58 protein-coding genes and 1 tRNA gene (1 of these 59 running past the window's edge) are annotated in these 57,671 nt (G+C 33.7%); 27 read left to right on the top strand and 32 right to left on the bottom strand.

Annotated features, from left to right (window positions below; genetic code table 11):
• From CHB80_RS22020 to CHB80_RS21990, 7 genes are all read right to left on the bottom strand, one after another.
• Positions 1-125, bottom strand: partial view of a hypothetical protein gene (locus tag CHB80_RS22020; protein ID WP_089373685.1) — the 5' end (the start) only. Its footprint begins 874 nt before the window's first position; 125 of the gene's 999 nt are visible here — the first part of the coding sequence; it begins with the start codon at positions 123-125; its stop codon lies off the left edge, out of view.
• A gap of 96 nt (positions 126-221) precedes the next feature.
• A complete protein-coding gene (locus tag CHB80_RS22015; RefSeq protein WP_143337218.1) occupies positions 222-1,202 on the bottom strand; it encodes a hypothetical protein in 981 nt (326 codons plus the stop codon).
• A gap of 94 nt (positions 1,203-1,296) precedes the next feature.
• Positions 1,297-2,250 (bottom strand): hypothetical protein, encoded by a 954-nt coding sequence (locus tag CHB80_RS22010; protein ID WP_089373683.1) that lies wholly within the window; start codon positions 2,248-2,250, stop codon positions 1,297-1,299.
• Between the two features lie 104 nt (positions 2,251-2,354).
• Positions 2,355-2,753, bottom strand: coding sequence for an acyl-CoA thioesterase (locus CHB80_RS22005; protein ID WP_089373682.1), 399 nt, complete (start codon positions 2,751-2,753; stop codon positions 2,355-2,357).
• A 192-nt stretch (positions 2,754-2,945) separates the two neighbouring features.
• Positions 2,946-4,313, bottom strand: coding sequence for a GntP family permease (locus tag CHB80_RS22000; protein ID WP_089373681.1), 1,368 nt, complete (start codon positions 4,311-4,313; stop codon positions 2,946-2,948).
• Positions 4,314-4,368: 55 nt separating this feature from the next.
• Positions 4,369-4,857 carry a gluconokinase gene (locus CHB80_RS21995; RefSeq protein ID WP_089373680.1) on the bottom strand — a complete coding sequence of 163 codons (489 nt, stop codon included), beginning with the start codon at positions 4,855-4,857 and terminating at the stop codon, positions 4,369-4,371.
• Positions 4,857-5,759 carry a DUF72 domain-containing protein gene (locus CHB80_RS21990; RefSeq protein ID WP_089373679.1) on the bottom strand — a complete coding sequence of 301 codons (903 nt, stop codon included), beginning with the start codon at positions 5,757-5,759 and terminating at the stop codon, positions 4,857-4,859. Before CHB80_RS21990 ends, CHB80_RS21995 begins: the two co-directional genes overlap by 1 nt.
• Positions 5,760-6,037: 278 nt before the next feature.
• Here CHB80_RS21990 and CHB80_RS21985 point away from each other — a divergent pair, with 278 nt between their 5' ends.
• From CHB80_RS21985 to CHB80_RS21970, 4 genes are all read left to right on the top strand, one after another.
• The gene (locus CHB80_RS21985) at positions 6,038-6,802 is read left to right on the top strand and encodes a LolA family protein (protein WP_089373678.1); all 765 of its coding nucleotides are present in this window, start codon (positions 6,038-6,040) and stop codon (positions 6,800-6,802) included.
• A gap of 96 nt (positions 6,803-6,898) precedes the next feature.
• The gene (locus tag CHB80_RS21980) at positions 6,899-9,970 is read left to right on the top strand and encodes a VPS10 domain-containing protein (RefSeq protein ID WP_089373677.1); all 3,072 of its coding nucleotides are present in this window, start codon (positions 6,899-6,901) and stop codon (positions 9,968-9,970) included.
• Between the two features lie 222 nt (positions 9,971-10,192).
• On the top strand, positions 10,193-11,476 hold the full coding sequence (locus CHB80_RS21975; protein ID WP_089373676.1) for an OmpA family protein: 1,284 nt from the start codon (positions 10,193-10,195) through the stop codon (positions 11,474-11,476).
• 143 nt (positions 11,477-11,619) lie between these two features.
• On the top strand, positions 11,620-12,039 hold the full coding sequence (locus CHB80_RS21970) for a glyoxalase (protein WP_089373675.1): 420 nt from the start codon (positions 11,620-11,622) through the stop codon (positions 12,037-12,039).
• A 134-nt stretch (positions 12,040-12,173) separates the two neighbouring features.
• Here CHB80_RS21970 and CHB80_RS21965 read toward each other — a convergent pair whose 3' ends face one another.
• On the bottom strand, positions 12,174-12,857 hold the full coding sequence (locus CHB80_RS21965; protein ID WP_089373674.1) for a DUF2461 domain-containing protein: 684 nt from the start codon (positions 12,855-12,857) through the stop codon (positions 12,174-12,176).
• 59 nt (positions 12,858-12,916) lie between these two features.
• A complete protein-coding gene (locus CHB80_RS21960) occupies positions 12,917-13,696 on the bottom strand; it encodes a tRNA pseudouridine synthase A (RefSeq protein ID WP_089373673.1) in 780 nt (259 codons plus the stop codon).
• A gap of 93 nt (positions 13,697-13,789) precedes the next feature.
• On the opposite strand from CHB80_RS21960, the gene CHB80_RS21955 reads away from it, so the two are divergent.
• The 3 genes from CHB80_RS21955 to CHB80_RS21945 are packed head-to-tail and all read left to right on the top strand — an operon-like array spanning position 13,790 to position 15,558.
• A complete protein-coding gene (locus tag CHB80_RS21955; RefSeq protein WP_089373672.1) occupies positions 13,790-14,227 on the top strand; it encodes a hypothetical protein in 438 nt (145 codons plus the stop codon).
• 57 nt (positions 14,228-14,284) lie between these two features.
• Positions 14,285-14,728, top strand: a complete 444-nt coding sequence (locus CHB80_RS21950) for a hypothetical protein (protein ID WP_089373671.1) — start codon at positions 14,285-14,287, stop codon at positions 14,726-14,728.
• 29 nt (positions 14,729-14,757) lie between these two features.
• Positions 14,758-15,558 (top strand): DUF1853 family protein, encoded by an 801-nt coding sequence (locus tag CHB80_RS21945; protein WP_179218245.1) that lies wholly within the window; start codon positions 14,758-14,760, stop codon positions 15,556-15,558.
• 32 nt (positions 15,559-15,590) lie between these two features.
• Here CHB80_RS21945 and CHB80_RS21940 read toward each other — a convergent pair whose 3' ends face one another.
• Positions 15,591-15,767 carry an Arc family DNA binding domain-containing protein gene (locus CHB80_RS21940; protein ID WP_089373669.1) on the bottom strand — a complete coding sequence of 59 codons (177 nt, stop codon included), beginning with the start codon at positions 15,765-15,767 and terminating at the stop codon, positions 15,591-15,593.
• A 3-nt stretch (positions 15,768-15,770) separates the two neighbouring features.
• Positions 15,771-16,625 carry an SPFH domain-containing protein gene (locus tag CHB80_RS21935; RefSeq protein ID WP_089373668.1) on the bottom strand — a complete coding sequence of 285 codons (855 nt, stop codon included), beginning with the start codon at positions 16,623-16,625 and terminating at the stop codon, positions 15,771-15,773.
• Between the two features lie 143 nt (positions 16,626-16,768).
• On the opposite strand from CHB80_RS21935, the gene CHB80_RS21930 reads away from it, so the two are divergent.
• From CHB80_RS21930 to CHB80_RS21915, 4 genes are all read left to right on the top strand, one after another.
• Positions 16,769-18,208: a hypothetical protein gene (locus CHB80_RS21930; RefSeq protein WP_089373667.1), complete on the top strand. Its 1,440-nt coding sequence runs from the start codon at positions 16,769-16,771 to the stop codon at positions 18,206-18,208.
• A gap of 45 nt (positions 18,209-18,253) precedes the next feature.
• A complete protein-coding gene (locus CHB80_RS21925) occupies positions 18,254-19,048 on the top strand; it encodes a LytTR family DNA-binding domain-containing protein (RefSeq protein ID WP_089373666.1) in 795 nt (264 codons plus the stop codon).
• A gap of 90 nt (positions 19,049-19,138) precedes the next feature.
• Complete coding sequence (locus CHB80_RS21920; RefSeq protein ID WP_089373665.1) at positions 19,139-20,395, top strand: S41 family peptidase; 1,257 nt, start codon at positions 19,139-19,141, stop codon at positions 20,393-20,395.
• A 162-nt stretch (positions 20,396-20,557) separates the two neighbouring features.
• Positions 20,558-22,069: a sulfatase-like hydrolase/transferase gene (locus CHB80_RS21915; protein WP_089373664.1), complete on the top strand. Its 1,512-nt coding sequence runs from the start codon at positions 20,558-20,560 to the stop codon at positions 22,067-22,069.
• A gap of 47 nt (positions 22,070-22,116) precedes the next feature.
• Here the strand turns inward: CHB80_RS21915 and hisIE are convergent, their stop codons facing one another.
• The 11 genes from hisIE to hisG all read right to left on the bottom strand — a co-directional run bounded on the left by hisIE (position 22,117) and on the right by hisG (position 30,828).
• Positions 22,117-22,719 (bottom strand): bifunctional phosphoribosyl-AMP cyclohydrolase/phosphoribosyl-ATP diphosphatase HisIE, encoded by a 603-nt coding sequence (gene hisIE / locus CHB80_RS21910; protein ID WP_089373663.1) that lies wholly within the window; start codon positions 22,717-22,719, stop codon positions 22,117-22,119.
• A 17-nt stretch (positions 22,720-22,736) separates the two neighbouring features.
• Positions 22,737-23,492 carry an imidazole glycerol phosphate synthase subunit HisF gene (gene hisF / locus CHB80_RS21905; RefSeq protein WP_089373662.1) on the bottom strand — a complete coding sequence of 252 codons (756 nt, stop codon included), beginning with the start codon at positions 23,490-23,492 and terminating at the stop codon, positions 22,737-22,739.
• 49 nt (positions 23,493-23,541) lie between these two features.
• Complete coding sequence (locus tag CHB80_RS21900; RefSeq protein ID WP_089373753.1) at positions 23,542-23,892, bottom strand: four helix bundle protein; 351 nt, start codon at positions 23,890-23,892, stop codon at positions 23,542-23,544.
• A gap of 151 nt (positions 23,893-24,043) precedes the next feature.
• Positions 24,044-24,553: a DinB family protein gene (locus CHB80_RS21895; protein ID WP_089373661.1), complete on the bottom strand. Its 510-nt coding sequence runs from the start codon at positions 24,551-24,553 to the stop codon at positions 24,044-24,046.
• Positions 24,554-24,555: 2 nt separating this feature from the next.
• Positions 24,556-25,299, bottom strand: a complete 744-nt coding sequence (hisA, locus tag CHB80_RS21890; RefSeq protein ID WP_089373660.1) for a 1-(5-phosphoribosyl)-5-[(5-phosphoribosylamino)methylideneamino]imidazole-4-carboxamide isomerase — start codon at positions 25,297-25,299, stop codon at positions 24,556-24,558.
• Between the two features lie 87 nt (positions 25,300-25,386).
• Positions 25,387-25,968 (bottom strand): imidazole glycerol phosphate synthase subunit HisH, encoded by a 582-nt coding sequence (gene hisH / locus CHB80_RS21885; protein ID WP_089373659.1) that lies wholly within the window; start codon positions 25,966-25,968, stop codon positions 25,387-25,389.
• 51 nt (positions 25,969-26,019) lie between these two features.
• Complete coding sequence (locus CHB80_RS21880) at positions 26,020-26,370, bottom strand: four helix bundle protein (RefSeq protein ID WP_179218244.1); 351 nt, start codon at positions 26,368-26,370, stop codon at positions 26,020-26,022.
• A gap of 58 nt (positions 26,371-26,428) precedes the next feature.
• Positions 26,429-27,565, bottom strand: a complete 1,137-nt coding sequence (gene hisB / locus CHB80_RS21875) for a bifunctional histidinol-phosphatase/imidazoleglycerol-phosphate dehydratase HisB (protein WP_089373657.1) — start codon at positions 27,563-27,565, stop codon at positions 26,429-26,431.
• Between the two features lie 49 nt (positions 27,566-27,614).
• Positions 27,615-28,667: a histidinol-phosphate transaminase gene (gene hisC / locus CHB80_RS21870; RefSeq protein ID WP_089373656.1), complete on the bottom strand. Its 1,053-nt coding sequence runs from the start codon at positions 28,665-28,667 to the stop codon at positions 27,615-27,617.
• A gap of 5 nt (positions 28,668-28,672) precedes the next feature.
• Entirely contained in the window at positions 28,673-29,968 is a 1,296-nt protein-coding gene (hisD, locus tag CHB80_RS21865; RefSeq protein WP_089373655.1) for a histidinol dehydrogenase, read from the bottom strand.
• The gene (hisG, locus tag CHB80_RS21860; RefSeq protein WP_089373654.1) at positions 29,968-30,828 is read right to left on the bottom strand and encodes an ATP phosphoribosyltransferase; all 861 of its coding nucleotides are present in this window, start codon (positions 30,826-30,828) and stop codon (positions 29,968-29,970) included. Before hisG ends, hisD begins: the two co-directional genes overlap by 1 nt.
• Positions 30,829-31,112: 284 nt before the next feature.
• On the opposite strand from hisG, the gene CHB80_RS21855 reads away from it, so the two are divergent.
• Both CHB80_RS21855 and CHB80_RS21850 read left to right on the top strand, forming a co-directional pair.
• On the top strand, positions 31,113-31,877 hold the full coding sequence (locus CHB80_RS21855) for an OmpA family protein (RefSeq protein WP_089373653.1): 765 nt from the start codon (positions 31,113-31,115) through the stop codon (positions 31,875-31,877).
• On the top strand, positions 31,858-32,517 hold the full coding sequence (locus tag CHB80_RS21850; RefSeq protein WP_143337216.1) for a hypothetical protein: 660 nt from the start codon (positions 31,858-31,860) through the stop codon (positions 32,515-32,517). Before CHB80_RS21855 ends, CHB80_RS21850 begins: the two co-directional genes overlap by 20 nt.
• Positions 32,518-32,817: 300 nt before the next feature.
• On the opposite strand, the gene rpsA is transcribed toward CHB80_RS21850, so the two are convergent.
• Entirely contained in the window at positions 32,818-34,647 is a 1,830-nt protein-coding gene (gene rpsA / locus CHB80_RS21845; protein ID WP_089373651.1) for a 30S ribosomal protein S1, read from the bottom strand.
• 418 nt (positions 34,648-35,065) lie between these two features.
• Here rpsA and CHB80_RS21840 point away from each other — a divergent pair, with 418 nt between their 5' ends.
• From CHB80_RS21840 to CHB80_RS21815, 5 genes are all read left to right on the top strand, one after another.
• Positions 35,066-36,001, top strand: coding sequence for a T9SS type A sorting domain-containing protein (locus tag CHB80_RS21840; RefSeq protein ID WP_089373650.1), 936 nt, complete (start codon positions 35,066-35,068; stop codon positions 35,999-36,001).
• 118 nt (positions 36,002-36,119) lie between these two features.
• Positions 36,120-36,473, top strand: coding sequence for a DoxX family protein (locus CHB80_RS21835; protein WP_089373649.1), 354 nt, complete (start codon positions 36,120-36,122; stop codon positions 36,471-36,473).
• A gap of 5 nt (positions 36,474-36,478) precedes the next feature.
• The gene (locus CHB80_RS21830; protein WP_143337215.1) at positions 36,479-36,958 is read left to right on the top strand and encodes a hypothetical protein; all 480 of its coding nucleotides are present in this window, start codon (positions 36,479-36,481) and stop codon (positions 36,956-36,958) included.
• Position 36,959: 1 nt separating this feature from the next.
• Positions 36,960-37,562, top strand: coding sequence for an alpha-ketoglutarate-dependent dioxygenase AlkB family protein (locus tag CHB80_RS21825; protein WP_089373647.1), 603 nt, complete (start codon positions 36,960-36,962; stop codon positions 37,560-37,562).
• A 711-nt stretch (positions 37,563-38,273) separates the two neighbouring features.
• Positions 38,274-39,155, top strand: a complete 882-nt coding sequence (locus CHB80_RS21815) for an AraC family transcriptional regulator (protein WP_089373645.1) — start codon at positions 38,274-38,276, stop codon at positions 39,153-39,155.
• 4 nt (positions 39,156-39,159) lie between these two features.
• On the opposite strand, the gene CHB80_RS21810 is transcribed toward CHB80_RS21815, so the two are convergent.
• Positions 39,160-39,936: a S1/P1 nuclease gene (locus CHB80_RS21810; RefSeq protein ID WP_089373644.1), complete on the bottom strand. Its 777-nt coding sequence runs from the start codon at positions 39,934-39,936 to the stop codon at positions 39,160-39,162.
• Positions 39,937-40,065: 129 nt separating this feature from the next.
• On the opposite strand from CHB80_RS21810, the gene CHB80_RS21805 reads away from it, so the two are divergent.
• The 9 genes from CHB80_RS21805 to CHB80_RS21765 all read left to right on the top strand — a co-directional run bounded on the left by CHB80_RS21805 (position 40,066) and on the right by CHB80_RS21765 (position 51,518).
• Positions 40,066-40,998 carry an alpha/beta hydrolase gene (locus tag CHB80_RS21805; RefSeq protein ID WP_089373643.1) on the top strand — a complete coding sequence of 311 codons (933 nt, stop codon included), beginning with the start codon at positions 40,066-40,068 and terminating at the stop codon, positions 40,996-40,998.
• A gap of 72 nt (positions 40,999-41,070) precedes the next feature.
• Positions 41,071-42,966 (top strand): M61 family metallopeptidase, encoded by a 1,896-nt coding sequence (locus tag CHB80_RS21800; protein WP_089373642.1) that lies wholly within the window; start codon positions 41,071-41,073, stop codon positions 42,964-42,966.
• 41 nt (positions 42,967-43,007) lie between these two features.
• On the top strand, positions 43,008-45,200 hold the full coding sequence (locus CHB80_RS21795) for a DUF5916 domain-containing protein (RefSeq protein WP_089373641.1): 2,193 nt from the start codon (positions 43,008-43,010) through the stop codon (positions 45,198-45,200).
• A 77-nt stretch (positions 45,201-45,277) separates the two neighbouring features.
• Positions 45,278-46,528 carry a DUF819 family protein gene (locus CHB80_RS21790; protein ID WP_089373640.1) on the top strand — a complete coding sequence of 417 codons (1,251 nt, stop codon included), beginning with the start codon at positions 45,278-45,280 and terminating at the stop codon, positions 46,526-46,528.
• A gap of 50 nt (positions 46,529-46,578) precedes the next feature.
• Positions 46,579-47,286 (top strand): DUF4369 domain-containing protein, encoded by a 708-nt coding sequence (locus tag CHB80_RS21785; protein WP_089373639.1) that lies wholly within the window; start codon positions 46,579-46,581, stop codon positions 47,284-47,286.
• Between the two features lie 299 nt (positions 47,287-47,585).
• A complete protein-coding gene (locus CHB80_RS21780; protein ID WP_089373638.1) occupies positions 47,586-47,771 on the top strand; it encodes a hypothetical protein in 186 nt (61 codons plus the stop codon).
• 167 nt (positions 47,772-47,938) lie between these two features.
• A complete protein-coding gene (locus tag CHB80_RS21775; protein WP_143337214.1) occupies positions 47,939-49,786 on the top strand; it encodes a tetratricopeptide repeat-containing sensor histidine kinase in 1,848 nt (615 codons plus the stop codon).
• On the top strand, positions 49,779-50,516 hold the full coding sequence (locus CHB80_RS21770) for a LytR/AlgR family response regulator transcription factor (protein WP_089373636.1): 738 nt from the start codon (positions 49,779-49,781) through the stop codon (positions 50,514-50,516). Before CHB80_RS21775 ends, CHB80_RS21770 begins: the two co-directional genes overlap by 8 nt.
• Before the next feature lie 123 nt (positions 50,517-50,639).
• Complete coding sequence (locus tag CHB80_RS21765) at positions 50,640-51,518, top strand: hypothetical protein (protein WP_089373635.1); 879 nt, start codon at positions 50,640-50,642, stop codon at positions 51,516-51,518.
• A gap of 92 nt (positions 51,519-51,610) precedes the next feature.
• Here CHB80_RS21765 and CHB80_RS21760 read toward each other — a convergent pair whose 3' ends face one another.
• From CHB80_RS21760 to CHB80_RS21725, 8 genes are all read right to left on the bottom strand, one after another.
• Positions 51,611-52,237, bottom strand: a complete 627-nt coding sequence (locus CHB80_RS21760) for a hypothetical protein (RefSeq protein ID WP_089373634.1) — start codon at positions 52,235-52,237, stop codon at positions 51,611-51,613.
• Positions 52,238-52,933: 696 nt separating this feature from the next.
• A tRNA-Thr gene (locus CHB80_RS21755) sits at positions 52,934-53,007 on the bottom strand.
• A 59-nt stretch (positions 53,008-53,066) separates the two neighbouring features.
• Positions 53,067-53,333: a hypothetical protein gene (locus CHB80_RS21750; protein WP_089373633.1), complete on the bottom strand. Its 267-nt coding sequence runs from the start codon at positions 53,331-53,333 to the stop codon at positions 53,067-53,069.
• Between the two features lie 41 nt (positions 53,334-53,374).
• Positions 53,375-54,349: a type I phosphomannose isomerase catalytic subunit gene (locus CHB80_RS21745; protein ID WP_089373632.1), complete on the bottom strand. Its 975-nt coding sequence runs from the start codon at positions 54,347-54,349 to the stop codon at positions 53,375-53,377.
• A gap of 164 nt (positions 54,350-54,513) precedes the next feature.
• On the bottom strand, positions 54,514-54,924 hold the full coding sequence (locus CHB80_RS21740; protein ID WP_089373631.1) for a 6-pyruvoyl trahydropterin synthase family protein: 411 nt from the start codon (positions 54,922-54,924) through the stop codon (positions 54,514-54,516).
• Positions 54,921-55,439 (bottom strand): isopentenyl-diphosphate Delta-isomerase, encoded by a 519-nt coding sequence (gene idi / locus CHB80_RS21735; RefSeq protein WP_089373630.1) that lies wholly within the window; start codon positions 55,437-55,439, stop codon positions 54,921-54,923. The genes CHB80_RS21740 and idi overlap by 4 nt, the downstream gene beginning before the upstream one ends.
• A gap of 89 nt (positions 55,440-55,528) precedes the next feature.
• Positions 55,529-57,487, bottom strand: a complete 1,959-nt coding sequence (locus CHB80_RS21730) for an OmpA family protein (RefSeq protein ID WP_089373629.1) — start codon at positions 57,485-57,487, stop codon at positions 55,529-55,531.
• Positions 57,488-57,500: 13 nt separating this feature from the next.
• Positions 57,501-57,671, bottom strand: a 171-nt coding sequence (locus CHB80_RS21725; protein WP_143337213.1) for a type IX secretion system membrane protein PorP/SprF, incomplete at its 5' end; no start/stop codon positions are given.

The following is a 57,671-nucleotide window of genomic DNA, read 5'->3' as shown; positions in this document are numbered from 1 at the left end:
AGATCTAAGGTTCGTACAACGGCACCTCGCTCTACTTCTTCAACAACAAACTCTATTGCTTTGTCGCCATCGGTACATGAAAATAGACTTCCTATCAGGAAGAGTAATACGTATTTATTTTTCATTCGGGTTGGTTATTTACTTAAAAGTATGACTATCTATTATATGAAACGTATATACCGATAATAATTAACTAATAACTTTGATACTATTTTAACACGCTATTGTTTAGATAATCTGACGGTAGATGGCGTTGTAGGCCAACCACAAAATCCATCATTTCCTTCAAAGGCTTCTAGGAACCGAATATCAAAAACGGTATCATCATTTGGATCTGCAGTTCCATTTAAATTGGAGGCTGGTCCTAGTAATACGTGTACATCGCCTTCAACCTCTGCACTACATACAATAGAAGATCGTACATATCTAGTCAAAATAATCTGGTCACAAGCAACCGTAAATTCTACTTCAGATCGAACCAAAACACCACCAACTATAGTTTGCTGCTGATCTCTAAAAATCTCAAAACTCCTGGCATTAGGTCTCGTCCTGGTTACCATTAAAACATCTGGAGATATAATAGTAGGTCCATTAAAACCATCCTCCAAGCTCGTATAGGAATAGATTCCAGTGTATAAATCATCATCAATACCTTCTACCACAATCACATCATATGTAAAAGGAGAATTTAACGCACTACCAAAACCGATAATAGGCCCATTGGTATTCTCATTAGAAAAACTTCTTCCATCTGTCAAGTTAAGATTTAGATCAATGACAAACTTGTCTGTGCAACTAATTTGAGCGTTATTTAGGTTTAATAATTCTAATAATTCTTGCGTAGTAATAGTCACTGTTGTTACAGGTAAGTCATTAACACCTGGTGTGAAATCTGTAGCAGATAAAATTGTAAAGGCTTCAGAGGTTCTAGAGTTATCACCATTATCTAGGGTATTATCTACAAAAGAAATAAAAACCTCAACATCAGAAAGCAAAGCCGTTTCTTGTCCATCTTGGTATTCTAATGAAAACTGAATAGGAACTTCTGGTTGTGATGTATCAAAAGTCAAATTATCTATAGACTGTGTTCGTAATATGGCTCCTACTTGAGCATCAGAAAAAACAATATCTACAGCTTTTTCATCATCATTACACGACAGGAATACTAGTAGACACAGAAGTATCAGGTATTTTTTAATCATAGCAAACGTTTTTTCTCTAAAAATATCATTATTAAAAATAATATGCACGATATGCTACTATTTTTAATGTAAGCATTCAAAAAATGTAATCAATTTATTGCTTAGAAAGTCTAATTCTAGAAGGAGCAGTTCCAAAACCGCAATTACCATCAAAACCAAGATACCCTTCTACAAACCAAAGTTCAAACACGGTATCATCATTAGGATCTATGGTTGCATTTACAGTATCTGGTCCTAATAAAATGGCGGGGTCAATACCACAAAATCCTATTTTACTTGATAATAAATCTTTGCTAAATACAGTTTCATCACATGCAATTGTAAATCTAAAAATACGAGGTTGTTCTTGCTCTATAGACAATCTATGACGTAAACGCATCTCACGTACATTAGTAGAATGTCCTTTATAAACTTCGACTAATTGTGTTTCACCAAAAGTTTCACCTAAAGGTCCATCCACTACACTCTCTAATTGGTAAATTCCTGTAAACATATCTTCTGCGATAGGTTCTATCACATTAATTGTATAACAAAATGGAGAACTCCAAAAATCATCTGCTGCTAAAATTTTAGAGCTAGCAGCTCCTGCAGTAAACGATCTACCATCACTTAGTATAAGATTGATTCTAACCTCAAACTGGTCTTTACAAGACATATCTGCCATAGTGAGATTAAAAGCATTTAAGGCTTCCTCAAAAGAAACAGTAAGCGAAGTTCTAGGTTTTCCAAACTGTCCTATCGCAAAAACATCACGTTCTAATGTTTTTAGAAAAATCTCATTAGAAGGTAAAGCACCATGTTGCTTATATGTCAAATAAACTTCTATTTCTTGAAGTAATCCACCGTTCTGTTCATCATGAGTTTCCAGTTCTACACCAAAAACATCAGATGGGTTATTCATTGAAAAATCAGAATTAAAAGTTTCTGTAGTTCGCACATATGCGGCAATTTCTCTATCATCAGCGTTGGTAAGCGCTACTTTATCATCGTTAGAACAAGAAATTATAAAGAAACATAGGAGTATCGAAAATCGTACTAATAAAGACATAATTTGGTAAGGTTGGTTTAGTAATGCTTAAATTAAAAGCATATTCTAAAAAAGGAAGTCACAACCGATAATAATTACCTCACTAATACTTCACAAAAAGTAAATTATTCTTTTGATTTTTCAAGGCGGTCTTTTACGTACTCTACTTCTTTTTTACCATGAGGTTTTGCTTTCCCATCATCCCCAAGGCCTACCATTACAATCCGTTCTATGGTGATAATAACTTCGTGTGTCATTTTGTTACGTACTTCACACTTTAGCGTTAAAGAAGCTGTTCCAAATTTTACAACTTCAAGACCAATTTCTATGATATCTCCTTTTTTTGCGCTTGCGCGAAAATCAATTTCACTCATATACTTAGTCACCGTACGCGGATTCTCAAGTTGGATAATCGCATACAGCGCCGCTTCTTCATCAATCCATTCTAATAGTCTACCTCCAAAAAGTGTCCCATTAGGGTTTAAATCTTCAGGTTTTATCCATTTACGTGTGTGAAAGTTCATTATAGTTTATATTTCTGAGAAGTCAGAAATCTTACCTAACTTCTATAATTATTGATGTATTACAAATTTAATTTACTATTCTTCAATAATAGCAAGCATACGATATCAAAATCTTATACTAATATATACGCTTTCGTACTTCAACTACGCTCAGCATAAACTTTTGCGTCGCTATGCTCCTTAAAAGCGTACTTAGACCAAATACCAAAGGAGTACAGAAACAACTAAACCTATCAGAGCGATTAATGTAGTCATTACCGTCCATGATCGAAACGTTTCTTTTTCAGTAAGTCCTAGATACTGTTTTACTAACCAAAAACCACTATCATTTACATGGGAAAATACAGTTGCCCCAGAAGCAATAGCAATCACGAGCACTGCGAGTTGCGGCTGAGAAAAAAGCAATACGGCTTCACCATTTATAGTTTCGCTTAATAGAGGATATGTAATTCCTGCAGCAGTAATCATAGCCACTGTAGCAGACCCTTGTAATATGCGTATGATTGCAGCAACAATAAATCCAAATATAATAGGAGGGAAAAAATCTGTATTAAGGCCTTTAGCGATCATCTCTCCAGCTCCTGTATCAATAAGAATTTGTTTAAAAGCACCACCAGCTCCTGTAAGTAATATAATTACACCAGCTGGATATAAAGATTTTGTAGAAATATCTAAGAGCTGCTCTTTAGAGAATCCTTTATTAATCCCTAATACATACCAAGCTACAATATTTGCAATAATAAGAGCTACAAAGGGATGTCCCAACAATCCTGCGGCATACGTAAGCCATTTGGGTAAGGTATCTTCTCCAAACAACGGACTCCCCAAAACGGTATTACAAACAATTAATAAAATAGGAATAGCGATAATCAATAAAATAGTCACCGCCGAAGGAGCATTTTCAGGAATCTCTGAAGTGGTTACCATATCTGATGGAGTTTCAATATGCATGGTCTTAGAAAGACGTTTTGCGAGTATGGGCCCCGCTATAATAGCTGCAGGCAATCCCGCTAAAAAACCAAAAATAATGACATACCCTAAGTCGGCTCCTAATATATCTGCTACCGCAATAGGTCCAGGAGTAGGTGGAATAAATGTATGTGTAATAGCTAATCCAGCCAGTAAAGGAATAGCATATAAAAGCAATGACTTTTTTGTTTGTTTCTGAAGCGCATAAATTAAAGGAACAAGAATGATAAACGCTACATCAAAAAACACAGGAATAGCTACTAAAAACCCTGTAAGCATGACTGCCCAATGTGCTTTTTTTACTCCAAAGAGTTGAAGCATAGATTGCGCCAGTTGTTGCGCACCACCAGACCGTTCAAGTATAGCGCCAAAAAGTGCACCGAGTCCCACAACTGTAGCCACAAACCCTAAGGTACCCCCCATTCCATTCTTAACACTATCAAGAATAGCTATTGGATCCATACCTGCAATAACCCCTACAACAATACAAGTAATCAATAAGGCTATAAATGCTTGAAATTTTAAACGTAGTATTAAAAATAATAAGACACTGATGCCTATAGTGACTGCTATTAGTAATTGTATGTCCATATGGTATGCTTAGTTGTAATTATATAGATATTGATAATTCGTTCTAAAATAATTACTATTGTTTAGTAATCGTATTTATAATATGTTGTAATAATCTATCTTTTTGTAAGCTAGCGTCACAAATGATACCTGATGTTGGTGCTTCTAAGGTATCAAATTGAGATTGCAATAAACTAGGATTAAAAAAATGGTTTTTACGAACCGATAATCGTTGTGCTATGTTGTCAAAACTAGCCGAAAGATAGATGGTCTTTACCTTTGACTGATCCACTTTAAGGCGTTTTCGATAACTTTCTTTGAGTGCCGAACAAGCTAAAACAGCTCCTTCTATCTCCCATTGATCATATTGAGTTACAATACGATCTAGCCAAGGCCATCTATCTTCGTCTTGAAGTGGAATGCCTGAAGCCATTTTATCTTTATTTTCTTGAGGATGAAAATCATCTGCATCATAAAAAGGAATATCAAGCTGTTGCGCTATAGTTTTTCCTAGTGTCGTTTTTCCTACGCCAGAAACTCCCATTACTATGTAAATTGTTGCCATTAAAATAAAGTAGGTGTGTCAGGATTATTTTGAGAGAGCGTTTGCGGGATTTTTAAATCTAAAGACAATGCACTATTGAGTTTCTGTATGAAATAGGCAGATAGTAAAGGAGATTCTACCTCTACATTTTGATGAATAAAAAAATGTATATTCTTTAATCCTTGAGATACCCATTTCTGTAATCGGATTACCCAATCATCCAGTCGTGTATAATCACTTTCATGATTAGCTCCTACAAAGCGAATAAAAGCTTCATTGTTTGTTAGTCGCATATGCATGATATCACGCCTTCCTGCTGTATCTACCAATACATTTGCCATATTATTTTCTTCCAATACATGATATAAGCGATCAGCCACTTGAGGGTCATTAAACCAATCTGTATGTCTAAACTCTAACGCAATAGGAACATGAGAAGGCCAATTATTGATAAAATTATCTACCCTATCAAAATTTTTAGGTTGGAAATTATTGTGCATTTGTAAGAAGATCGTACCTAATTTTTCTTTTAAAGCTAAGGTATGATCTATGTATTCTGGAATGTACTGTTCTGAGTCTATAAGTCTTTTTAAATGACTTATATTATTTGTGATTTTAGGAAAGAACTTAAACCCTTCTGGGGTTTTGTGATACCACTTTTCGTATTGTTCTTTTGGAAAAAGTCTATAAAACGTAGCATTTAACTCGATACAATTAAACTGATTTGAATAATAGCCTAATTCATCTTTAGTGCCTCGTGGGTAAAAGTTTTTTAAATCTTGTTTATTCCATTTTGCACAGCCTACATATACCTGAAGCGGGTCTGATGTAGTATGAGTACTTAGCACTCTTTCTGTATCTATATGATCTTGAGGTAATGTAAAATCTATAGCTTCTGGCTGTTCTACTTTTCCAAATTTCATGTTGATTCGTTGTAAAATGATAAAGATAAAAGAATCGATCTTTACTTCCCTGTTTTAGGATATAAAATCAACTACAACGTTAGCGTAAATAAAGCATTTTACTAGAAGTATTAGTATCTTGTTGAAGGTTTTACAAATAAAATGTCAAAAATGTTTTCTGTAAACAAAAAAATATTCTCAAAAAACAACTCAAAAAAAATCAAAAATTCTGTAACAAAATCTCTGCTCTATAGTCTAATGGCTAGACATCAAACAATAAATACACAAATTATACTTTTATGAAAACGATTAAATTATTAATTGCAGTAGTACTTATAGCTGTTGCTTTGCCTACACATGCACAAACTGCAGATGAGATTATCGCTAATTATTTTGAAAATACAGGTGGTGAAGAAGCTTGGGGTAAATTAGAAGGAATTCAGATCAATGCTGTGGTAAATCAAGGATTTGATATTCCAGTTACTATTATTGAAATGAAGGATGGACGTCAAATGATCAAAATTAACTTACAAGGTCAAGAGATTACACAATTAGCTTTTGACGGTGAAGTAGCATGGACTACAAATTTCCAGTCTATGAAATCAGAAAAAGTAGATTCTGAAACTTTAGAAAATTTTAAATCACTTGCAGGAAAAAGTTTTCCTAGTCCATTTTTAAATTATAAAGAAAAAGGATTTACTATTGAGCTTTTAGGAGAAGAAATTATTGATGGTACAAATACTTATAAAGTAGAAATCACAATGGACCCTGTAAAAGCTGATGGAGAAATGGTAGACAACAAAGTTACATATTACTTTGAAGATGAAAACTTTGTACCTATTCAAACTGCTTCTGAAGTACAATCTGGTCCAAGCAAAGGACTAATCTCTAAAGATACATACAGTGATTACACAGAGGTATTAATGAAAGGACAGTCAGAAGGAGAAGGATTATACTTTGCACTGTCAAGAACTGTTTTTGGAGGACAAGCACTAGACATTAAAAGTATTGACCTAAATCCAGAAGTAACAGACGAGATGTTTGCATTTCCAACTCAGGAATAATTTGAAATTATATACAAACCTCAATCGTAAAGATTGAGGTTTTTTATTTCGCTTTAAGCGAAAAAAATATACCAATACTAATCAATCAGAATTCTCATGAAAACTAAAAACATTTTTTTAGGATGCCTCTTTGCATCCTTTACTTTAGTGGGTACTGCACAAGAAATTGTTCTAAAAGGAAAAGAACTTTTTGGAGATATTACCGCTAGACAAATAGGGCCTGCTTTAATGAGTGGTCGTATTATCGATATGGAAGTGCACCCAACCAATCCGCAAATTATATATACGGGTACTGCAGGTGGTGGTGTATGGAAATCTAATGATGGAGGTGCCACCTATGCTCCTATTTTTGAAGAACACATTCAGTCTATTGGACAAGTTGCTATAGATCCTAATGACCCAGACAAAACAGTTTGGGTAGGTACTGGTGAAATATGGACTCGTAATTCTGTTTCTATAGGTGATGGATTATACCGATCTAAAGATGGTGGAGTAAACTGGGATAAAATGGGCTTTGAAAACTCTGAGCGTATTTCTGGTATTGAAATTCACCCAAAAAATAGTGATGTAGTATATGTAGCTGTATTAGGATCTCTTTGGAGCGAAAGTACAGAGCGTGGAATTTATAAAACAACCGATGGCGGAAAAACATGGAATAATATCTTGTATGTAGATGAAAATACGGGTGCTGCCGATTTTATGATGGATCCAAACAATCCTGACGTATTATATGCTGCCATGTGGGAACATCGTCGTACTGCCTGGGATTTTAATTCTGGAGGACCTGGAAGTGCATTATATAAATCTACAGATGGAGGTACTACTTGGAATAAGATACATAAAGGGTTTCCAGAAGGGATCTTAGGGCGTATAGGTATTGCTGTTTCTCCTTCAGATTCTAATCGAGTATATGCTGTTATTGAATCTGAAAAAGATAAAGGATTGTATCGTTCTAATGATGCGGGAGGTTCATGGGAACTTACCAATAGTGATTTTTCTTTAACGGTTCGTCCATTCTATTTTTCTAGAATCGTCGTAGATCCTAAAGATTCTGATGTCGTTGTAAAAGGAGGTTTAAGCGGTTCTATTTCTAAAGATGGAGGAGAAACGTTTGTTCCACTTGGAAATATGCACTCAGATATCCATGATATTGTCTTTGATATTAATAATTCAGACATGATGCATGTAGGAACCGATGGTGGTGTATACCGCTCTTGGAATCAAGGTACTACTATGGAAATAGTAAGTAACTTACCACTATCTCAATTCTACCATATTAGTGTAGATGATGCAGAGCCTTATAGAATTTACGGAGGATTACAAGATAATGGTTCTTGGTATGGTCCATCTTCTTCGCCTGGTGGCATAGAAGCTCGTGATTGGGTACGCGTAGGTGTGGGTGACGGATTCAGAGTATTAAAACATCCTACTAAAGAAATTCTATATTCAGAAATGCAAGGTGCTGATAATGTATGGCGCTATGATATGGAGCGTAACTATACGAAAAATGTAAAACCACTTCCTGTTACTGGATATGATGATTTACGTTTTAACTGGAATGCTCCTATGGCAGTAAGTGCTCATCAACCTGATCGTTTTTATATGGGAAGTCAATACTTGCATGTGAGTGATAATATGGGAGATACTTGGAAGATTATATCACCAGATTTAACTACAAATGATCCTGCAAAGCAACCTACAAAATCTGGGGGACTCTCTAATGATACTTCTGGAGCTGAAAAGCACACAACCATCTTTACAATTGCTGAATCTCCTATGGATGAAAATGTACTATGGGTAGGAACCGATGATGGGAATGTACAAATTACGAAAGACGGCGGTAAAAACTGGACCAATGTTACTGCAAATATTCAAGGTCTCCCTGCAAATACCTGGGTTTACCATATTGAAGCAAGTGTACACGGAAAAGGAACAGCATATGCTGTATTTGATGGACATGCACGAGGAGATATGAAACCGTATGTATACAAAACAAAAGATTATGGAGCTACATGGACTAGTATTGTCACAGATGACATTCCGTTATTTGCTCGTAATATCCAAGAAGATTATGAGAATGAAGACTTACTGTTCTTAGGGACAGAAAATGGTTTATACATCACGGTTAATGGAGGTAAAAACTGGTCTCATTTCACCAATAACTTCCCACATACAGCGATTCACTTTCTAGATCTTCAAAAAAAGACAAATGACTTAGTAGCTGGTACTCATGGACGTGGTGTAATTATCATAGATGATATTAGCACCTTACGAGAAGTAACCCAAGAGGTATTAGCAAAAAAAGTACACTTTTTTGATACAAAACCAGGCACTATGGTAGAAGAAGGTGGCTTTGGTGGTGGTAGTACCGAATTAGAGTTTGTAGGTCCAAACCCAGGAACTTCTGTACAATTAAAATATTATCTAAAGAAAAGGCACACATTTGGAAAAATGACCTTAGAAATTCAGGATATGGAGGGTAATAAAATTACCACAATTCCTCCTGGGAAGTCAAAAGGAATTAACATTGTACGTTGGAATTATAACACTAAGGCGCCTAAAAATGCCGCTGGAAAAACATTAAGTTTTGGAGCATTTCAACCTATGAGAGCTCAAGCAGGAACTTATAAAGCTGTTATTAAAAAAGGGAAAGATACCTACGAGACTACTTTTGAAATCAAAAATGATCCAAAATCATTTATTACTGCCAAAGAAAGAGAAGCTCAACAAAATACTTCTCAAAAACTATTTGATTTACAAGAAGACTTAGCCTATATGGTTTATCAAATGGATGAAATGATTAAAAATGGAGAAAATGCAATAACGACCAATGCTAAAGCTAAGAAAACAGCACAACCACTTATTGATGAGTTAAATGCTTTAAAGGAAACACTCGTAATTACTTCTGGTGATAACTATGTAGATTCTGCACCTCCACAATTAAGAGAGAAATTGGCACAATTATATAGTGATGTTGCTGCCAATTTTGAAGCGCCATCACAAGCACAATTGGAAAATCTTAAATTATTATCAGATCGTTATACAAAAGCAAAAACTGATTTTGACCAAATTACAAGTAAACGTTTAAGCAAGTTTACAAAGTTTGCTGAAAAATCAGGACTTTCTGCACTTGATTTACAAAGTAAAGAAGACTTTTTAAAGTCATAATACACTTTTATATAATATGTAAAAAAGCCTCCAAATGGAGGCTTTTTTTTTTATTAATTAACGGTTTTATTGCAGAAAAAATAATTTAAATCAAACTCATTGAATATCATTCATTTCAAGGTGTAATTATATTAAATATTAGACAAAACTTTCTTGTTAAAAAGCAAGTGGGATCAGAAAAATGATACTATTTTCGCGCCTAAAATTTTAAAACTACATTCAATGAAGAAACAATTACTCTTAACATTATTAGTAGGCATTGTCATTTCTTTTAATTCTTTTTCTCAAGAAGAAAATACGGCAACAGAAGCACTTTATAACAAGTGGTCTATAGATATAAGTGCAGGAATTAATAAACCCGTACGACCTGTAGTAACAGGTGCTTTTTCAGACACCCCTTCTCCTTTTAGCGTAAATTTTGGGGCTCGCTATATGTTTAATACAAAAGCTGGATTAAGAGTAGGTTTAGGATACAATAGTTTTAATGAAGGTGATGCCGATGTAGAATTTGAAAGTACCTTATATACGTTTTCTCTTGAAGGTGTTATTAACCTAGGTAACGTTCTAGATTTTAAAGAATGGACACAAGACTTCAGTATTCTTGCTCATGGAGGTATGGGATACGGTAGACTTACTTCAAAAACTCCAGTAGATAGAAGCTTCGGAGATGCTGATCAAGTATTAAGCGCTATTGTAGGAATTTCTCCTCAAGTGCGTTTATCAGACAGAGTATCGCTATTTGGAGATGTTACCGCAGTAGGAAACATAAGACAAAACTTAACTTTTGACGGAAGTGTTGTAAATAGAACCCTAAGAGGGTTTGATGGTTTCTATATAACAGGGTCTTTAGGAATACATATTGCTTTAGGTAAAAACCAAGTACATGCAGATTGGTATGTAGAGGAAACTATTGATACTGAAAAAATAGACGAGTTAGAAGAACGCCTTGCCAAAGTAGAAACAGATCTTATTGATACAGATCAAGATGGGGTTGCAGATTACCTAGATCGCGAAAAGAATACGGTATCTGGAGTAGCTGTAGATACGAAAGGATATGCAGTAGATGTAAATAAAAATGGGATCCCAGATGAGTTAGAAGCTGGACTAGCGGCTCAGTATGCTAAAAAGAGTGATTTAAAGAATATTTCTGCAAATAGTAATGATGTGATTGCAAAACTATTAAATGATGGATATGTGAATGTATATTTCCAATTTAATAGTACAAAACCTGAATTATATAGCTTAGATGCAATTAATTACTTAATCAAATATCTTTCTGCAAACCCAAGCAAAAATGCAGAACTTATAGGATATGCAGACGAAGTAGGAAACGCTACATACAACCAACAACTTTCAGAAAAAAGAGCAAAACGCGTATTTGATATTCTTGTAGCTTCTGGTATAGATGCAAACAGATTATCAATTACAGGAGCTGGTGAAGATACAGGAGTGACTTCCGCAGATGCAAGACAACTCGTACGTAGAGTAACTTTCAAACTTAAATAATAGTCTTTATAGACATTTGTGTTAATTCTTTCAAAGCCTCTGTTTTACAGGGGCTTTGTTAGTTAATAACTGGTTGATAAACTCTAGGTACGCTTTCGCGAAAGCGTACTCTGTATTCGTATTTTTAATAAAACCCAAAAATTATGAATGACAGGCCTAATGACATAAAGCGCATACGACCAGAAATTCCATCGGCAAGAGTTCACGATCAGATGAGTAGTGAAGAACGATTTCAAAACGAAACCATTCGCCCAATTATCAAATTACAAAGCCCATTACTCATTGAAGTTTTTCGTAATTATATTGCTAAGCATAAAAATGTATTTTACGACTTATCCATACAGAAAAGAACTGATTATATCGAAAATGCCATTCATAAAGACATGAAATTTCGTAATGGACTTAAAGGGATTATCATTGGGCAATTTACTGTAGAAGAATATCTTACATATATTCAAAACTCATCTGCACTGAATAAAAGAATGATGAATATTACAAAAGAACGTCTTCTTAGTAATGTTCAATTATTTGAACGACCTATTGCTTTAACAAAAGCGAGTTAATGCAAATTCCCAAAAATCAAAATAATGCACCTATAGACCCGTCATCTCCGATTGAGCTACTAGTGTTTATCGCATTACCTGTACTCTTAATTGTAGTATACTTTGTCGCTAGAAGAAAGCGTAAAAAATAAAACTTATTCCAGTAATGAAACGCCGTTTAAATCGGTGGTGAGTACATCACTCATATAATCAAAAAAGGGTCGTAAGAGTTTAAAATGATGTACTACTTTCGCTCCAAAATCTGGTGCATGTACCTCAGCATCTGTAAATGAATGCGTCACTACAAAGTTTTTAAGACGTATTAAATCAATATTGGGATCTTCTTTACTAAAACCTTTCGGAGCTGTTTTTACAGGATCCCATGCGTCAAATTTTCCTCCATACGCTTTCGCGAAAGCGGACTCAGCAAGAATATCACGTATGTCACTACTATCCATTTGAAATTCTGTGCGTATACGTAGTAAATCTTTAGGCTCAGGACTAAAAAAACCACCCGCAACTACAGACTTCCCTCCTGGTTCTAATCGCAAATAATATCCGCCTCTACGATGTGCTCCTGCCCTACTAAAACTTACACTACGATGTACATTATAGGGTGTTTTATCTTTACTAAAACGAACATCCCTATTGATCCGAAATACTTTTAACTTTTCTATTTCATCATCTTCATTAAGACCAGACTGGATATCGGCATAAAAGGCTTTCAAGGCTTTCTCACTAGCTTGATACTCTTTTTTATGTTCTGTCATCCAATCGCGGTGATTGTTTTTATGAAGGGATTTTAAAAATGTAAAAGATGATGTTGGTACCGTATTCATAGTCTAGGATATTTAAAGAACTAAAGATACTATTTTGTTATACTAATTCTGAATTAAAATTACAACTGCACATTGTGAAGCATTAAGCCACTAGGTTGAGCAATATGTTCTAGCTTTATGGTATTTCCTGGCACTAAGGTTTCTTTTATAAAATCTATACTTATTTTACCTTGTCCTAGATCAAATAAAGCGCCCATCATCAAACGTATTTGGTGCCTTTTAAACCCTTTTCCACATACTCGAAACATATAGCTTTCCTTTGGAAAAAAACTAGCGGTATAGAGTTTGTTTTTAATAATCTCGCTTACATCAAGGGTGCTAATGGTTTTGGTTTCTGGATTTGCTTTGTATGCATACGTTCTAAAATCATGCGTTCCTTCAAAAAGACGTGCCGCTTCTTTCATAAGAACTATATCTAATGGTGTATTGATATTCACCATATAGGGTGCTGCAAAAGGATGATTCTTTTCTCCATGAGAAAAAAGATAAATATATTCCTTTCCTATAGGAGCATCCATGACATTAAAGGCTTTATCTACTTCTGTAATTTCTAGACAACGAATATCCTGAGGTAAATTTGCATTAAAAAGCTCAAAAAAACCTTGATCAGGCAGCGGAGCATCTCTTAAAAATAATTCTACATACGCCACATTTGCAGATACTTTTGCATCTGTTCTTCCTGAAGCTAGTAATTTAAAATTTTTATGCTCCAAAACGTATGATAATGTACGCTCTACCATGCGCTCTACTGTAAGCACATCAGGTTGTTTTTGCCATCCATGGTATCTAAATCCTAAGTATTGGATTTTTAATAAGTAGTAAAAACGCTTGTCAAACATAGATGCGAATTTAGCTTTGAATTTTTTAATTTAATCTAGTAAAATCAAAAAATTTGTACATTGTTAGTACTAACAACCAAAAACAAACTAACAATGACTGAAACAATCAAACCTGGAAAAGGGTTCAAGATCATCGCTATTCTTGGACTTTTATGGAATTTAGTAGGTGTATTTTTTTGGGCAGCAGAAAACTTTATGATGACTGAAGAAGTAAAAGCTGCTATGCCACCAGAACGTTTAGAATTAATGGAAAGTGCTCCTTCATGGGGTGTAATTGTGTATGGCATTGCCACTATAGGCGGTGTTCTAGCTTGTATTTTATTATTAATGCGTAAGAAAGGGGCTGTATTGCTATTCTTACTTTCCTTACTGGCTATTATTATTCAAATGGGATATGGCATGTTTGTGATGAAATGGGGCGATATATTAGGCCCTGTAGATGCATACGTAATGCCAATTATCGTTATCATAATAGGAATCTTCTTATATATGTACAGTAAAAACAATGCCCAGAAAGGCGTATTGAGCTAAATATGATGTAACAGAAATAAGGTGTAAGCTACTTATATAGTACTTACACCTTATTTTATGCCTCAATATTCTTGGAAAAAAGAGTTTTTAAGTCTTGAAACAGATCTATACGTAGACGACAAGATTATTGGAAACTTTTATTTTGGGGCATTTTTGAAAAGTTACATCGAACTTTTAGAGAATAACTATACCGTTAAAAAAATCAATATTTGGAGTAGAGTCTATGAAGTTTATAAAAATGAAGAACAAACACCTATTGCAAAACTTACTTTTCCCTTTTGGGGTTTATCTGCCAAAATTGAATACAACAATACTGTATACAAAATGACGTATCGTACTTCTTTATTTTTATTTCACTTTAATGTATATCATCAAAATCAAAGTATATATAGCTATGATGCATCAAAATATAGAGGTCATATAAAGGTAACAGAAAAAGAAGACCCCTTTCTTATAATGCTAGGCCTATATTGTCATGCAAGGATACGTAGGAATCATTAATTGAGTTTAATATAAGCTATCTTAGTGTCGTGAAACACATACATGGTTTTTTGGCATCTCCTCCCCTGTGGGAAAATACACAATTTGAACTTGAACAGTTTACAATACCTAGTATAGATCTCGCTACATTCCAACCACAACCCATTCCTGAGAAACTACGGTTAGGACATCAAATAGAATATATATTCCACCAGATACTATCACATTCAGAGGATTATGAGGTTGTAGCCCATAATATTCAGATAAAAAAGGGAAATGACACTACAGGTGAGTTAGATTTTATTATACGCTTTCGCGAAAGCGGAAAACTCCTCCACATAGAGCTTACCTACAAATTTTATATCCTAGACCCTACTATCAATGAACCTATCCATAGATTAATGGGACCAAATAGAAAGGATCTATTTTTCACAAAACTGGAGAAAACAAAACAGAAACAATTACCCTTACTTCATACAGAAGAAGGCATTCAAGCTTTGAAAAAACTAGGAATAGATGCTTCTGAAATAGAACAACAAGTCCTATTTATGGGACAATTATTTACTCCGTATCATACACAAACGCCCTCTATTAGCCCCTTAAACAGGGCATGCATTGTAGGTTTTTGGATACGAATGAGTGATTTTGAATCGGAGGTTTTTAATGCTTATGAATATTATATTACCTATAAATACGAGTGGATTCACACACCACATCCGGATGTAACTTGGTCTTCGCATCTGGAAGTGCTGCAAGAAATAAGGTTAAAACACTCACAAAAACGAGCTCCCATTATATGGATTAAAAAACCAGTTGGATCTATAGAAAAGTGTTTTGTTGTCTGGTGGTAAAAACAACACCGTGTATTAAACAACAAAGTCTCTTACTCTTCTTTTTCTTTGTTTGACTTTTTGGGAAGTCGTTTTGCTTCTTTTAATGCCTTGTGCATCATCCATTCAATCTGTCCATTCACACTACGAAACTCGTCATCTGCCCATTTTTCAATTTGCTTAAACGTCTCTGGGTCAATCCGAAGGACAAATGATTTTCTCTTACTCACCTATTATGCATTTAGAGTTCCTGCATTTACCACAGGAATCGCTTCTTTATCTCCGCAAAGTACAACCATTAAATTACTTACCATAGATGCTTTTTTATCATCATCAAATTCAATGATATTATCTTTAGCTAACTGTTCCAATGCGTCTTCTACCATTCCTACAGCGCCTTCTACTATTTTCTTACGTGCTGCTACGATAGCAACCGCTTGTTGTCTTTTGAGCATGGCGCTTGCAATTTCTGGTGCATAGGCTAAATATCCTATTCTTGCTTCCATTACTTTTATTCCCGCAATTGCTAAACGTTCTGTGATTTCGTTTTCCAATGCTTCATTTACCTCATCCATACCTGATCGTAAAGTGAGCTCTGCTTGTGCATCATCAAAGTTATCATAAGGATATGAGCCTGCCAATTTTCGTACTGCAGCGTCTGTTTGAACTCTTACAAATTCTTCATAATTATCTACATCAAAAGCAGACTTATAAGTATCGCTTACTTGCCAAACTAAAATCACATTAATCATAATTGGATTTCCAATCTTATCATTTACTTTCACGCGTTCACTATCAAAATTTCTTGCTCTTAAAGAAATTTTCTGCCTTGTGTAAAAAGGGTTTGCCCAGAAAAACCCATTATCTCGCACTGTCCCCTTATACGCCCCAAATAAAACTAATACTTTAGAACTATTCGGATTTACAATAAAGAATCCTCTTATAATCAAGATTAATATAGGAATAAATAGTACAAATTCAGGACTTTCTGTGAGTACAATGCCTGTAATCATACCAACAATCAATATAAAGAACACAAGTAACATTACGTATCCACTTGTAGGTTTAATTTGTATTTCATTTTTCATAATAATATCATTTTGATATCACAATAATACTAATAATTTTGATATTTTAAAAATGATGTCTTCCTTATAATTTCTTAATTCTTCTGAACGAGGTAACATCTCAATATTTTTTTCGTCTTTTGTAGTATCAATCATTAGTACTTATGAAAATCAAATATCTCATCATTTTTTTCTTTTGTATCCATCTTTCACTGTTTGCTCAACAGGATTTTATTAAAGTAGAACATAATGAGGTGCTAGGTACCTTAACGTTTATTGCAACGGCAAGTAATCAGCCAGGTAGTGCACCATCTTATCAAAAATATATCAATGATGTTGTTGGTAACGACTCCGATTTTACATCACTTACTAAACGTTTTAGTGCTATAGATGTAGAGACCAGTATTCATAGAGAACAGTACCCAGAAAAAAGGCATCCTTTTACTAGTACCATGGACTTATTATGGATTGCTAGCGCAAATTCAACAAGTATAGATGATTTTGCAACCCGTACCATAGGCTACTTATCTCCCAACGAGCATACGGAGCTTATTGCCATTATGAAACAAGTACTGCCTTATTACAAAACACACATTTGGTCTGTAACTACTACGCAAAGAAATCAATTAGAGCAATCTATAGGAAATTATGTGCCTCAAATAGAACTATTATTCAATAAAGTCAATGTATTTTTAGGAAGCAATTGGTCTAAAAACACTCCGTTTAAAATCATGCTCTACCCTATCCCATTAAAAAGCGGAGGAACTACTGCTATTCCAAAAGGAAATAATTTAATCTGTTCATATCTATCAGGAAGAGAGAAAGAAGGTGAGGATATTATAGGAATCGCGATTCATGAAATGAACCATATTTTATTTGATGCACAACCCTTAGAATTGCAACAGAAAATTGACACTTGGTTCACCACTTCTAGCAATCCATATGCGGCTTTAGCATATGACTTTTTTGATGAAGGATTAGCAACTGCAGTCGGTAATGGTTGGGCGCATGAGCAACTTAACGGTGCATTAGACCCTGGCGAGTGGTACAGCTTTGAGTATATAAATGGTTATGGAAAAAAATTATATCCACTCGTAAAAACATACATGGATACAAATAAAACAATTGACAAGGCATTTATAGAAAAAGCTATTATTCTTTTTGGAGAAGCGTTTCCAAAAGCAATTACAGATTTGGATATTCTCATGAACAACCTCAACATCTTCTCACAAACAGAAGACAAAACTTTAATAGATGTCTATTTTGCAGGTGTTAGAGAGCGTTTTAGAATGCGTTCCGCCTATTTTTCTAGCCCTATTGACCATGAAGAGTCATTCACACGCTTACGCGAAAATAATAGAACAAAGCTTATCGTTATAGATAAAGATCAGGATCATATCTTGCAAATATTACAAGATAAGCTACCTACACTTCCTAAAAATATATCACCAAGTACTTCGTTCTTAACAAGCTTTTATGATGAGGAAACTCAAAGTACAATTGTTTTAGCAAACTGTCTAAAACAAGAAGACTATGCGCCACTAATGGACCAATTGAAAGCAGAAAAGTATATTACCTATGGTAAAATATTGAGGTTAAAATAAACTAGAAATAGTATATTTAACTCAAATTCTTCAAATAGATAGCTTTTGAAAAAATACCCTTTTGATGCTTCTTTAAAACATCATTTACTAGTTGGACTAGCACTCGCTATATGGATTTTCATATTCCTATACTTTACAGAACCTTTGGATGTAAATGAATTTGGTGATCGCGAAAAGCTTATATATCTGCCATTTTATGGACTTATTGGGGCTTTATGCTATATTATTATGCTTCCACTTCAAAGCTATTTGTATAAGCGCTCTCAGAAACAATGGTCATTAAGGAATGAAATCATATTCAATCTTGCTTTTATTACTTTTTCATTTGTAATGGCGCGTGTTTATTATATAAATGTAATTGTATATGGAGAATCAAATCCGTATACACTATGGTATTATACTACTAGTATTTTTATTCCTGCCATTGTAACGATATTGCCTATTGTATTAGCAGGAAGATGGGCCTTAGGAAAATATAAAAACAAACGTCTAGAAGAATCTAAAATTGAAATAAAAGGAGAAGGGAATTATGAAAGCTTACGATTACTCTTCAATGATTTAATTTGTATACAATCTTCAGATAATTATGTAGAAGTTTCTTTTTTGGATAACAATACACTTAAAAAGCAACTTATCAGAAATAAACTATCTGTTGTCGAAACCAACTTCCCTGAACTTATCCGAACGCATCGTTCATTTTTAATGAATCCTTATCATTTTCAATCTTGGAAAACCGAAAATGGGAAGCTAGGCATTGTAGCATCTAATGCTATTTTCATCCCAATATCAAAGACCTACGCCACAGCGGTAAAAACAACCATAAATTCTACCACAAACTAGCTACATTTCACCCCAAAGCCTCATATATAATAGACTGGTTGATTTTTGTGAAATACTTTTGAACCAGAAGTCAAACACAAAAAATCGATTATGAAAACTAAATTAACTACAGTACTCACCGCTTTATTTCTTATGGTATTTGCTTTCGCGAAAGCGCAAACATCATCATTATGCGATTGTAAAACAGATCTTGATTTTCTTGCTACTAAAATGCAAGATATGATCTCTTATAAAAAACAAATCAAAGGAGATAAGGTTACAGCATTTCAGAAAACGTACGCTACACTTTCTGAAGAAATGCAATCGCCCATTAGTAAAGTAGATTGCTTATTTAAACTAAATACATTATTAAGTGTTGTAAAAGATAAGCATGCAAGCATTTCTTCTAATGATATCTTAGTTACCAATGAGCAATATGCAGACACGCTCTATAGAGCTAATTTTAAACAAACTGCTATTTTTAAAGAGCATCCCAGAGTTACCAAAGACCTTGTTGCATTGCGCAAAGAATTGACTAAAGCTCCATTTGATGCTATAGAAGGTATTTATACGGATAAATATGTAGGTGAAATTGGAGTGTATAAAACAACTACAAAAGGCGAATATATTGCTGTGGTCTTAGAAGCAACATCAGATTTTTGGGGAACTGGGCAGATTGCATATCATATCAAAGCTATTACTGGAAATGAATATCAAGTATTGCGTTACCATCCTATATCTCGTAAACTATGGTTTCAGAAGTCTCTATTAGCTTATAATGGGAAGTTATGGGGACTTCAAAAGGAGTTGAATGGTCCCAACTATGTCGAGGCACCTTCTGAAAATAGTAATTGGGAATTCAAACAGCTTACTGATGATACACAGTACTTATATTTTGGCTCTTTTTCAAATAGAAAAAGTAATGTAGCGGCATTTAAGAAGTTTTATGCCGAAAACAAAGACAAGATAAATGCTCCTAATGTAATTGTAGATCTTCGTAATAATGGAGGTGGAAATTCTAAATACAGTGATCCTTTTGTGAAAATACTAAAGAAATCTGGTGCAAAAGTATATGTAATTACAAATTACTTTACAGGAAGTAATGGAGAACAGTTTACATTAAAACTAAAGAAGCTAAAAAATTCGGTTCACTTAGGACAACGTACCAATGGAATTATAGCATACGGTATGAACTACGGAACTAGCTATGATTCTCCTACTGGAAATTTCTCTTTCAAACCTACAGATATGAATTTTCACAAATTTATTCAATATGAAATGGTAGGTATACAACCAGAAATCTTACTAGATTTTTCTAGAGATTGGATCACACAAACACAAGAAATCATAGAAGGCCAGCTTCCATAACGATCGATATATAATGTGGAGGCCATTGCATTCGAGGTTTGACTTCTCGAATCGCAATGGCTTCTTTTTTTTAACATAACACACTAACAATCAGGTAATAATACGCTATTTCTACGATATCACCTTTAGTACTTTTAAAAAATAACTATAAAAAAATAAACGATGAGTTATTCTAAAAGACGTGCTCTGTTACCCGAGCAACCAGACTTAGTGATTATTATTACCGATCAAGAGAGAGCAACCCAACATTTCCCTCCAAATTGGGAATCTGAAAATTTAAAAACGATGACCTTTTTAAAGGAACATGGTTTTTCTTTTGATCGTGCATTTTGCAATTCTTGCATGTGTTCTCCCAGTAGGAGTACTCTTTTTACAGGTACATATCCTGCACAACATGGGGTTACACAAACACTTACTTGGGGAGGTCGCTACTCAAGTGCAGAGACCACATTAGATCCTAGTCTATTCAATATGGCTAGAATGTTACAACAAGAAGGCTATGATGTTCAGTACAGAGGAAAGTGGCATTTAAGTAAAGGTGATACAGAAAATGATTTAAGTTCATCACAAATAGCACTTACAGGTTTTCAGGGATGGATTGCACCTGATGCAGGAGAAGATGTAAAACCAGAAAATTTTGGTGGTGGTTTTGCTAACCATGATGAGAAGTACATAAAACAAGGAACCGATTATTTAAAAAGAATACGTAATGAAAGAGCATCAGGCAAAGCTCGAGTTCCATTTTGCTTGGTCTTATCATTAGTAAACCCTCATGATGTATTAGCATATCCTGATGGTCTAGATTATGGGTATACTGAAAAAGATTGGTCTTCTAGAGCTATTCATTTACCAACATCTGTCACTGAGGATTTATTGAAAAACAAAAAACCAATGGCGCAATTTCAAACGATGAAAGCCGCAGGGAAGTTATTAGGTGCATTACCCACTAGAGATGATAAATTAAATTATATCAACTTTTATGGGTATACACTTCAAAAAATAGATAGTCAAATTGGAGAATTTGTAGATGAGTTATATGCCGTTTCTTCGCAAGGAAAAAAACTAGCAGACGACGCTATTGTAATTCGTCTTTCTGACCATGGAGAAATGGGAATGGCACATGGCGGGATGCGTCAAAAAGCATTTAATGTGTATGAAGAAACACTAAGAGTTCCTATAGTAATTTCAAATCCTATTTTATTCCCTAAACACGATACGAGCGTTGTCAAATCATCAGACAACCTAGCCTCCTTGATTGACATCATGCCTACGATTGCTTCCTTGGTAGGTATTAAAGAACCCGCACGTTCTTTACAAGGCAAAAACTTAGTACCTATTATGAGAGATAATACAGAGGTTCAAGAGGCTATCATGTTTACATTTGACGATACAAAAGCAAGCTCTGCCGATGTTCCTTCTGCTGTGCTTGCCGCAAATAGAATACGGTGTATTCGTACAAGAAACTGGAAATATGCATATTATTTCCATGCTTTAGGAAGCTATCCAACAGAATATGAATTATATGACTTATCCAATGACCCTAAAGAGATGAATAATCTAGCATACAGTGATGACAAAGCAGTCCTTAAAATAAAGGAAGGGCTCGCAAATCAACTAGAAGAAGCAGAAAAGCATTTACTCAAACGTAAAACACTAATGCCTCAAGAAAATTAAGTTGCTCGGAACTCCTCTTCAAATAAATTATTTGAAGAGGAGTTATTTTATTTATGCCTAGCAATTAATGTTTTCTCTACACTACGAAGACCAAATCCTTTTGCTCGCAATAATACCATGAGATGAAAGATTAAGTCTGCACTTTCATTCAGAAATAATAAATCATTATCATCTTTTGCCTCAATAACTACCTCAACAGCTTCTTCTCCTACTTTTTGAGCTACTTTATTAATTCCTTTTTTAAATAAACTCGCCACATAGGAATTAGGATTATCCTCAGGATTATCTTTACGATCACGTATTACATCTTCTAAATGTGAAAAGAATCCATACTGTGGTAAATTACGCTCACCCCAACAGGTATCAGTACCTTTATGACATACAGGTCCTGTAGGTTCTGCGAGTACCAATAAACTATCTTGATCACAATCTATTTTAATATCTATAAGATCAAGATAATTGTTAGACTCCTCCCCTTTTGTCCATAGACGCTCTTTGCTTCTACTATAGAATGTTACTCTTTTTGAATCTAAGGTTTTTGAGTATGCTTCTTCATTCATATATCCAAGCATGAGTACACTCTTAGTTCTTGCGTCTTGTACAATCGCAGGAACTAAACCATCTGCAAATTTTGAAAAATCAATTGTCATATTCTTTTATTTTGAGGTTAGATTCGCACAGAAATTCCCTGTGCTTTTAATTCTTTTTTTAATTCTGGTATTGGTATTTCTCCAAAGTGAAAAACACTAGCAGCTAGTGCGGCATCTGCCTTTCCTTCAGTAAATGCATCTTTAAAGTGTTGTTTATTTCCCGCACCACCACTTGCGATAATTGGAATATTCAGCGTATCAGAAAGCCTTGCTAATGCTTCATTGGCAAAACCATCTTTCGTCCCATCGTTATCCATAGAAGTAAATAGGATTTCACCTGCACCGCGTTGTTCTACTTCTTTTGCCCAATCAAATAAATTAAGCGTTGTGGGCACTTTCCCGCCCACTAGATGAACAATCCATTCCCCATCTATATATTTAGCATCTATAGCAACTACAACGCATTGTGAGCCAAATTTGGCTGCCAATTCATTAATCAATTCGGGACGTTTTACCGCACTAGAATTGATAGATACTTTATCAGCGCCATTTTTAAGTAAAATATCAACATCATCTACAGAAGAGATTCCACCACCCACAGTAAATGGAATATTTACTTGTGAAGCTACTCTTAGTACAAGATCAGATAAGGTCTTTCTACGCTCTTCAGTAGCAGATATATCTAAAAAAACAAGCTCATCTGCTCCTGTATCTGAATATACTTTAGCAAGCTCTACTGGATCTCCTGCATCTCTAAGGTTTACAAAATTAGTTCCTTTAACGGTTCTTCCGTTTTTTATATCTAAACAGGGTATGATTCTTTTTACTATCATGTTTATAAGTACAAATAATGAACGACGAACGACGAACATCAAATTATAATTAATTAATTCTTTTTCTAACGGTTTTAATTGACGATACAGTAATTGCTAATAATTCATTTGCCTCAGAAATAAGCCTTGTTATTTCTTCTGGATTTACATCTGACACTTCTTTAAGTACTTCTAACCAGAACATACTTTCATCTGCTTCTTCCTCTACAATCTTCATTTTATGTATAAAATCACGATCTGACTTTGCTCTATTTGCTGCTCTATAATTAGCACCCACTGAACTAGAGGATCTTATTAATTGACGAATAAAGGCATCAAATTCTCTAGATTTTGGAAACTGTTTACAAAGCTCCCAGCAATCAATCGTGAATTTCTTTGTTCTCTTTTTCAAATCACGCATATGCATCAATTTTTAAGTTGATTGTTCTTTATTCGTTGTTCGTTTTTCATTATTCGTCATTCGTCATTCGTTTTTCATTATTCATCATTCGTCATTCGTTTTTCATTATTCATTATTCATCATTCGTCATTCGTCGTTCTATATTCTACATCTATTCATTCATGGTATTCAAATCTAATCCATCATAGAATCCTAATGGGCTATTGAGTATAGTTTTTACCCAAAAAGCTATTTGTCCTGTATGATAGCTATAATGCTCTACTGCATGAATCACACATCCCATTCCTGAAAAATGAAATCCTTGTACATAACGTTTTTTAAGCAATTGCTCTTCTGACGCATTTTGGATTGTATCCTTAACTTCTTGTACCGTAATTGCTAATTTTTCTAAAAGCGCTTCTTTGGAATATCCTTCTACGGCATCAAACTCTGCATCTCTATCACGAGTATCTTCTTGCTCTCCAACACTCGAAATGACATACTGAGTCATATTACCACATAGGTGTAAAATTTGATTTCCGAGACTATTACTCGACTGATTAGGACGTTGCCATACATGTGTCTCTTCAATTTTCTGAAAAGCAATAGTAATCATACGCGTACTCTCATCAATACGATAAAGCGTGTTTTCTTTAAAATCTGTCACCCAATGTGCTTCCATGCTTAGTGATTTAAGATAAAGGTTTCTAATTGTTTCAAAGTTATACGATTCTCATAAATAGCTTTCCCTATAATGGTACCTTCACAACCTAATTCAGCTAGTTTGGGTAATTCATCAAATGTTGAGATGCCTCCTGAGGCAATCAGTTTAATATTAGAACCACTTGATATACCCTCTGAAACTGTTATTATTTCTTTATATAGATCAAAGCTAGGCCCTTCTAACATACCGTCTTTACTAATATCTGTACAAATCACATATTGAGCTCCTTCTAATTGATAATTGGTTATAAACTCTACCACATCATCATCAGATGCTTCTAACCATCCAGAAATAGCAATTTTTCTATGATGAGCATCGGCTCCTAATATGATCTTATCGGCACCATATTTTCTTAGCCATTTTATGAATACTTCAGGTTTTTTAACTGCAATACTCCCACCAGTAATTTGAGAAGCCCCGCTTTCAAAAGCAATATGCAAATCTTGGTCTGTCTTTAAACCACCTCCAAAATCAATCTGTAAACTTGTTTTAGAAGCTATTTGTTCTAAAATCTTATGATTTACAATATGTTTGCTTTTTGCCCCATCTAAATCAACTAAATGTAGGTATTGAATCCCATGTGCTTCAAAGTTTTTTGCAACTTCTAACGGGTTTTCATTATATATTTTTTTGGTATCATAATCTCCTTTAGAAAGGCGTACACACTTTCCATCTATGATATCTATGGCTGGTATTATTCTCATTTTATGCCCGCAAAGGCGGGTATCTTTTTAATGGCTAACGCAGTGTAACCTATTTACTAATCGTTTTTCTAATTTCGTATTTGAATTTTACAATTCAAGAAAATTCTTCAAAATCTGTGCTCCCGTACTACTACTCTTTTCTGGATGAAATTGTGTTCCATAGAAGTTCGCTTTCGCGAAAGCGGCTCCATAAGGAATCCCATATTCACATACAGCTATGGTTTCATCTGTCACTGGCGCATAATAACTATGCACCATATATATAAATTCATTGTTTTCAACATTTTCAAATAACGGTCCTTTAAGACTCGTAATACTATTCCATTGGATTTGCGGGATTTTTACGCTTTCGCGAAAGCGTACCACATCTACATCAAAAATTTTTAACCCTTCGGTATCGCCTTCTTCTGAATAATTACACATAAGCTGCATGCCTAAACAAATTCCCAAAACGGGTTGTTGTAATTCAGGAATCAAACTATCCAAACCACTTTCTTTAAGCTTACGCATCGCACTACTCGCCTCGCCTACGCCAGGGAAAATTACCTTATCTGCATTTCTTATTTCTTCAGGATTATCACTTAAAGTTGCCGTAAACCCTAAGCGCTCTATAGCAAACTTAATGCTCTGAATATTCCCAGCTCCATAATCTATGATTACTATTTTCATATATCAAATACAAAGTTAGAAGTACGAAGTACAAAATTTATTTCTTTCATCTTATTTGCTGTTCTTTCTTGATGTCTTTATAGAAGCAACTGTAATTGCTAATAATTCTTTTGCTTCTGTATGTAATTTTTTTATTTGTGCATTCTTAGATGGTAATGCCATATTAAAAAGTTCAAGCCAATACATACTTTCATCTGTTTCTTCTTCTACTATCTTAAGTTTATTTATAAAATCTGCTGTAGATTTAGCTCTCTGAGAAGCTCTATAGTTTGCTCCAACAGAACTAGACGACCTAATTAACTGATTAACCCAAGCGTTAAATTCTCTAGATTTGGGTATTCCTTCACAAAAATTCCAACAATCGTATGCAAATTGTTTAGTTCTTTTCTTTAGATCCTGCATTTTGATAATTTATAAATATTTCTATTTCTTATTTTTGACCTTGTACTTTGTACTTTATTTACAACATTCCTTTTGTAGATGGCAAAATCATTTTGTCCGGATCTCTTTTAATAGCTACTTTAATTGCCTTAGCAAATGCTTTAAAAATAGCTTCAATCTTATGATGTTCATTGGTTCCTTCGGCTTTTATATTAAGATTTGCTTTGGCACCATCGGTAAATGATTTAAAAAAATGATAAAACATTTCTGTAGGCATTTTGCCAATCATTTCTCGTTTAAAATCGGCTTCCCATACTAACCAATTACGGCCGCCAAAATCTATGGCTGCTTGCGCTAGACAGTCATCCATAGGCAAACAGAATCCATATCGTTCTATTCCTAATTTGTTTCCTAGTGCGTCTGCAAAGATTTCACCTAATGCAATCGCAGTGTCTTCGATGGTATGGTGTTCATCTACTTCTAAGTCTCCTTTTACTTGTATATCCAAATCCATGGCGCCATGTCTGGCAAGCTGATCTAGCATATGATCAAAAAAAGCAATTCCTGTATGAATAGATGATTTTCCAGTACCGTCTAAGTTTAGGGTAATCTGGATATCGGTCTCATTTGTTTTTCGCGAAAGCGTACGTACTCTATCTTCTAACTTTAAAAACTCATAGATTTTTTGCCAATCATTACTTTCTAAAGCAATGTGTGTATCTAGTTCTTTGTCTGAAACCGTAGTCTCTCCTTCTCCAAGGTTTGTATTATCATTAATAAAAATCCCTTTAGAGCCTAGATTTTTAGCAAGTTCCATATCTGTAAGACGATCGCCAATGACAAAAGAATTTTCCAGATCATAATCTTCAGAAAAGTATGCTGTGAGTAATCCTGTACCTGGTTTACGTGTATTTGCATTCTCATGCGGAAATGTACGGTCTAAAAATACTTTATCAAAAACTACTCCTTCGTTTTCAAAAGACTTTAGAATAAAATTATGTACTGGCCAAAATGTATCTTCTGGAAAAACATCAGTTCCTAACCCATCTTGATTGGTAATCATCACTAGTTCATAATCTAACTCTTGTGCAATTTTACCAAGCCATGTAAATGCTTTGGGGTAAAAAATCATCTTTTCAAAAGCATCTATTTGCTCATCTGCTGTTTCTTTAATGATGGTCCCATCGCGATCTATAAATAAAACTTTCTTCTTCATTGTAGTATAAATTGTGACACTAATCTTACAATAGTGCGTTGTATTTTTTTTAATTTGAAATAGCTTTTAAAGCCGCTATTAATTGTTCGTTTTCCTGAGTCGTTCCTATCGTAAATCGCAAGGTATTTTTACACAGAGGTTGTGTACTTCGATTGCGAACTACGATTCCTTTTTCTACTAATTGTTGGTATCTTTTACCTGCATCATCTACCTGAACTAATAAAAAATTTGCTTCTGATGGAAATATTTTATTTACAAAATTAACATCAATTAAAGCTTTATATAAATAACCCTTATTATCTAGTATAGAGGATATTTCATTATTAAAATTATCTATTTTTGTAATATGTTTTATAGCTTTTTCTTGGGTTAATCCATTCACATTATAAGGCGGTTTTATCTTTTTAAGAATCTGAATAATTTCTGCAGATGCAAAAGTCATCCCTAACCGAATTCCTGCCATTCCATACGCTTTAGAAAGTGTTTGTGTGATGATTAAATTAGGATACTTTTCTAGTTTAGTAATCCAACTTGGAGAAGAAGCAAAATCAATATATGCTTCATCAATAACCACTACCCCATCAAACCGATTGAGAATCGTTTCTATCCTATCCTGTTCAATAAGATTTCCCGTGGGATTATTTGGAGAACACAAAAAAAGTAATTTTGTATATGCATCTACCTGCTTAAATATTGCTTCAATGTCTGGTTGAAAATCTTGCGTAAGTAACACCTCTCTATTTTCAATATCATTTGTATTTGCTAATACGTTATACATCCCATAGGTAGGTGGCAAACTAATCACATTATCTTTTCCTGGAACACAAAAGGCTCTAAAAATAAGGTCTAATACCTCATCACTTCCATTTCCAAATAGGATAGTATCTTCTGCTATTCCTTTCTGAGACGCTACAATGCTACGTAATGTACCCTGTTGCGGATCAGGATATCTATTTACACCATTATCAAAAGGGTTTTCATTAGCATCTAAAAACACCATGTCTTTGTCAAAATCTGTAAACTCATCTCTCGCAGAGCTATAAGCTTTCATTTTTGCAACATTTGCCCTAACAAGTTTATTGATATCAAATTTCTTTTCCATACCTATTAAGAAGTTGCCTTTTTAATTTTATCTAATCGCAATGTGACGGCGTTTTTATGAGCTCCAAGCCCCTCTGCAGCTGCCATCACCTCTATAGCGTTTCCTATGTTTTTAATTCCTTCTTCAGAAATTTTTTGAAATGTCATACTCTTTAAGAAGCTATCTAGGCTTACGCCACTATACTGCTTTGCATACCCGTTTGTAGGGAGTGTATGATTAGTTCCAGAGGCATAATCACCAGCACTTTCTGGCGTATAGTTACCAATAAACACAGAGCCCGCATTTTGTATTCCATTCACATAAAAATCTTCATTCTCCATGCAAATAATAAAATGTTCTGGACCATACTCATCTATCAATGCGAGTGCTGTTGCATCATCTTCTACATAAATGAGTTTACTATTATCTATTGCTTTTTGAGCTATACGCTTTCGCGAAAGCGTACTCATTTGCTCTTGAATTTCTTTTTCTACAGCAGTAATTAGATTACGCGAAGTAGATACCAAGATTACTTGACTATCGGTTCCGTGCTCTGCTTGGCTTAATAAATCGGAGGCTACGAAAGCTGCATCTGCTGTGTCATCTGCAACTACAAGCAATTCTGATGGGCCAGCTGGCATATCGATAGCTACACCATACTTTGTAGCGAGTTGTTTTGCTACGGTTACAAATTGATTACCCGGACCGAATATCTTATACACTTGTGGAATAGTTTCGGTTCCAAAAGTCATAGCTGCAATTGCCTGAATACCTCCTACCTTATAAATTCTAGTAACACCACATACTTGTGCGGCATAGATAATAGCAGGGTTTACAGCACCCTCTTTTGAAGGAGGTGTACATAATACAATCTCCTTGCAACCTGCAATTTTAGCAGGAATAGCCAGCATTAATATGGTTGAGAATAATGGAGCGGTTCCTCCAGGGATATAAAGACCTACTTTTTGAATAGGTCGCTTTTCTTGCCAACAAGACACACCTGGAGTAGTTTCTACTGTAATACGACCTGTTTGTTGGGCTTTATGAAATTTTTCAATGTTATTTTTTGCAAGTTGTATTGCCGCTTTCACTTCTTGATCTAACGCATCTATTGCTTGATCTATTTCTAAGGAAGACACCCTGTTTGACTTCAAAGTAACACCGTCAAAGATAGAAGTGTACTTAGCCACAGCTGCATCTCCTTTTTGATTTACTTCTTTAAAAATATCAATTACAGTAGCTTCTATATCTTCTACTGTTTGTGTAGGACGTCTAAGAATTTCTTTCCAATCGTTTGGTGGTGGTGTATATATTTTATTCATTACAATACCATTTTTTCAATTGGACATACTAAAATACCTTCAGCACCAGCAGATTTGAGCTGATCAATAACATCCCAAAACCTATTCTTATCGATCACACTATGCACACTACTCCACCCTTCTTCTGCCAATGGCAATACGGTAGGACTTCGCATACCAGGCAATATATCAATAACGTTATCTAATTTATTATCAGGTACATTCATTAGTACATAGCGACTATTTTGCCCTTTCAGAACACTTCTGATTCTGAATCGTAATTTTTCTAAAATTTCTTTACGTTCTTCAGATATATTTGGAGAAACAGTCAATACCGCCTCAGAGGTTAACATCACCTCTACCTCTTTTAAATTGTTTTTGAACAAGGTGCTTCCACTAGATACTATATCACATATACCATCCGCTAAACCAATATTAGGTGCGATCTCTACAGAACCATTAATAATATGTAGCTCTACTTCTACCCCTTTTTCTTTGAGGTAATTTTTAACGGTGTTTGGATATGAAGTAGCGATACGTTTTCCTTCAAAATCCTTAACAGAGCTATATGCATCATTTTTAGGTATTGCTAGCGAAACTCTACATTTTGAAAAGCCTAAACGCTCTATAATTTGAAGATCAGTTCCTTTTTCGATAAGAGTATTTTCACCTAGTATGGCTATATCTATAACACCATCTCTCAGATATTGAGGGATATCCCCATTACGTAGGTAAAAAACTTCTAAAGGAAAATCTCTTGCGGTTGTTTTCAATTGATCTCGACCGTTATCAATAGAAATCCCACAACTTTTAAGAAGCGCTAACGACTTCTCATTTAAACGCCCAGATTTTTGGACTGCAATTCTAATCTTTGTATTCATTTTTCTTTTTAATTATAGCTTGAGTCACCCAAAAACAAAAAACCCGTTTGAGTAACTCAAACGGGTTTTGATATCGTAAAATACAGGCATATCACTTTACCTCGCTTGAGCGATAGAAGTAAAATGATGATGATGTATTGTGTTGTTTTTCATAACTGGTACAAAAGTATTGCATTTTTTGTTAAAAACAAGTGTATAACACAATTTAATATTTACTTAACAGTAAAAAGTTTTTAGTAGATTTGATACGAAATCACTTACATCAGTTTAGGGAAAAACAGTAAATGAAAGGTTTTTGGGGCACTTTTTTTATATTTCTATTGTGGGCTACGGCCGGAATATATTACATACACACGAAAGAGGACAAAAATACCTCAAATACATCTGTCTCCAATAGTAGCATTTTAGAAAAAAAAGCGACCACCACTCTTCCTCCAAAAACCATAGAAATAGAAACACCTGAGGTTACTAACAATAGTTATGAAACTACCATTAACAATGCCGATATAGATACAACTGAAACTCCTGATACATCAATCAATGAGGTTAATAACAACAATCTATATATAAATGATAATACATCGGTAGATTCTCAATTACTAGCAGAAGAAATAAAAAAATCAATAGCTATAAGTGACACTATAGATATTGATAAAGATGAACCCACTATTGAATACAAAAGAGAAAGCATTATTAATGAAAATCCAAATGCATCTTCTCAAACTTTTTATCCTCGATATGCAAATACGGATCTTATTTTAGACAAAGAACTTATTTCATATGCTACTGAATTAAAAAAAATATTAAAAGAAAATCCAGACAAAAAGGTGACTATCATTGGGCATACAGATAATGTTGGTAACGCTGAAGATAACTTTAGGATAGGATTGAAAAAATCAAGGCAAATAAAATGGTATCTTACCGCTCGTAGAGGCATTAAAAGATCAAGAGTAACTGCTATATCCAGAGGTGAATCCAGCCCTATTGAAGATAATTCAAGTAACTGGGGCCGTAAAAAAAATAATAGAATTGAGATTATTGTTGATTAATAACATATCTGAAAACCAAGAAACTATATCTATCCCCATAGCCTATGTAGAAGCTTTTGTGATGATGTTTGGTGCGTTTGCAATTGGATATGCTGGAGCTACTCTATATGAGCGATACAAACGTAAAGCAACACAAGCAGCAGTAGATAGTGATATTGATCTTCTCAAAAAGGAAATACAAGATTTAAAGGAAGAAAACGAGCAACAAAACCGAAAGCTAAGCTATCGTAAAGACCGAATGGATCAAGAATACGAGCAGGTAAATTTTCAAAAAAGAGCTTTCTCTGAAGATGTATTATCTAAAGGCACCTCTGCCGCCACTTCTAGTACAGCTAAAATTGATTTTGAACGTATCGGATATGCAAGTGCTGAAATTAAAGACAATCTCCAAAAAATAACAGGCATAGGCCCTTACACAGAAACAAAGCTTAATGATCTAGGTATTTTTACTTTTGAACAAATAAGCAACTTCTCTGAAGAAGATATTATCGCTGTTACCAAACTAATTAAATTCTTTCCTGATCGTATTAAAAACGACCGTTGGGTTCCTAAAGCCCAACAACTTAAATTTGAGGTTGATCAACAAGCAAAATCTTCATCTTCTGAAGAGATAAAAAAAAAGATGACGAAGGTTAATTAAAACAATAGGTTTACAGTCCTATATACATTCCTCAACTTCTCCTATTTAGTACTATCATTTATCTTTATTTAAATCACATATAAGAAAATTACCTGTGCTGGGCATTAATACTAAATATGATAGGCTATTTCTTAGTAGATAATTCTCACTAAAACTAATCATCTATAAACATTATACCCTTCTACACAAATCAACCAAAACTAGATTTATTTTAGATATATAAAGCAAAAATCCCATCATAGAATCTATGATGGGATTTTATATCAATAAGGAAATACCTTATTCTACTAGAGAATTAGATTATTTACCTTCCATTTTTGCTTTAAGAGCTGCAAGAGCATCATTAGCATCACCTAATGTAGGTTTTGCCTCATCTGCTTGTGCTTTTGCTTTCTTAGCAGCTTGCTTAACGATTTTTGCTTCATCTTCCTTATGGATAACCATATGAGATGCTACAACACGCTTAAAGTCTTTATTAAACTCTATTACTTGGAATTGAGCTTCTTCACCTTTACCTAGTTTAGAACCATCTTCTTTCTCTAAGTGACGTGTAGGAACAAAAGCAGTGATATCTTCATTAAAGATAACAGTAGCTCCTTTATCTACGATTTCTGTAACACTAGCAGTATGCTTAGTACCAACTCCGAAATCAGATTCATACTTATCCCAAGGATTCTCTTCTATTTGCTTATGACCAAGACTTAATTTACGTCCTTCTACATCTAGCTCAAGAACAACTACTTCTAGTTTGTCACCTACAGCACAGAATTCTGATGGATGTTTTACTTTCTTAGTCCAAGAAAGATCAGAGATATAGATTAATCCATCAATACCTTCTTCTAATTCTAAGAATACTCCAAAGTTTGTGAAGTTACGCACAACACCTTCATGACGTGAACCAACTGGGTATTTTGAAGTAATATCTGTCCATGGATCTGGAGCAAGTTGCTTGATACCAAGGCTCATCTTACGATCTTCACGATCCAATGTAAGAACAACCGCTTCTACCTCATCACCTACTTTTACAAAATCTTGCGCACTACGTAAGTGTGTACTCCAAGACATTTCACTTACGTGAATTAATCCTTCTACACCTTCTTCTACTTCAATAAATGCACCGTAGTCAGCAATAACAACTACTTTACCTTTTACTTTATCTCCAATTTTAAGCGTTTCACTTAATGCATCCCATGGGTGCTTAGAAAGTTGCTTAAGACCTAATTGGATACGTGTTTTATCCTCATCAAAGTCAAGGATTACAACATTTAATTTCTGATCAAGCTCAACAATCTCATTCGGGTGGTTGATACGAGACCAAGAAAGGTCAGTAATATGGATAAGTCCATCAACACCTCCAAGATCAACAAATACTCCGTAAGAAGTAACATTCTTAACAACTCCTTCAAGTACTTGACCTTTTTCAAGCTGCCCGATGATCTCTTTTTTCTGCTCTTCGATATCTGCTTCGATAAGCGCTTTATGAGATACAACAACATTTTTAAATTCGTGATTGATTTTTACAACCTTGAATTCCATTGTTTTATTTACATATTGATCGTAATCACGAATAGGCTTCACGTCTATTTGTGATCCTGGTAAGAATGCTTCGATTCCAAAAACGTCAACGATCATTCCTCCTTTAGTACGTGCTTTTACAAACCCGTTTACGATAGTTCCTTCATCGTGAGCTGCATTTACACGATCCCATGCTTTAATTACACGAGCTTTACGGTGAGATAATACTAATTGACCTGTAGCGTCTTCACGTACATCAATAAGTACTTCTACTTTATCTCCTTCTTTAAGATCTGGGTTGTAACGAAACTCGTTAAGAGAGATTACACCTTCAGACTTTGCATTGATATCAATAATAGCATCGCGATCAGTAATATTAATTACAGTTCCTTCTACTACCTCATCATTAAGAGTATCAACAAAATTCTTTGCCACTAAAGCTTCAAATTCTTCTAGTTGCTCATCGTCTACTACGTCAATACCTTCTTCGTATTTTTCCCAGTTAAAGTCTTTAAGAAATTGTTCTGGATTTGCTTGAGCAGGAGATTGCTCAACTTTTGGTGCTGCTTTTACAGCTTCTTCCTGAACTTCAGGATTTTTAGTTTCTTCAGCCATTTGCTAAAAATTACATCAGTACGAGAAATAACTTTCTATTACTGATGGGTTTTGTATTTTACGCTTTCGCGAAAGCTCTTTAAACCTCAAAACCGTAAAAGTGGTTTTTATTGTTTTATATATTCCTTTAATGACGGCTTTCCAAAGGTTGCCAAAAAGGAGTGCAAAATTACGTATTGTTTTCTGATTTTCAAAGACTAAAACAAATAATCTTACGATCATCATTATATAAAAACAATCTACAAACTTATATGTACAGAAATGACATTAAAGTCTATGATGTCCCAAAACTAAATACAAACTGATAATCAAACATTTATGCATTCTCAAATGATTCGTTAAATTTTATTAATAATACGTAATTATAGAAGTAATTTATTTATTTTAGAAGTTATTAATCAATCATAAATTTTATCACATGAAAAAAACTACTTATCTATTAGCTTTTTTAAGCATCTCAGCCTTTGCTCAAGAAACAGCATATGGCCCAGATACGATTCCATCTACAACAACAAATAATGTTACTGAAGGAACGATAACAAGAGTTGATAATGGCACAAGAGCTGTTATTGATTCTTTTACAACTCTTGCTGATTTTAATGATGCTTTAGGAGATTGTAATGACGCAACATTAACATCAGAAGATTTTTCAAATGGCCCTGGAGGTATTACAAACTGTGGAGAAACGATAAGTTCTGATGGAGATGGTTGTTTTGCTGCTGGAGAAATTGAAACTGGATTTAATGTAACATCTTCTGAAATTGCAAACCCAGCTGCGGTTGTAAGTATCCCTGCTGGTTCGCTAGGAAATGCAGATCCTTTAGTAGGCGCTTTTACTTTTGCTGAATTTACCATCATCAGTTTTGATAATGGCCCTACCGCTATAGCTTTTGATCTTTGGGAAAATAATGATCCTACTACAACCATCAGAATCTATAACGATGCAGATGAATTAATCGAAACATTTATGGCAAATACACCTACTAATACGCAAACGTTCTTTGGATTTTATGCAAATGAACCTATTTCAAGAGTAGAATTAGAAGGAAATAACGATAGTGGTGAATTATTTGGTAATTTCTTATTTGGAGCAGATTGTAGTAATTTAGGAATTGAAGATCAAATATTATCGGAAATCTCTGTTTTCCCGAATCCTACTACAAATTTTATAACGCTTAACATACCATCTAATATTTCTGTTCAGAAAATGTCTTTAATAGATATTACAGGTAAAAACACACAGCTATCGATTACTGACAATACATTAAACATGAGTAATCTTGCTAACGGTGTCTATATCTTAAAAGTAGAAACATCAGCTGGAATTGCTGTTCGTAAGGTAATCAAGCAATAAAAAAGAGAGATACTCTAAATAATAAAAGCTCTGTAATTAAAAGTTACAGGGCTTTTTATTATACATACATATCACTTATAATTTTAATATATTTAGTTTTTAATATAAAAAATAAACTATGATGACTCCTTGGCATCTCTATATAATGGCCGCTATGTATATATTCATTGGTCTAATGCATTTTATAAAACCGAAAGCATTTTTAAGCATCATTCCAAGGTATATTCCTGCGGGGCTAAAAATGGTATACATAAGTGGATTTGTAGAGATTGGACTTGGGATTGCACTCTGTTTTAAGGAAACTAGATTCTATGCCATATGTGGAATTATAATCATGCTTTTTATTTTTCTATTGGTGCATTGGCATATGATTGCAGATGAGAAGTTCCATAAAAAATTTCCAAAACCTGTATTATGGTTTCGGTTTTTCTTGCAATTTGGTTTGATGTATTGGGCTTATTTTTATTTATAAAATGTATGAAAAATAGAATAACAATAATCGTATTGCTTTGTTGTTGCGTTTTTCTTCTAGGTTGTCCCCCTGTAATTTATGATAGTTATCACTATGTGGGTGCAAATTGTATACGAGCTACTTCTTGGCATCAAGCAACGATACAACTTACAGATGGGAGAATTATAGATATCACCACTGGATATTATAAGAGTTATGCATCGGCTCCTCCAAACAAAGGGCTTTATACAAAATTAGAGATTCCTGAAAAGTTACTTACGCAAGAAGAAATAAATGCTATTAGCATCACATCTAGTAGTTTAGGTAGTATTTTAAATACCGGAGAACCTAGAGTATATGAAGGTAATGCAACGTATTATTGGTCTCAAACAATAACTGATAGCGTTTATAAATTAAAGGCCACACGTAAAAATCTACGATCTGATACGATTACCATAAATATTGCAAATACAACATTGGTTTTCACTAAAAAACCTACCAGATAATATGCAGTTATTCTCTAGAGAACCTCAAAAACTACAACTTCCAGGAGCAAACGTTACCTATTACCCAAACTTCTTGACATTAGAAGAAGCTACTCATTATTTTAAAACTATATATGAGGAAACCCAATGGCAACAGGATGATATAAAGGTATTTGGAAAAGTATACCCGCAACCACGTCTTACAGCATTATATGCTACAAATAGTTTGCCTTATTCTTATTCTAATATAACCATGTATCCAAAAGCGTTTACTTTCGCTTTAAGCGAAATAAAAAAGAAAGTAGAAGCCATCACAACTACTGAATTCACAACATGTCTTATCAACTTGTATCGAGATGGAAAAGATAGCAATGGATGGCATGCCGATGATGAAAAAGAATTGGGTAAAAACCCTACTATCGCCTCTGTAAGTTTAGGCGCTAGTAGAGTATTTAAATTCAGGGATAAAAAGGCTAAATCTTCTGTTCACTCTATGTCTTTAGAACATGGGAGCTTATTACTTATGAAAGATGCTACCCAACATAACTGGCAACATCAAGTACCAAAGACTTCAAAATTTGTGGAACCGAGAATAAATCTTACATTCCGAACAATCAAGGGGTGAAAGCCATTCGTTTTATATAAAGATCTAGAACGACGTATCGTAAATAGAACATTAGGGGGCATTCTATTTGAGAGAACGTTCGTCCCAGATCGTTTTGTATACATTCTAATCAAAACATATACTCTGGGGGTTGTTTTACAAGTAGCTCAATTTTTTATATTTATGCCCATACAATCTATTTACAAAAAGCCAAATAGATAATAGCGATAATAATAACATGAGTAATGAATTGCTCATTTGATAGTCTGTGAGAAAGTATATGATTGTTATGCTACAAAAAATAACAACAGTCATCATTATTGTTTCTTTATAATAAACTTCCAATATGAGCATGAGGCCTAAAGCAAATTCTAAAAAAGGAAAAAGAGGTGCTACCAACTGAAAAAGATTGTTGTCCAATACTTCTGTACTTCTTAAATACATTTCTAATTTTGAAATGTATGAACCATATATAACTATATGATATAATGATTGTGCTAACATAAATAATCCTAATGCGAATTTTATAACAATATGTGATAGCACCTCTAATCTCATGAAAATCACTTTATTAACCGAGGACAAAATTATACTAAGCGCGCATAACAATTCTTGTATTTTTTTTATTAAAAATTGTACAAAATTCGTAACTTACTGATAATTAAGTTAACTATAACGTTTTCGTTAATCTTAAAAAGTTCTAATTAATTGTAAAAAATTAAAAACACCATTGTGAAAAGTTTCAGTTTACATGATACGTTTCTTATAAAAAAGTTCAAAAAAATTGGCCTTCACAGGGATCCTGAACCTAGAAATTATTTTGAAATTATTTTTATAGAAGATGGAAAAGGAAAACATTATATAAATGAATTTATAGTTACTTATGAAAAAGGAGATATATTTCTGGTAGCTCCAGAAGATAAACATCACTTCGAAATAGAAGAAGAAACTACTTTTTGCTACTTCCAATTTACAGAGCTTCTCTTTTCTAGTAAGATGAATCTTCCTGATAGATCCTACTGGCTACATCGCATTGAACGAATTATACATCATCCAAATCTATTACCTGGAGATATTATAAAAGAGAAATACGATAGAAAGCTTATATGGCATATTCATGATGTTATTAATCAAGAATATATTAGTGAAAAAGAGTTTTTTAAGCATAATATCTCTAATATGGTAAGTACTACTTTAAGTATTATTGCCAGAAATATTACTCGAGATTTCCAGCCTGTAAAAGAAATTCCTAATAAAGATGTACCTACCACAATAGATCAGATACTATCATATATAAGACAACACGTATATGAAACAGACCTGATGAAGGTAAGCTCATTAGCATCTCATTTTAATATGACAAATAGTGCTATTAGTCTCTATTTTAAAAAGAAAACTGGAGAATCTATACATCATTATATTTTAATGTATAAACTGCATCTTATAAAGTATAGATTAAAAAATACAGATTTTACAGTGTCCGAAATTGCCTATCAATTAGGTTTTACTGATGAGAGTCATCTCACACGTATTTTTAAGAAGTATAATGATATGACACCAAAACAATACAAAAACAAAGTATTGCTAGAAAACAATAATCCTTTAGGTGTATAAAGTATTACCCAAATAGTTCATTAAGTAATCCAGCAAGACGTATACCTCCTTTTTGTAGTTGTGATCGCAAAGGATTAAAGTATTGATACATATAATTATATCCTAGCTTCTCCCCTTTCTTAGTATTTGCATATATATCCTTTACAAGCGTTCTACTATCTTCCATCCAATCTCTTACACTACCTTGTTGTAATAGTGCTACTTGTTTTTTTGATAAACGTGGCATTGTAGTCGCTAGTTCTGAATATGACATATTATAATGTTCTATCATTTGTGTATCCCATACTCGATGCAAGTTTGTACCATCCCTAAACCATTGTACTTGAAAATCATTCCCTCCTTTATCTTTTCCAATACCTGTATGTAATGGTTGATGTAAATCACCAATAAAGTGGACTAACATTTTGAGATAAAAAGCTTTTTCGTCTTTAGTGCTATTTTCATTTTTAATGACTTCAATACACTTTGTGATTCCTTGTATAATATCACCTCTATCACTTTTGGAATGTGTATCATATGTCTTATCAAAAGGAACATTCACATAATGCCAAGGTCCAAAAGATCTATATTGATTATCACTTTTTATTTCATCAGCAAAAGTAGAAACGAACGCTAAGGATTGCCCATCTAATAATTTATTTATTTCTTTTTTTGCTTTTCGCGAAAGATATTGTTCAGCGATAGCTCCCGTAGTACGGTGTCCCGTTTTTCCCCATTCAAAACCTACAGCCTGTGCAATTGTAGTGCTTAATAAAAACAATGTGATGAAGATATATTTCATTATTTATTTTTTTTCAAAAATACAATGAAATTGAAGACAAACTGTTATAGTAGTAATAAGAATAGTTTCATCAGTAACAATCCATAATCATTACCTTTACATATAGATTTAGGTTTTAACATTAGTTATATGAAATACGTACATTTAGTTATACTAGCATTTTTAGCTTCACACATTGTATATAGTCAGAACAGCTCTATTGAAAGAGACGTAAAGGTAAATCCATATGTATATGGTACCTTATTACAACCTAAAGAAGGTGCAGACAATTTAGTTATTATCATTCCTGGATCTGGACCAACAGATCGAAATGGAAATCAACAATTAACACGTAATAACTCTTTGCGAATCCTCGCAGAAAAGTTAACAGCATCTGGAATTGCGACCTTTAGATATGACAAACGTGTACTCACCTTATTAAAGAAAGGGGCATTACAAGAAGAAAAATTACGTTTTGATGATTTTGTTGATGATGCCGTAGCTGCTATCAATTATTTTTCAAGCAGAAATAAATACCGTAATATATACATTGTAGGTCACAGTCAAGGTTCATTAGTTGGAATGATTGCTGCTCAACAGTCAGAGATATCTGGCTTTATATCATTAGCAGGTCCTGGACAAACCATAGATCAAACTATTTTAAGTCAAATAGAACTTCAAATGCCTGATCTCAAAGACAAAGCAAAAGATGCATTTATCCAACTAAAAGAAAATGGGAAAGTTAAAAAGTATAGCCCTGCTTTATCATCTATCTTTAGACCAGAAACACAACCATTTATGGCAAGTTGGATGCAATATGACCCAAAAGTAGAAATCCAAAAATTACAGATACCCGTTTTAATTGTAAATGGCACTAATGATATTCAAGTAGATACAAATGAAGCGACCTCATTAAAAGAAGTAAAATCTGATGCCTCTTTGGTACTCATAGAGAACATGAATCATGTATTACGTATTATTGAAGGAACAGATTCTTTAGAAAATACCAAATCATATAACGAACCTAAACGACCTATTTCTGAAGAACTCATAAATGCTATCACAGATTTTGTAACAAAGTAACGAAACACTTTGTTATAGCTTATATAAATAAGCGTCTGTTTTCTTACATTTACATTTTTAGAAAATTCCTTTATGAAAAAGATATTTTTTTACGCTTTTATTGGAGCGTTCCTGATTTCTTGTGGCTCAACACAAAACCTAAATGTATCAAAAAATACTACTGTACAAGTCGCTATTGACATCGCAAATGTTGTTGAAGATAAAGTTTCTGTACGTATTCAACCAGGAACAATTACAACAGACCAAGTAACTTTTTATGTCCCCGAAACAGTACCAGGAACCTATTCTGATGATGATTATGGTAATTATATAGAAAATGTAGAAGTCTTTTCTAAAACAGGTTCTCAACTTAAAGTAGAAAAAACTTCATCTAATACTTGGCAAATTGATAATGCTATAAATCTTGGATATATTCAATATCAAGTAAATGACACCTATGATATTGAAGCAGAGCATGATATTTTTTCACCATCGGGAACCAATTTCAAAGAAAATGAGCAATTTATGCTTAACCTACATGGTTTAGTAGGTTACATCCAAAATCAAGAAGAATACACCTATAATATTGATATAAATAGACCAACAGAAATAGAACCTACAACTTCCCTATCTAAGCAAAATGTGCCAGAATATACACAAGCAACTTTTGAAAAACCTCAACAAATAGATAGTTATCTAGCAACACGTTACTTTGAAGTTATAGACAACCCTATCATGTACAATGCACCTAACAAAGAGGTTTTTGACATACAAGGTATTACCATAGAAGTAAGTGTGTATAGTCCTAATGATGTTGTAAAAGCTTCAAATCTCAGACCAAACATTGAGAAGATGATGAAGGCACAAAAAACCTATCTAGGCGCTATGAATACAACAGATCGTTATAGTATACTACTATATTTAAGTACTGTTGGACCTGAAGATGCACAAGGCTTTGGAGCGTTAGAACACCATAAATCAACAGTTGTTGTCTTACCAGAAATGTTACCACAAGAGGCAATGGACGCGGCTATTATAGATGTGGTTGCACATGAATTTTTTCATATTGTAACTCCCTTAAATTTACATTCTACAGAGATTCATAAGTTTAGATATAATGACCCAAAGATGAGTCAGCATTTATGGATGTATGAAGGAATTACAGAATATTTTGCACAACACTTTCAAGTACACCAAGGACTGGTAAATAACGCAGAATTTTATAATACAATCGTAACTAAAATTACCAATTCAAAAAGTTATAATGACTCCTTATCATTTACTAAAATGAGTCAAAACATCTTAGATGAACCTTATGCATCTAACTATGGAAATGTATATGAGAAAGGAGCTCTTATAGGTATGTGTTTAGATATATTAATGCGTGAAAATAGTAAAGGAGAAAGAGGGTTATTAAGCTTAATGAAAGAACTCACAGATCGTTATGGACCAAATCGTCCATTTGAAGATGCTGCAATTATCCCTCAAATAACAGAAATGACATATCCAGCTATTGGAGATTTTTTTGAAAAACACGTTATAGGAACTGTACCTATTAACTACAGTGCTTTCTTTGACAAAGTAGGTTTAGAATATAATACAGAGCTAGCGCCTACTGGTTATTTTATTGATATGGCTACAAACACTCCCTATATAGATGGGTCGCAAGCTGATAATACCATTTTTATAAGGAAAGGTATTGAACTTCACTCCTTTTTTAAGGATATTGGATTGCAAGGAGGTGATATTCTAAAGAAAATCAATGGAACATCATACGATCTTTCAAATATATATGCACTCATATCGCAATCTACCACTTGGAAAGAGGGAGAAAATATTTCTTTCATAGTTGATAGAGATGGACAAGAAATAATACTAGAAGGAGAAATCACAAAAGCACAAATCAACAAAGCATCTATTATAGAATTACAATATTTTGTAGAAGGTCCAGAATTAAGACTCCGCCAAAGTTGGTTAAAAGGTTCTTAAAATAGATATTTTAACTATTCATTAAGTATATATTTGCGGTCATGCGCAAAAAAATACTCTTGCTAGCCATCTTGCATGTAACTTTTTTATCCTTCTCTCAGGAAAAAGAAGTCTTTGTAAAATATATCGATTCAGATATAACAGTAGATGGTAAACTAGACGAAAAGGTATGGAGTCAAGTAGAACCTGCAAAAAACTTCTGGCAGTACTTCCCTACAGATACAATCCAAGCTAAAAGTCAAACAGAAATCAGGTTCTTATATGACGATCAAAAACTATATGTAGGTATTAAAGTATACGCGCCCGGTAATGATTACATTGTTCCATCTTTACGTCGTGATTTTAGAGCTGGAGGAAGTGATAACATCACTTTAATGTTTGATACATTTAATGATGGTGCTAACGCATTTCTTTTTGGATCAAATCCAGAAGGTGTCTTACGAGAAGCTTTAGTTTCTGGTGGAGGTACTGATCTAAGAGGTTTTACTACCAGTTGGGATACAAAATGGGTAGGTGAGACTGAAAAATATGATGGTTATTATATATGTGAATGGGCTATTCCATTTTCTGCACTAAAATTTCGAGAAGGCGAAACCCGATGGCGATTTAATTCTTATCAATTTGATACCCAAGGTAATGAACGAAACACGTGGATTCAAATTCCGCAGAGTCAGTTTATTTTTAATCTAGCATATATGGGTGATATGGTTTTTGAAAAACCATTAGGAAGCCCTCGTAGTCCTATATCTGTTATTCCATATGTAAATGGGCTCGCTGGAAAAGATTTTGAAACAGACGAAGAGACTACCGATATAAAAGTAGGAGGCGATGCAAAATTTACTATAGGAAACAGCCTTAACTTAGATGTTACTATAAATCCAGATTTCTCTCAGGTAGAAGTAGATAATGTTATTACAAATTTGAGTCGTTTTGAAGTAAACTTACCTGAACGACGTCAGTTTTTTATTGAAAATAATGATCTATTTGCAGATTTTGGAGACTCACGTGCTGCAAATCCATTCTTCTCTAGACGTATAGGAATTGCAACAGATATAGATGGAAATACCACGCAAAATGATATTCTTGCGGGCGCTCGATTAAGCGGAAAATTAAATAACAATTTTAGAATTGGCCTACTTAACATACAAACAGCAAATGACGCCGAACAAGAGATTGCTGGAAATAATAATACAGTTGTAGCACTACAACACAAAGTATTTAGTCGTTCTAATGTCGGAGTCATTTTTGTAAATAGGCAAAATACAAGTGATGAAGCTTTTGTAACTCCTGATGAAGAGTACAATAGGCTTATAGGTATAGATTATAACTTAGCAAATAAGGATAATAGCTGGAATGGTAAGTTTTTTATACATAAGTCTTTTACACCAAACACCACTAGCAATGACTTTTCTGGTGGCGCGCGATTAGAATACAATCGCAATAACTGGCGTGTACTTACTTCTAATATTTTTGTAGGTGAGAACTTTAATTCTGATTTAGGGTTTATTCCTCGTAAAGATGTTTTCAGATCCTTTAATAGAGTAGAACGTCTTATTTTTCCAAAAAGCGGAAAGATTAACAGGCATATTTTCTCATTAGGAACATTCTTTGTTTTTCGCCCAGAATTAGACTTCGAAAAAGCAGATCACACTTTTGCACCTCGCTGGCAAGCAGAGTTTAAGAACACCAGTAACCTTAGTATCACGGCACGTTCTCGATACACATTACTTTTTGATGGTTTTGACCCCTCACGATCTGATGGATTAGAACTAGCTGCAGGTACAGAGTATTATTATGAAAGCGTCGAAGCAGAATACAGGTCAGACATGCGTAGTATTTTTTCATATAATGTAAATACAACTTATGGAGAGTTTTTTAACGGCGATTTACTTACACTACGAGGTGGTGTTAACTTAAGACTACAACCGCACTTTGTTATTGGATTAAATGCCCGTTATGATCGCATTGATTTACCAGATCCTTTTTCAGATAATGATATCTGGTTGATCAGTCCTCGTATGGAAGTGACTTTTAATAAATCTTTATTCTGGAACACACTCATTCAATATAGCTCATTACAAGACAATCTTGGTATTAACTCAAGGCTGCAATGGCGTTTTGCGCCACTCTCTGATCTCTTCTTAGTGTATAATGACAACTATTTTACAGATAACGTTTTTGCTCCGCGAGTGCGTTCTATTAATCTTAAAGTGACGTATTGGTTATATTTATAACTATATTGTGGTGCTGCGTACGCTTTCGCGAAAGCGTATAAAGAATCATTAAAAATCATCAATATTACTCGTACTCTATGGAGGGACATGCTTTTTTTACAAACGATGCTATTGTTTTTGGACTTCTAGCCATTATTTTAGGATTTGTATTTTATACTTCTAACAAGAAGGAAGGTTTTTGGGGAGGATTTTATAAATATATACCAGCATTATTACTATGCTATATGCTTCCTGCTGTTTTAAACTTACTTGGACTTGTAGATGGAGAATCTTCCAAGTTATATTTTGTAGCAAGTAGGTATTTATTACCTGCTGCCATCGTATTATTTACGATAAGTGTAGACTTAAAAAGTATTCTAAACCTTGGTCCTAAGGCATTAATTATGTTTATTACTGGTACTATAGGAATTATAATAGGCGGTCCTATAGCCATACTAATTGTCTCAATTTTTTCACCAGAAACCGTTGGTGGATCTGGCCCTACAGAAGTATGGAAAGGTTTATCTACGATTGCTGGAAGTTGGATAGGTGGAGGAGCAAATCAAGCTGCTATGCTTGAGATTTATGAATATGACAAAGTAGAATTTGGTAAAATGGTGCTGGTAGATGTGCTTATGGCAAATGTATGGATGGCTATTCTTTTATTAGGAATAGGCAAAACCAAACGAATAGATAAATGGTTAAAAGCCGATAGTTCTTCTATAGAGACTTTAAAGAGTAAGGTTTCGGAATTTTCTGATAGTGTTAAAAGAAATCCTTCATTAAACGACTTAATGATTATCCTAGGGATTGCATTTGGGGCTGTGGGTATTTCTCATTTTGGAGCAGATCATATTACACAATTATTTTCTGATGTTCCCAAAAGCTCTACATTATATACATTTACAAAGCCCTTTTTCTGGCTTGTAACTATTGCTACAATCATTGGAGTAAGTTTATCATTTACAAAAGCAAAAAATTATGAAGGTGCCGGCGCTAGTAAATTAGGAAGTGTTTTTATATACATTTTAGTAGCTACTATAGGAATGAGTATCGATTTAGGAAGTGTTTTTGAAAACCCCGGACTTATCATAATAGGATTTATCTGGATATCTATCCATGCTATTTTACTAATTATTGTTGCAAAACTTATCAAGGCACCGTATTTCTTTCTTGCAGTAGGGAGTCAAGCCAATGTAGGTGGGGCTGCTTCGGCGCCTGTAGTAGCGGCAGAGTTCCATCCTTCACTAGCGAGTGTTGGAGTGTTACTGGCTGTTTTTGGATATGTAGTTGGAACCTATGGAGCCATATTGTGTACAATTTTAATGCAAATGGCAGCCGCGGGCTAGTATTTCAATAAAAATAATAGCATCTTTGTGCTCTAATTGAAACCGAATTAATGAGAAGATTTTTTGCTCTTTTGCTATTGACTTGTGTAATTGTTTCTTGTTCTGAATCAAAAAACTTTACTGTATCTGGAACCGTAAAAGGCCTTAAAAAGGGAACCCTCTATCTACAACGTATTCAAGATACGGTATTATCTAACATAGATTCTCTAGTAGTAGATGGTGATCCTGAATTTGAATTTTCACTTAATTTAGAAGAACCAGAAGTTTTGTATTTACACTTAAATAAGGTAGATGCATCTGGATATGATGATCGTATTATGTTTTTTGCTGAACCAGGAGAAATGAATATCACGACCTCACTAAAGAATTTTGAAGGTTTTGCAGCGGTTATTGGGGCAGAAAATCAAATGAGATGGACTGAATTCCAAAAAATGAATCAGAAATTTAATGACAAAAACTTAGATCTTATTAAAGGGTCTTATGAAGCTCAAATTTCTGGTGTACAAGATGATATTTTAAGATACGATGATTCATTACAACGCTTACTTACATCTAAATATAGATATACAGGACAATTTGCCTCGACAAATTCAGAGTTAGAAATGGCTCCTTTTCTTATATTAAGTCAAATTCCTGATGCTAACATAACCTATCTAGATACATTATATAGCCGTTTTCCAAATAAGATAAAGCGTTCTAAATATGGGAAACAACTTAAAAAATTAATCGAAGAGCGTAAATCTGCAGAACAAGAATAAATATATACTCACATTTATAAATTGAAGTCCCTACTGTATTACAGTGGGGATTTTTTATTCCTAAAACTCTACACTCACTACATAATACGTTTACGAAACAATGACATACGCTTACTCATTAAGCGCTTGCATTTACAGGTTATACAAATTTCCAACTATTTATTTCTAGTAATTTGATAATGAGTAATGTATAAAACTTTCAGTTTAAACAAATATGCTCATCATTAAAGACAGCAACCTGAATGTCTTTAAATATTCAGGACGTATTAACTTAATATTTTAGTATTATGAAAAAATTAATGAAACTTAAAGGTGCAAGTGCGCTTAGCTCGCAAGAACAAAAAGAAATAAAAGGTGGAAACATTCCTATTCTCATTGAATGTCAGGTAGGCTGTGCTGGTTTAAGTAATGGTGCACGTTGTTATGCATCAGATAATTGTAATTGTCCAGGGAGATGTGGTTCTAATGGCTGTATTCCATTTTAAAATAAAAAAATGTATAGGTCTAATCATTCATTAGGCCTATACTTTATTATCGGTATTACCTCTACATATTGATTATTTGTTTATTTTGAAGGAAATATGCAAAATCAGTGTCCCTAAACAATACAAAGGTTTATTATTTATTTAAATTATATACGTATCCCTATTTCGTGTATAAGAAACTTTTCATCCTACTTAGCATATGTATCTATACAAGTTGTTCTCATTCCAAAAAAGAACCTCTTCATTCAGCTAAATTAACAACAATTCTTAGTCAGATAGATTCATTACCAGCGATTGATAGAATATATGCATTACGCAATTTTAAAGACATTAGCTCATTACCAGATAGTACTAAAACTATTTATTATGACTACTTAGCAAATGCGTATGTAACTGAAAAAAAATACGACTCTGCAATTGTTTTTTTTCAAAAGGAACTTACACATATTAAACAACCCATTGACACCGAAAAAGAAGCCGTCTTATATTACAAGCTTTGGGACTTATATAGAATAAAAGGTGAATTAGGAAATCAAATTGCTATCACTACAGATTTTGAAGAGCAACTCTCCCCTAGCCTAGATATTGGATTAGTACATCTTAACTACTTAAAGCAAAGTAATAATGAGGCAAACGGAAATTACAAAGAAGCATCTAATAACAATATACTCAGAATAAAAGTCCTTAAAAAACTAGTAGACAAAGATTCAACAAACAGCTTATTTAAAGAACGTTTACGGCTAGCACTATTAGATAAAGCACACATCACCTACTTATACTTAAGAGATAAAAAACAATCTTTTGCTACCCTAGATAGTCTTATTACTATTAAAGATTTAACTCCTAATACAGCGCAATTATTATACACTAATTATGGGGTATATCAATACCATGAAGGAGATAAAGAAAAAAGCCTCTCCCTCTATAAAAAGGGAGTGAGTGCTATGAAAATGCTAGATAAAAACGCCTTTGACGTCCCAAATACTATCGCAGTAGGCTATGCTAATATTGCAGAAGTTCTTATAGACTTAAAGCAATTTGAAAGCGCAAAAAAGTACTTAGACACCCTTGCAACTATGGGAATACATACCTTAGAAGAAAGTTTACAGCGTAATATCTTAAAGTATCAATTACGACTACAAATAGATTCTGAGGGACGTTATGGAAATACTACTGCACTTCTAGACACATTATCAAAATATCAAGATCAAGCCTATCGTAAGAAATTTTCAAAGGAACTTGTATCTCTTACCGCTGCAAAAGAAAAACAACAAGAACTATCTCTTAAAAATCAACAAGCAGAATTTGAAAAAAGAAGATTTAAAACCATCACATGGTCTATTGGGATACTATCAATAATAGCAATTTTTGTGTTTGTATGGTTTAGGCGTTATAGAGAACAACAAAAAGAGCTTTTAATGCAGCAACGTCTATTGAGAGCACAAATGAATCCGCATTTTACATTTAATGCGCTGTACTCCATTCAAAGTTTAATTAAAACTGATAGCGTGCTTGCTATAAAATACCTCAACCATTTTTCAAAACTATTACGATCGGTACTGGAAAATTCTATGGCAAATTATGTTCCTATAGAAGATGAACTACAATCTATAGTGGAGTACATAGAATTACAGCAATTACGATTCCCAAAACGTTTTACATACAGCATACAGAATGAATTACCAGAAGATTGTATTGACATCCCTTCTATGCTTATTCAGCCATTTGTAGAAAATGCCATCGAACATGGATTTGCTGATATTACGTATGAGGGCGTGTTGTTAATTACGCTTTCGCGAAAGCATAAAAAGCTTTTTTGCATAATAGAAGATAATGGTAGTGGTATACAAGAGGGTAATCGCTCCAAAAAATCTGCTTCCATACAGTTAATCAAAGATTTTATTTCAAAAAAGACAAAAACGGCAGTTACGATACAAGCAAATACAGCGTCATCATCAAAAACTGGTGTTATCGTTATGTTTCAACTTCCATATAAATTATATACGAATGATTAAAGTTGTTTTAGTAGAAGATGAGCCTTTATTTAGGGCAGATATTTCTCAAATACTAGAAACGTATTTTAAAGACGTTATTTCTATAGTTGGGATTGGTTATAATATGATTTCGGGAATAAAAGAAATAACTACCCATCGTCCTAATCTCGTATTATTAGATATTAATTTAGGAGATGGGACAGGATTTGAGCTCTTAGAAAAAATTGAGAATCAAGATTTTGCCTTAATTTTCATTACAGGTTATGACAAGCATGCTATTCAAGCCATTAAGATTGGGGCATTAGATTATATAATGAAACCCATTAATGAAGAAGAGTTTATTCAAGGTATTCAAAAAGCAATTGCTTCTATTACTTCTCGAAATTCGCTTCCAGATTCTAGGATAATTGCATCTCAATTTTATTCTGAAAAATATATTGAAAAAATTGTTGTCTCTACAAGTGATGCTATGCATGTGCTGCAACAAGAAGATATTTACTATTGTGCAGCCGATGGGAATTACACTAAGTTTTTTACTGTATCAGGAACTATAATGGTAGCGCGTACGCTAAAATTTTATGACGCTGTTTTTGATCAATCTCATTTTATACGATGTCACCGATCTTATGTTGTCAATAGAAATCATGTACAACGCTATGACAAAAGTGGTTTTCTTATTCTTACAAACAATATTCAAATTCCTATTTCTAGTAGAAAGAAAAATGAGGTATTGAAAACATTATTTGGGTAAACGCTTACGAAACCAATCATAGCACTTACTAAACAACAGGTTTCGTAAACGTAATAACAATCATAACATTGAAAATATAAAATACATTAGTGATTAATCATCAACACATAAAAAATGATAATTATGAAAAAGTATATTGGTTTTATATTGATTTTACTAGTTATTTCCTGTACAACAGAAGATACACTAGAAACACATCTTACATCAACAAACCTAACCATTACATCTCCTAAAGACTCTGTAATACCTACACAATCACAACAAAGAACTATAGAAGATGATATTGAAATATTTAGATTGCAAATGGAATGGGCAGCGTTTATAACAGCAGAAATACTTGCAGAATCAAATGAAGTTGCTCCTCATACCGCAGTCATTACAGATATGGATAATGCCATTGCAATATATGGTTCTGTGATTCCTCTTAAGGAGTTATTAGGTGCTCAATCAAATTATCCAAATTTTAAAGTAGCTTTTCGAAATAAATTTCTAGAATACTATATAGGAGATTGCAGACCAAATTTTGGAGTACAACGCCCTCCAAATAATGCTTTAATAAGTGATAATCCTCCTCCTCCAACAGCTCCTAATACTTCAGTACCTTACTTTGAGTGGGCAGAAAGTTTTACCGTATCCTATATCAATCAAATTACTAATGAGAATTGTGTAGAATTATACATTCCAAATGGGCTTACTTACGGTCCTTCTCCTAATAGCCCTATGCAATCTGGTATAGGAGGAGATCTTGAAGATATAGCAGTATATACTACTGGAGCACATCCTCTAACTACTCAAACTTCTGATGGCCCTGGATGGAGAATGTATCCTGGGAAACCTAAAATCACATTATGCCAATCGTATATCCCTGCGGGATCAACCGTATTGTCTACATTTAACACTGCTTTTGATAATGTGATTATTGCAAGACCCTACAGAGATCAAAGTGTAGGGTGTAATTATATATCTATAAATGTAGATGATTTTACGCTTTACTTAGATTAGATATTAAAATATAAATTCCCCATCTAGCTATATTAAGATGGGGAATCACCTAGTTGGTTAGGTTGGTTATTTACCTTTATAAAATGTAATTGTTATAATCTCACAAATCCATTTAATATTTTTTCACAATCTTCTATATAGGATTTTAAAAGTCCTTGCGAAGTATACGTGATAAATTGTACAGTACCTGTTGGACTAGAATAATAATATCCGTAGTATGTAAATTTAATACCTTGAAGGGTCCCGTTGAGTTGTAAAAATAATACTTTCTGATCATTTACAGTTCTGTACTCTTCTTGTATTACTTCTAGATCTGGTGCTGCATCTCTACCATTTTCTAATGCAATTTCTTTCAGATTTTCTATCGGAATTTCTAGTTTTTCTGTGATAATCATTCCATATAAATCTTCCCCTTTAAGTTGAAGTTCATACTCAGCTTCAGGGTTATCTTTTGATTTTTGAAAGCTCCATTCTGTTGGATCAAGCCAGACACCAACATTGGTTACTTTACTTTTTAGTAAAAATGTTGCGTCTTCATCTTTTACAAAAGGATCAGGATTTACAGGAGTATCTTTTGCAATCTCATCTTCTACATTAGCATACTTCCAAGTACCATTTTGATACAATAATACTTCTTCTCCTAATTCTGTAACTGCTTTTTGCTGTGCATTGATTGTAATACATCCTAAGAACGCTAAAGCAACGATTATTTTTTTCATGAATTATTAACTATTTTTTAAGAATTGCTAATTAATGAAAAAAAAATGACTTTTGAGAATTACTTTATTGAAAGTAATTAGCATTATTTAATAATTACTACTTGCAAACTATTTGGATCTTTCGGAATCTTTCTTAAAAACATATAGATGTATAGTAAAATCTATATCGGCTTGTAGATAATGATCTTCTTCTAAAAAGTATATTGTAGAAAGCATTACCGAGTCAATTTACATGTATATATGAAAGCTCATGAAAATACGAGTAACGATCTTGTTTTTGAAAAGTGTTATCTGTGCTTTTAAAGATGATCCAAACAACAAAATACCTATAGGAAAAGCCAATGATAATCGTAGTAAGCAATTCTATTCCAAAAAATGTTCTATATGTCTCTATAAAGACTATCTAAACAACAAGAATATCTACAAGAAAAACCATGGAAATTAAGTAGGAACGATCTTGTTTTAAAAAGTGTGCTGTAAGCTACACTTTTTAAAACAAGATCACCCACATATAGGTCGTATTGAGACATCTAGGAAACAAAAAAGCTTCTCATTTCTGAGAAGCTTTTAAAGAGCCGATGGAGGGACTCCCTTCGACTACGCTCAGGATAAACTTCTCGTCCCTCTTATTTTATTTGAAAATAATGCACCATTTTAAAAACAAAAAAGCCTCTCATTTCTGAGAAGCTTTTGAAGAGCCGATGGAGGGACTCGAACCCACGACCTGCTGATTACAAATCAGCTGCTCTAGCCAGCTGAGCTACATCGGCATTGCGGCTGCAAATATAAAATAGAATCTCATATTTGCAACAACTTTTTAAAAAAAAATTTACAAATTATTGATGCGATCTACAAGACCTGTTGCTTTCTCTTCAAGCTCAGCACGAACCGCTCCTAAATGTTTTTTTCTATTTTCTACTTTTCTATCATTTACTTTTTCTATAAGCGTGTCAAATGTCGCTATAGCATCATCAATTACTGCTTCGCCTTTTGCTGCATCTCCTTCTGGATTAAGTGCTTCCCAAACGTAAACAGCATCAATGATATCGCCTAATACAAAATTGATATCTTTCTTTAAATCTCTAATATTTGCCATAATCTATTATTTGGTGCAAAATTAAGATAATTTAAAGCGTTTTACAGATAAACTTCAAGAAATTTAGCATCAACACCTTCTATACTAACAGATGTACAATCTGCTGGAATTAATAAGGTCTCTCCTAAGCTTAAATGATATGCTTCTCCTTGATGTGTACACACCATTTCACCAGCTACCATCATAAGTACCGTAAAACTATCTGTACGGTCTATTGTATATGGCGTATGATCTAATAAAGTAATATCGGTTTTAAAAAATGGGCAGTGTTTTAAAACTTGTGCTCCTATGGTAGTAGGATTGTGTTCTAAGATATAGTCATCAGGATTTGTATAGTTTAATGCCTTACGGGCATGATCTATATGTAAATCACGCAAAGAACCATCTGGTTGTTTTCGGTTATAATCAAATACACGATACGTGATATCTGATGTTTGTTGGATTTCTGCAAGCACAATCCCCTTCCCTATCGCATGTATCAAACCTGCGCTTATAAAAAAAGAATCACCCGCTTTTACATCTAGGTATTGAAGGTTGTCATTTACAGTTCCGTTAGCAACAGATGCATCAAATTTTTCTGGTGTCATTTCTCCATCAAAGCCAATAATAAGCTGTGCTCCGGGTTCTGCTTTAAGGATATACCACATTTCTGTTTTCCCTTTTCCATTATGAAGTTGTTCAGCAAGTATATCGTCAGGGTGTAACTGTACAGATAAGTCGTCTGCGGCATCTATATACTTGATAAGTAACGGAAATTTTTCTCCAAATCGCTCTACTACTGAGGCTCCTAAAACCGCTTTCGCGAAAGCGGACATCACCTCACCTAATGTTTTACCTTCAAGTGCTCCATTTGTGATTATACTTTGTCCATTGGAAAGATCTGCGATTTCCCAGCTTTCGCCGAAAGGCAAATCTTGATCAGTTTTAGATAAAAAAGTCTTAAGTTGCTGACCTCCCCATATTTTTTCTTTTAATATGGGTTTAAATTGAATTGGGTACCAATCTGTTACATTCATTAAATTGTTGTTTAGTGATTTGGAGTATTTGGTTAAAAATAAACAACTATCAGGTATTTTCCAACATACACTTGTAAGTTAACATGCTGATTATCTATACTTTTAAATGTATAAAAACAAATACCACATCATTTATTAATCATCACCGATCATTTAATTTCTAATCATTCCCCTTTGTATATTACAAAGTTACGAGGGGTTTCATACAGTGTAATAGTAAGATCAAACTTAGGATCTAACATTGGTTTCATTTTATTGTAGATCACAACCGCTATATTCTCGGCAGTTGGATTTAAGTTTTTAAACTCAGGAACTTCTAAGTTTAAATTTTTATGATCAAAAGCGTCTTCTACTTCAGATTTGATGAGGTCTTTGACAATCTTCAAGTCTATTAAATAGCCCGTTTCTGGATCAATTTCTCCAGTAATTCCTACAATAAGATCATAATTATGGCCATGGTAATGAGGGTTACTGCATTTACCAAAAATACTCTTATTGGTTTCTTCATCCCATTCTTTGCGATATAATCTATGGGCTGCGTTGAAATGTGCACGTCTATTTACAGTTATTCTCATGATTCTAAATGGGAATAAAATCGTTCAAAAATAATTTTGAACCAAGCTGTATATTGTTCTGGATGTTCTTGAATATCATCCTTAACTTGTTCTAATGGCATCCATTTCCAAGAGGCAACTTCATCTTCATTAATAGCGGGTTCACCATTATAAGATCCAATTAAAATATGATCTAGTTCATGTTCGGTAAGGCCATTGTCAAAAGGAGCTTTATAAATAAAAGATGTTGTTTCCTTTAAGGGTACAACAAATCCCATTTCTTCTTGTAATCTTCGAGTACCTGCAGCGATGTTATCTTCTCCATCTCGTTGATGACTACAACAGGTGTTAGTCCATAAACCAGGAGAGTGATATTTATGTAAAGCTCTTTGTTGAAGCATGAGTTCGTTTTTATCATTAAATATAAAAACTGAAAAAGCGCGATGTAGTATTGCTTTTTCATGTGCTTCCATTTTTGGCATTAAGCCTATTTGATTATCCTGTTCATCTACCAGGATGACGAGTTCTTCTTTCATATACTCTGTAAAAGTACAAAATAGAGAATTTATTATATAAAAAAAGCGCTCTTATTAAGAGCGCTTTTAAAAATAGGCATGAATAAGCTTTATCTATCCCCCAATATAATAAATTCACTACGCCTATTATCTTGATGTGCGGCTTCACTACACGCAACATTATTTGTACATTCATTTACAGGACTTGATTCTCCATATCCTCTTCCTGTTAAACGTGATCTGTTAATTCCTTTATCTACAAGCCATTGTATGGTAGCATCATTTCTGTTTTGTGATAATCGTTGGTTATAAGAATCATTACCTCTACTATCTGTATGTGATCTTACATCTATACGAATAGTTGGATTTTCTTCCATAACTACTAATACTTTTGCTAACTCTTCGGCAGCGTCTGGTCGAATATTAAATCGATCAAAATCAAAATATATTGGATTTAAGTTCAATATATCTGACAGATCCTTCCCAGGTTCTAACGGCTTGTCTTTCTTTTCTAATTGCAATAAAGCTTCTAATTCTGCTGAAGTAGCAGGAATTGTAATTATTTTTTCGTCTGGAATATATCCTTCTTTTTCTGCTCTTACTAGCATTTCCTTATCACAACTAGGATCAAAAGAGAAAGTTGCACTAGCATCAGTAACATCTGTTCCAAATACATTCTTATTTGTATCGTACAATGTCACGGTAGCATTATCTATCTTTTCTCCTGTATCTTTATCAGTTACAAGACCTTTAAGTGTAATAATACATGGTGGCGGAGGTGTTTTTATACGCTCTAACATATAGATATCATCATTCCCTGCTTCATTACCTCTATTTGATGATAGAAAACCAACATTTGACGCTGTATTAATTATAAAAGAGAAATCATCACTTGTTGTATTTACTGGTTCACCAAGATTTATGATTTCAGAAACTTCTCCATTATTTCCAACGGTTGCTCTAAATATATCTAATCCTCCTAAACCAAGGTGTCCGTTTGAAGCAAAATACAGATTGTTTTCATCACTAATAAACGGGTAAGATTCTCTCCCTTCTGTATTAATATCATTTCCTAAGTTTACTGGAGCACTATATGTACCGTCATCCATAATTGTCACATACCATAAATCGGCATCGCCGAAAGTACCTGGCATATCTGAAGAGAAATATAATCTTTTTTCGTCTGGACTAAGTGCTGGATGAGCTATCGTATAATTATCACTAGAGAAAGGGAGTTCTTCTATATCCCTCCATTTACCGTTATCATCTTTAGTAGCTTTATAAATTTTCAGTTTGTTAGTTCCATTAATATCATCTCTGTACACACCATTATTATAATTATTCCTAGTAAAATAGATAGTATTCCCATCTTTAGTAAATGTAGGTGTGCTTTCGTGATAAGGACTATTTACACTTTTATTAAATTTCTTTGCATCTCTATACGTAGCTTCTTCATTAGAAACCATTTCTAAAGGCACTTCATAAAGATCTAGGAAAGGTTGTCCATTCCATGCATGAATTCTTTTGACAAAAAAGCCAGTATCTTTTGCAGAAGAAAAGATAAGCTTATCATTATATAATGCTGTTCCAAAATCAGAATATCCAGAATTTATAGATGTTTCGGTTACCTTATAAGTGTCCTTATATCTATCAATAGTTCTTAAATAGTCTGGATCATCATTAAAAAGTTGTGCTCTTTTATCACTTTCTTTTAACTCTTTAAAACGAGTCATAATCTCATCAGAACGTTTATAATTTTTTGTTCCTTTAAGTGAAATAGCATATCTAAAGTATGTTTCTGCTTCTACATCATCAGCATACGTATTAATTAATTTTTCATACCATACTTGTGCTTTTTCATAGGACGCATTTAAGTAATAACTATCACCTAATCTCTTATACAAGTCGGCAGATTCGTATCCTTTATCTGCAACTTTTTGATATATGTCTTGAGCATTGACATAATCATAATTATCAAAGCCTTTATTTCCTTTAGAAATTTTACTTTCTTGAGCTGTTGTAATGACAGGGGTAGATAAAATAAATAAGAGAATAAAGTATTTTTTCATGGGTTCTAATATATTAGAAGAATCTAGGTGTTAATAACCTATCATATTCGTTAAATAGTTCAAAACGTAAGAATATTTCAAAACTTCCGTCATTAAATGTGGTATCTCCTAAATCTGTTGTCTCACGATCATAGGCTAAACCTATAAGCATACTGTCTGATACTTGAAAACCTGCAAGTCCACT

It is taken from the genome of Dokdonia pacifica, assembly GCF_900188275.1.
In the GTDB taxonomy this organism is placed as follows: Bacteria; Bacteroidota; Bacteroidia; order Flavobacteriales; family Flavobacteriaceae; genus Dokdonia; species Dokdonia pacifica.
This window is presented reverse-complemented; position numbering and strand designations above follow the sequence as displayed.

Bases quoted from the DNA above. Each gene is read 5' to 3' on its own strand.
- CHB80_RS22015 (WP_143337218.1), bottom strand. From the start codon at position 1,202: ATGATTAAAAAATACCTGATACTTCTGTGTCTACTAGTATTCCTGTCG.
- CHB80_RS22010 (WP_089373683.1), bottom strand. From the start codon at position 2,250: ATGTCTTTATTAGTACGATTTTCGATACTCCTATGTTTCTTTATAATT.
- CHB80_RS22005 (WP_089373682.1), bottom strand. From the start codon at position 2,753: ATGAACTTTCACACACGTAAATGGATAAAACCTGAAGATTTAAACCCT.
- CHB80_RS22000 (WP_089373681.1), bottom strand. From the start codon at position 4,313: ATGGACATACAATTACTAATAGCAGTCACTATAGGCATCAGTGTCTTA.
- CHB80_RS21995 (WP_089373680.1), bottom strand. From the start codon at position 4,857: ATGGCAACAATTTACATAGTAATGGGAGTTTCTGGCGTAGGAAAAACG.
- CHB80_RS21990 (WP_089373679.1), bottom strand. From the start codon at position 5,759: ATGAAATTTGGAAAAGTAGAACAGCCAGAAGCTATAGATTTTACATTA.
- CHB80_RS21985 (WP_089373678.1), top strand. From the start codon at position 6,038: ATGAAAACGATTAAATTATTAATTGCAGTAGTACTTATAGCTGTTGCT.
- CHB80_RS21980 (WP_089373677.1), top strand. From the start codon at position 6,899: ATGAAAACTAAAAACATTTTTTTAGGATGCCTCTTTGCATCCTTTACT.
- CHB80_RS21975 (WP_089373676.1), top strand. From the start codon at position 10,193: ATGAAGAAACAATTACTCTTAACATTATTAGTAGGCATTGTCATTTCT.
- CHB80_RS21970 (WP_089373675.1), top strand. From the start codon at position 11,620: ATGAATGACAGGCCTAATGACATAAAGCGCATACGACCAGAAATTCCA.
- CHB80_RS21965 (WP_089373674.1), bottom strand. From the start codon at position 12,857: ATGAATACGGTACCAACATCATCTTTTACATTTTTAAAATCCCTTCAT.
- CHB80_RS21960 (WP_089373673.1), bottom strand. From the start codon at position 13,696: ATGTTTGACAAGCGTTTTTACTACTTATTAAAAATCCAATACTTAGGA.
- CHB80_RS21955 (WP_089373672.1), top strand. From the start codon at position 13,790: ATGACTGAAACAATCAAACCTGGAAAAGGGTTCAAGATCATCGCTATT.
- CHB80_RS21950 (WP_089373671.1), top strand. From the start codon at position 14,285: ATGCCTCAATATTCTTGGAAAAAAGAGTTTTTAAGTCTTGAAACAGAT.
- CHB80_RS21935 (WP_089373668.1), bottom strand. From the start codon at position 16,625: ATGAAAAATGAAATACAAATTAAACCTACAAGTGGATACGTAATGTTA.
- CHB80_RS21930 (WP_089373667.1), top strand. From the start codon at position 16,769: ATGAAAATCAAATATCTCATCATTTTTTTCTTTTGTATCCATCTTTCA.
- CHB80_RS21920 (WP_089373665.1), top strand. From the start codon at position 19,139: ATGAAAACTAAATTAACTACAGTACTCACCGCTTTATTTCTTATGGTA.
- CHB80_RS21915 (WP_089373664.1), top strand. From the start codon at position 20,558: ATGAGTTATTCTAAAAGACGTGCTCTGTTACCCGAGCAACCAGACTTA.
- hisIE (WP_089373663.1), bottom strand. From the start codon at position 22,719: ATGACAATTGATTTTTCAAAATTTGCAGATGGTTTAGTTCCTGCGATT.
- hisF (WP_089373662.1), bottom strand. From the start codon at position 23,492: ATGATAGTAAAAAGAATCATACCCTGTTTAGATATAAAAAACGGAAGA.
- CHB80_RS21900 (WP_089373753.1), bottom strand. From the start codon at position 23,892: ATGCGTGATTTGAAAAAGAGAACAAAGAAATTCACGATTGATTGCTGG.
- CHB80_RS21895 (WP_089373661.1), bottom strand. From the start codon at position 24,553: ATGGAAGCACATTGGGTGACAGATTTTAAAGAAAACACGCTTTATCGT.
- hisA (WP_089373660.1), bottom strand. From the start codon at position 25,299: ATGAGAATAATACCAGCCATAGATATCATAGATGGAAAGTGTGTACGC.
- hisH (WP_089373659.1), bottom strand. From the start codon at position 25,968: ATGAAAATAGTAATCATAGATTATGGAGCTGGGAATATTCAGAGCATT.
- CHB80_RS21880 (WP_179218244.1), bottom strand. From the start codon at position 26,370: ATGCAGGATCTAAAGAAAAGAACTAAACAATTTGCATACGATTGTTGG.
- hisB (WP_089373657.1), bottom strand. From the start codon at position 27,565: ATGAAGAAGAAAGTTTTATTTATAGATCGCGATGGGACCATCATTAAA.
- hisC (WP_089373656.1), bottom strand. From the start codon at position 28,667: ATGGAAAAGAAATTTGATATCAATAAACTTGTTAGGGCAAATGTTGCA.
- hisD (WP_089373655.1), bottom strand. From the start codon at position 29,968: ATGAATAAAATATATACACCACCACCAAACGATTGGAAAGAAATTCTT.
- hisG (WP_089373654.1), bottom strand. From the start codon at position 30,828: ATGAATACAAAGATTAGAATTGCAGTCCAAAAATCTGGGCGTTTAAAT.
- CHB80_RS21855 (WP_089373653.1), top strand. From the start codon at position 31,113: ATGAAAGGTTTTTGGGGCACTTTTTTTATATTTCTATTGTGGGCTACG.
- rpsA (WP_089373651.1), bottom strand. From the start codon at position 34,647: ATGGCTGAAGAAACTAAAAATCCTGAAGTTCAGGAAGAAGCTGTAAAA.
- CHB80_RS21840 (WP_089373650.1), top strand. From the start codon at position 35,066: ATGAAAAAAACTACTTATCTATTAGCTTTTTTAAGCATCTCAGCCTTT.
- CHB80_RS21835 (WP_089373649.1), top strand. From the start codon at position 36,120: ATGATGACTCCTTGGCATCTCTATATAATGGCCGCTATGTATATATTC.
- CHB80_RS21830 (WP_143337215.1), top strand. From the start codon at position 36,479: ATGAAAAATAGAATAACAATAATCGTATTGCTTTGTTGTTGCGTTTTT.
- CHB80_RS21825 (WP_089373647.1), top strand. From the start codon at position 36,960: ATGCAGTTATTCTCTAGAGAACCTCAAAAACTACAACTTCCAGGAGCA.
- CHB80_RS21810 (WP_089373644.1), bottom strand. From the start codon at position 39,936: ATGAAATATATCTTCATCACATTGTTTTTATTAAGCACTACAATTGCA.
- CHB80_RS21805 (WP_089373643.1), top strand. From the start codon at position 40,066: ATGAAATACGTACATTTAGTTATACTAGCATTTTTAGCTTCACACATT.
- CHB80_RS21800 (WP_089373642.1), top strand. From the start codon at position 41,071: ATGAAAAAGATATTTTTTTACGCTTTTATTGGAGCGTTCCTGATTTCT.
- CHB80_RS21795 (WP_089373641.1), top strand. From the start codon at position 43,008: ATGCGCAAAAAAATACTCTTGCTAGCCATCTTGCATGTAACTTTTTTA.
- CHB80_RS21790 (WP_089373640.1), top strand. From the start codon at position 45,278: ATGGAGGGACATGCTTTTTTTACAAACGATGCTATTGTTTTTGGACTT.
- CHB80_RS21785 (WP_089373639.1), top strand. From the start codon at position 46,579: ATGAGAAGATTTTTTGCTCTTTTGCTATTGACTTGTGTAATTGTTTCT.
- CHB80_RS21780 (WP_089373638.1), top strand. From the start codon at position 47,586: ATGAAACTTAAAGGTGCAAGTGCGCTTAGCTCGCAAGAACAAAAAGAA.
- CHB80_RS21770 (WP_089373636.1), top strand. From the start codon at position 49,779: ATGATTAAAGTTGTTTTAGTAGAAGATGAGCCTTTATTTAGGGCAGAT.
- CHB80_RS21765 (WP_089373635.1), top strand. From the start codon at position 50,640: ATGAAAAAGTATATTGGTTTTATATTGATTTTACTAGTTATTTCCTGT.
- CHB80_RS21760 (WP_089373634.1), bottom strand. From the start codon at position 52,237: ATGAAAAAAATAATCGTTGCTTTAGCGTTCTTAGGATGTATTACAATC.
- CHB80_RS21750 (WP_089373633.1), bottom strand. From the start codon at position 53,333: ATGGCAAATATTAGAGATTTAAAGAAAGATATCAATTTTGTATTAGGC.
- CHB80_RS21745 (WP_089373632.1), bottom strand. From the start codon at position 54,349: ATGAATGTAACAGATTGGTACCCAATTCAATTTAAACCCATATTAAAA.
- CHB80_RS21740 (WP_089373631.1), bottom strand. From the start codon at position 54,924: ATGAGAATAACTGTAAATAGACGTGCACATTTCAACGCAGCCCATAGA.
- idi (WP_089373630.1), bottom strand. From the start codon at position 55,439: ATGAAAGAAGAACTCGTCATCCTGGTAGATGAACAGGATAATCAAATA.
- CHB80_RS21730 (WP_089373629.1), bottom strand. From the start codon at position 57,487: ATGAAAAAATACTTTATTCTCTTATTTATTTTATCTACCCCTGTCATT.